The organism is Qipengyuania vulgaris (assembly GCF_009827325.1).
GTDB classification, from domain to species: domain Bacteria; phylum Pseudomonadota; class Alphaproteobacteria; order Sphingomonadales; family Sphingomonadaceae; genus Qipengyuania; species Qipengyuania vulgaris.
In genome coordinates, this window is the sequence record NZ_WTYC01000001.1 from 791780 (window position 1) to 849450 (window position 57671).

The 57671-nt window shown below is 62.1% G+C and carries 50 protein-coding genes, 1 tRNA gene and 1 pseudogene (2 of these 52 running past the window's edge); 25 read left to right on the forward strand and 27 right to left on the reverse strand.

Annotation, left to right across the window (positions count from 1 at the left end):
- Together GRI69_RS16005 and GRI69_RS03855 are read left to right on the forward strand one after the other, a co-directional pair.
- Positions 1-1417, forward strand: partial view of a methyl-accepting chemotaxis protein gene (locus tag GRI69_RS16005; RefSeq protein WP_237452911.1) — the 3' portion only. The gene continues 362 nt to the left of window position 1, outside the view; 1417 of the gene's 1779 nt are visible here — the last part of the coding sequence; its start codon lies beyond the left edge, outside the window; it ends in the stop codon at positions 1415-1417.
- A gap of 55 nt (positions 1418-1472) precedes the next feature.
- Complete coding sequence (locus GRI69_RS03855; RefSeq protein WP_160726894.1) at positions 1473-2816, forward strand: methyl-accepting chemotaxis protein; 1344 nt, start codon at positions 1473-1475, stop codon at positions 2814-2816.
- Between the two features lie 60 nt (positions 2817-2876).
- On the opposite strand, the gene GRI69_RS03860 is transcribed toward GRI69_RS03855, so the two are convergent.
- Both GRI69_RS03860 and GRI69_RS03865 read right to left on the reverse strand, forming a co-directional pair.
- Positions 2877-6212, reverse strand: a complete 3336-nt coding sequence (locus GRI69_RS03860; RefSeq protein ID WP_160726895.1) for an amidohydrolase family protein — start codon at positions 6210-6212, stop codon at positions 2877-2879.
- Between the two features lie 84 nt (positions 6213-6296).
- Positions 6297-7325, reverse strand: coding sequence for a LacI family DNA-binding transcriptional regulator (locus GRI69_RS03865; protein WP_160726896.1), 1029 nt, complete (start codon positions 7323-7325; stop codon positions 6297-6299).
- 141 nt (positions 7326-7466) lie between these two features.
- Between GRI69_RS03865 and GRI69_RS03870 the strand changes: the two genes are divergently transcribed.
- From GRI69_RS03870 to GRI69_RS03880, 3 genes are all read left to right on the forward strand, one after another.
- Entirely contained in the window at positions 7467-8984 is a 1518-nt protein-coding gene (locus GRI69_RS03870; protein WP_160726897.1) for a flavin-containing monooxygenase, read from the forward strand.
- A gap of 33 nt (positions 8985-9017) precedes the next feature.
- Positions 9018-9773: a competence/damage-inducible protein A gene (locus GRI69_RS03875; protein ID WP_160726898.1), complete on the forward strand. Its 756-nt coding sequence runs from the start codon at positions 9018-9020 to the stop codon at positions 9771-9773.
- Positions 9774-9928: 155 nt separating this feature from the next.
- The gene (locus GRI69_RS03880; protein WP_160726899.1) at positions 9929-12739 is read left to right on the forward strand and encodes a DUF2339 domain-containing protein; all 2811 of its coding nucleotides are present in this window, start codon (positions 9929-9931) and stop codon (positions 12737-12739) included.
- 103 nt (positions 12740-12842) lie between these two features.
- Here GRI69_RS03880 and rplA read toward each other — a convergent pair whose 3' ends face one another.
- On the reverse strand, positions 12843-13535 hold the full coding sequence (gene rplA, locus GRI69_RS03885) for a 50S ribosomal protein L1 (protein WP_160726900.1): 693 nt from the start codon (positions 13533-13535) through the stop codon (positions 12843-12845).
- A 4-nt stretch (positions 13536-13539) separates the two neighbouring features.
- The gene (gene rplK, locus GRI69_RS03890; RefSeq protein ID WP_160726901.1) at positions 13540-13971 is read right to left on the reverse strand and encodes a 50S ribosomal protein L11; all 432 of its coding nucleotides are present in this window, start codon (positions 13969-13971) and stop codon (positions 13540-13542) included.
- 286 nt (positions 13972-14257) lie between these two features.
- Here rplK and GRI69_RS03895 point away from each other — a divergent pair, with 286 nt between their 5' ends.
- Positions 14258-14956, forward strand: coding sequence for a PspA/IM30 family protein (locus GRI69_RS03895; protein ID WP_160726902.1), 699 nt, complete (start codon positions 14258-14260; stop codon positions 14954-14956).
- An 80-nt stretch (positions 14957-15036) separates the two neighbouring features.
- The gene (locus GRI69_RS03900; RefSeq protein WP_202391798.1) at positions 15037-15792 is read left to right on the forward strand and encodes a CPBP family intramembrane glutamic endopeptidase; all 756 of its coding nucleotides are present in this window, start codon (positions 15037-15039) and stop codon (positions 15790-15792) included.
- A gap of 61 nt (positions 15793-15853) precedes the next feature.
- Here GRI69_RS03900 and nusG read toward each other — a convergent pair whose 3' ends face one another.
- Positions 15854-16390 carry a transcription termination/antitermination protein NusG gene (gene nusG, locus GRI69_RS03905; RefSeq protein ID WP_160726903.1) on the reverse strand — a complete coding sequence of 179 codons (537 nt, stop codon included), beginning with the start codon at positions 16388-16390 and terminating at the stop codon, positions 15854-15856.
- A gap of 25 nt (positions 16391-16415) precedes the next feature.
- Positions 16416-16649: a preprotein translocase subunit SecE gene (gene secE, locus GRI69_RS03910; protein ID WP_160726904.1), complete on the reverse strand. Its 234-nt coding sequence runs from the start codon at positions 16647-16649 to the stop codon at positions 16416-16418.
- 243 nt (positions 16650-16892) lie between these two features.
- On the opposite strand from secE, the gene GRI69_RS03915 reads away from it, so the two are divergent.
- Positions 16893-18431, forward strand: a complete 1539-nt coding sequence (locus GRI69_RS03915; RefSeq protein ID WP_160726905.1) for an alanine/glycine:cation symporter family protein — start codon at positions 16893-16895, stop codon at positions 18429-18431.
- 80 nt (positions 18432-18511) lie between these two features.
- On the opposite strand, the gene GRI69_RS15720 is transcribed toward GRI69_RS03915, so the two are convergent.
- Together GRI69_RS15720 and GRI69_RS03920 are read right to left on the reverse strand one after the other, a co-directional pair.
- The gene (locus GRI69_RS15720; RefSeq protein ID WP_202391799.1) at positions 18512-18661 is read right to left on the reverse strand and encodes a hypothetical protein; all 150 of its coding nucleotides are present in this window, start codon (positions 18659-18661) and stop codon (positions 18512-18514) included.
- A 152-nt stretch (positions 18662-18813) separates the two neighbouring features.
- The gene (locus GRI69_RS03920) at positions 18814-20670 is read right to left on the reverse strand and encodes a DUF885 domain-containing protein (protein ID WP_160726906.1); all 1857 of its coding nucleotides are present in this window, start codon (positions 20668-20670) and stop codon (positions 18814-18816) included.
- Between the two features lie 232 nt (positions 20671-20902).
- Between GRI69_RS03920 and GRI69_RS16010 the strand changes: the two genes are divergently transcribed.
- Positions 20903-21703, forward strand: coding sequence for a hypothetical protein (locus tag GRI69_RS16010; RefSeq protein WP_237452912.1), 801 nt, complete (start codon positions 20903-20905; stop codon positions 21701-21703).
- Positions 21704-21732: 29 nt separating this feature from the next.
- Here the strand turns inward: GRI69_RS16010 and GRI69_RS03930 are convergent, their stop codons facing one another.
- On the reverse strand, positions 21733-23004 hold the full coding sequence (locus GRI69_RS03930; RefSeq protein WP_160726908.1) for a metal-dependent hydrolase family protein: 1272 nt from the start codon (positions 23002-23004) through the stop codon (positions 21733-21735).
- 126 nt (positions 23005-23130) lie between these two features.
- On the opposite strand from GRI69_RS03930, the gene GRI69_RS03935 reads away from it, so the two are divergent.
- On the forward strand, positions 23131-25188 hold the full coding sequence (locus GRI69_RS03935; RefSeq protein WP_160726909.1) for a S9 family peptidase: 2058 nt from the start codon (positions 23131-23133) through the stop codon (positions 25186-25188).
- Positions 25189-25239: 51 nt separating this feature from the next.
- Here the strand turns inward: GRI69_RS03935 and GRI69_RS03940 are convergent, their stop codons facing one another.
- Together GRI69_RS03940 and GRI69_RS03945 are read right to left on the reverse strand one after the other, a co-directional pair.
- Entirely contained in the window at positions 25240-25833 is a 594-nt protein-coding gene (locus tag GRI69_RS03940; RefSeq protein ID WP_160726910.1) for a DUF2585 domain-containing protein, read from the reverse strand.
- 57 nt (positions 25834-25890) lie between these two features.
- Complete coding sequence (locus tag GRI69_RS03945) at positions 25891-26772, reverse strand: MipA/OmpV family protein (protein ID WP_160726911.1); 882 nt, start codon at positions 26770-26772, stop codon at positions 25891-25893.
- A gap of 114 nt (positions 26773-26886) precedes the next feature.
- On the opposite strand from GRI69_RS03945, the gene crtY reads away from it, so the two are divergent.
- The 5 genes from crtY to GRI69_RS03970 are packed head-to-tail and all read left to right on the forward strand — an operon-like array spanning position 26887 to position 33135.
- Positions 26887-28074 carry a lycopene beta-cyclase CrtY gene (gene crtY / locus GRI69_RS03950; RefSeq protein WP_160726912.1) on the forward strand — a complete coding sequence of 396 codons (1188 nt, stop codon included), beginning with the start codon at positions 26887-26889 and terminating at the stop codon, positions 28072-28074.
- A gap of 50 nt (positions 28075-28124) precedes the next feature.
- Entirely contained in the window at positions 28125-29624 is a 1500-nt protein-coding gene (locus tag GRI69_RS03955; RefSeq protein ID WP_160727041.1) for a phytoene desaturase, read from the forward strand.
- Positions 29625-29626: 2 nt separating this feature from the next.
- Positions 29627-30208, forward strand: coding sequence for an LOG family protein (locus GRI69_RS03960; protein ID WP_160726913.1), 582 nt, complete (start codon positions 29627-29629; stop codon positions 30206-30208).
- Between the two features lie 29 nt (positions 30209-30237).
- The gene (locus GRI69_RS03965; protein WP_202391800.1) at positions 30238-31224 is read left to right on the forward strand and encodes a phytoene/squalene synthase family protein; all 987 of its coding nucleotides are present in this window, start codon (positions 30238-30240) and stop codon (positions 31222-31224) included.
- A gap of 36 nt (positions 31225-31260) precedes the next feature.
- Positions 31261-33135 carry an acetyl/propionyl/methylcrotonyl-CoA carboxylase subunit alpha gene (locus GRI69_RS03970; protein ID WP_160726914.1) on the forward strand — a complete coding sequence of 625 codons (1875 nt, stop codon included), beginning with the start codon at positions 31261-31263 and terminating at the stop codon, positions 33133-33135.
- Here GRI69_RS03970 and GRI69_RS03975 read toward each other — a convergent pair.
- The gene (locus GRI69_RS03975; RefSeq protein ID WP_160726915.1) at positions 33132-34391 is read right to left on the reverse strand and encodes a multidrug effflux MFS transporter; all 1260 of its coding nucleotides are present in this window, start codon (positions 34389-34391) and stop codon (positions 33132-33134) included. The genes GRI69_RS03970 and GRI69_RS03975 overlap by 4 nt on opposite strands.
- 310 nt (positions 34392-34701) lie before the next feature.
- Here GRI69_RS03975 and dinB point away from each other — a divergent pair, with 310 nt between their 5' ends.
- Positions 34702-35835, forward strand: coding sequence for a DNA polymerase IV (gene dinB / locus GRI69_RS03980; protein ID WP_160726916.1), 1134 nt, complete (start codon positions 34702-34704; stop codon positions 35833-35835).
- On the opposite strand, the gene GRI69_RS03985 is transcribed toward dinB, so the two are convergent.
- The 5 genes and pseudogenes from GRI69_RS03985 to GRI69_RS16330 form a co-directional block, all read right to left on the reverse strand.
- Entirely contained in the window at positions 35832-36302 is a 471-nt protein-coding gene (locus GRI69_RS03985; protein WP_160726917.1) for an NUDIX domain-containing protein, read from the reverse strand. The genes dinB and GRI69_RS03985 overlap by 4 nt on opposite strands.
- The gene (locus GRI69_RS03990; RefSeq protein ID WP_160726918.1) at positions 36290-36910 is read right to left on the reverse strand and encodes a 6-phosphogluconolactonase; all 621 of its coding nucleotides are present in this window, start codon (positions 36908-36910) and stop codon (positions 36290-36292) included. Before GRI69_RS03990 ends, GRI69_RS03985 begins: the two co-directional genes overlap by 13 nt.
- Before the next feature lie 71 nt (positions 36911-36981).
- Complete coding sequence (locus GRI69_RS03995) at positions 36982-37443, reverse strand: Dps family protein (protein ID WP_160726919.1); 462 nt, start codon at positions 37441-37443, stop codon at positions 36982-36984.
- Positions 37444-37587: 144 nt separating this feature from the next.
- Positions 37588-38643, reverse strand: coding sequence for an alkaline phosphatase PhoX (locus tag GRI69_RS04000; RefSeq protein WP_337191016.1), 1056 nt, complete (start codon positions 38641-38643; stop codon positions 37588-37590).
- A gap of 10 nt (positions 38644-38653) precedes the next feature.
- Positions 38654-39058 (reverse strand): annotated as a pseudogene (locus GRI69_RS16330) (alkaline phosphatase PhoX); the annotation flags it as partial.
- A gap of 150 nt (positions 39059-39208) precedes the next feature.
- On the opposite strand from GRI69_RS16330, the gene GRI69_RS16335 reads away from it, so the two are divergent.
- Entirely contained in the window at positions 39209-39796 is a 588-nt protein-coding gene (locus GRI69_RS16335) for a PilZ domain-containing protein (RefSeq protein WP_160726920.1), read from the forward strand.
- Positions 39797-39883: 87 nt separating this feature from the next.
- Here GRI69_RS16335 and GRI69_RS04010 read toward each other — a convergent pair whose 3' ends face one another.
- From GRI69_RS04010 to GRI69_RS04050, 10 genes are all read right to left on the reverse strand, one after another.
- Positions 39884-41845 (reverse strand): tetratricopeptide repeat-containing sulfotransferase family protein, encoded by a 1962-nt coding sequence (locus tag GRI69_RS04010; protein ID WP_160726921.1) that lies wholly within the window; start codon positions 41843-41845, stop codon positions 39884-39886.
- Positions 41846-41921: 76 nt separating this feature from the next.
- Entirely contained in the window at positions 41922-44567 is a 2646-nt protein-coding gene (locus GRI69_RS04015; protein WP_160726922.1) for a TonB-dependent receptor, read from the reverse strand.
- A gap of 354 nt (positions 44568-44921) precedes the next feature.
- A complete protein-coding gene (locus tag GRI69_RS16340; RefSeq protein WP_337191017.1) occupies positions 44922-45140 on the reverse strand; it encodes a hypothetical protein in 219 nt (72 codons plus the stop codon).
- A 30-nt stretch (positions 45141-45170) separates the two neighbouring features.
- Complete coding sequence (locus GRI69_RS16345; protein ID WP_337191018.1) at positions 45171-45527, reverse strand: BCCT family transporter; 357 nt, start codon at positions 45525-45527, stop codon at positions 45171-45173.
- Between the two features lie 65 nt (positions 45528-45592).
- Entirely contained in the window at positions 45593-46159 is a 567-nt protein-coding gene (locus GRI69_RS04025) for an NTP transferase domain-containing protein (protein ID WP_160726923.1), read from the reverse strand.
- Positions 46146-46997 carry an XdhC family protein gene (locus tag GRI69_RS04030; protein WP_160726924.1) on the reverse strand — a complete coding sequence of 284 codons (852 nt, stop codon included), beginning with the start codon at positions 46995-46997 and terminating at the stop codon, positions 46146-46148. The genes GRI69_RS04025 and GRI69_RS04030 overlap by 14 nt, the downstream gene beginning before the upstream one ends.
- The gene (locus tag GRI69_RS04035) at positions 46997-49186 is read right to left on the reverse strand and encodes a xanthine dehydrogenase family protein molybdopterin-binding subunit (protein ID WP_160726925.1); all 2190 of its coding nucleotides are present in this window, start codon (positions 49184-49186) and stop codon (positions 46997-46999) included. The genes GRI69_RS04030 and GRI69_RS04035 overlap by 1 nt, the downstream gene beginning before the upstream one ends.
- The gene (locus tag GRI69_RS04040; RefSeq protein ID WP_160726926.1) at positions 49183-50166 is read right to left on the reverse strand and encodes an FAD binding domain-containing protein; all 984 of its coding nucleotides are present in this window, start codon (positions 50164-50166) and stop codon (positions 49183-49185) included. The genes GRI69_RS04035 and GRI69_RS04040 overlap by 4 nt, the downstream gene beginning before the upstream one ends.
- A complete protein-coding gene (locus tag GRI69_RS04045) occupies positions 50163-50663 on the reverse strand; it encodes a 2Fe-2S iron-sulfur cluster-binding protein (RefSeq protein ID WP_160727043.1) in 501 nt (166 codons plus the stop codon). The genes GRI69_RS04040 and GRI69_RS04045 overlap by 4 nt, the downstream gene beginning before the upstream one ends.
- Before the next feature lie 312 nt (positions 50664-50975).
- A tRNA-Gly gene (locus GRI69_RS04050) sits at positions 50976-51049 on the reverse strand.
- 115 nt (positions 51050-51164) lie between these two features.
- Between GRI69_RS04050 and GRI69_RS04055 the strand changes: the two genes are divergently transcribed.
- From GRI69_RS04055 to GRI69_RS04090, 8 genes are all read left to right on the forward strand, one after another.
- Positions 51165-52238: a PLP-dependent cysteine synthase family protein gene (locus GRI69_RS04055; protein WP_160726927.1), complete on the forward strand. Its 1074-nt coding sequence runs from the start codon at positions 51165-51167 to the stop codon at positions 52236-52238.
- 33 nt (positions 52239-52271) lie between these two features.
- Positions 52272-53486, forward strand: a complete 1215-nt coding sequence (locus tag GRI69_RS04060; RefSeq protein ID WP_160726928.1) for a DUF819 family protein — start codon at positions 52272-52274, stop codon at positions 53484-53486.
- Between the two features lie 90 nt (positions 53487-53576).
- Positions 53577-55073 (forward strand): CoA-acylating methylmalonate-semialdehyde dehydrogenase, encoded by a 1497-nt coding sequence (locus GRI69_RS04065; protein WP_160726929.1) that lies wholly within the window; start codon positions 53577-53579, stop codon positions 55071-55073.
- 28 nt (positions 55074-55101) lie between these two features.
- The gene (locus GRI69_RS04070; protein ID WP_160726930.1) at positions 55102-55632 is read left to right on the forward strand and encodes a hypothetical protein; all 531 of its coding nucleotides are present in this window, start codon (positions 55102-55104) and stop codon (positions 55630-55632) included.
- 6 nt (positions 55633-55638) lie between these two features.
- Positions 55639-56118, forward strand: coding sequence for a hypothetical protein (locus GRI69_RS04075; RefSeq protein ID WP_202391801.1), 480 nt, complete (start codon positions 55639-55641; stop codon positions 56116-56118).
- Between the two features lie 11 nt (positions 56119-56129).
- Positions 56130-56426 carry an I78 family peptidase inhibitor gene (locus GRI69_RS04080; protein WP_160726932.1) on the forward strand — a complete coding sequence of 99 codons (297 nt, stop codon included), beginning with the start codon at positions 56130-56132 and terminating at the stop codon, positions 56424-56426.
- Positions 56423-56812, forward strand: coding sequence for a Rid family hydrolase (locus GRI69_RS04085; protein WP_160726933.1), 390 nt, complete (start codon positions 56423-56425; stop codon positions 56810-56812). Before GRI69_RS04080 ends, GRI69_RS04085 begins: the two co-directional genes overlap by 4 nt.
- A 48-nt stretch (positions 56813-56860) precedes the next feature.
- Positions 56861-57671 carry the 5' portion of an acyl-CoA dehydrogenase family protein gene (locus tag GRI69_RS04090; RefSeq protein ID WP_160726934.1) on the forward strand. Its footprint extends 335 nt past the window's final position, so 811 of the gene's 1146 nt are visible here — the first part of the coding sequence; the start codon lies at positions 56861-56863; the stop codon falls past the right edge of the window.

Sequence of the window (57671 nt, forward strand, 5' to 3'; positions counted from 1 at the left end):
TTCGTCTGCCGGAGAAAGTCTTGAAGAGGCTCGCCGCGACCTCAACTCCCTCGAGCGCGGAGCGCGTATTGTGGCACCCGCTCAGATTGGCAAAATCGAAGAATTACGAGCGGCTTTGGACAATCTCGTCAGCACCCTCGCGCGCCAGCAAACCGCAATCGACGTGACGAGTCGATCCGTCTTGGCAGAAACATCACTCGCCGAGGGCGAAGCTTTCGGTGAACTTGCCCGGCAATTGAAGACAGACCTCTTCCGAAGCGGACAGGCAAGCGATGCCGCGGGCGAGAACACGATCATGTGGCTGTTCATGGCCTTTTTCTCGGTTGCGCTGATCGGCATCACCGCGATCCTTCTGTCGACACGCATTATTGCACGGGACATCGCCGGTACCGTCAGCGAACTGACCGATACTTCCGAACGTCTGGCAACCGGCGACAAGTCGATCCAGATACCCGGGCTCGAACGGCGCGACGAACTCGGCGGCCTCGCTCGCTCGCTGCACGTGTTCCTTCGCGCAGCCTTCAGGCTTGAAAGAATGTCGGCGGAAAAGGATGCGTTGCGTACCGAGCGCGGACAGGACCTTCGGCGATTTGCGATGCAGTTCGAAAGCACTGTGGGCGAGGTAGTAAACGGGGTCGCGGCGGCATCGACTCAGCTCAAATCTACTGCATCCTCAATGGCTGCAGCTGCCGAGCAGGCAACGGTCGAGTCCGGATCGGTATCGAACGCCATGGAACAGGCTTCGGGCGGCGTCACCGCCGCTGCCGCGGCATCGGACGAATTTGCCATGTCGATCGGCGAGATCAGCCGACAGGCTTCGCACTCGGCCGAACTGGCCCGCAAGGCATCGGACGATGCCGAAAGTGCTGACGAAACCATATCCACACTCGCAACCTCGGCCGACCAGGTCGGGCAAATCGTCGAACTCATCCAGTCGATCGCGAAGCGCACAAACCTGCTTGCACTCAATGCATCGATCGAGGCTGCACGCGGAGGCGAGGCCGGACGCGGTTTCGCGGTAGTCGCCAGCGAGGTGAAGGAACTCGCGGCGCAGACCAGCCGGGCGACCGAAGAAATCGCCGATCAAATCCGTGCCATGCAGGATTCGACCGGGGCAAGCGTCAGTGCGCTTCGTTCGATCGGTGAACAGATCAAGCAGCTGGAAACGACCGCGATCTCCATTGCCAGCGCCGTCGATCAACAATCGGTGGCCGGTCAAGACCTCGCGCGCAGCATCGACCTAGCCGCCCGCTCGACCGACGAAGTTTCCAGCAGCATCGTCCAGGTGCGTGAAGCCAGTGTCGCGACTGGGGCGGCAGCCAGCCAAGTTCTTGGCTCCGCCACTTCGCTGGAATCGCAGGCAAGCGTGCTGCGCCGGCAGGTAGATGAGTTTTTGCAGCATGTGAGGGCTGCCTGAACCGGGGGCCGGTTTCAGACGGTGAATTGAGAACGAATTGGGGGAGAGGCTTGGGATGAACGCGCATAGCACGATGATTGGCGAGGAACTGCGCCGTGAGATTGCTGAAGTCGAAGGCGTCATAGCCGCCTCGACCACGCGTTATTCGGGCCTGACGGCCTGGCTCATGGACAAACCGCTGAAGGATAAGGCGGAGATCGCTTCACTGTTCTCACTTGGCGGCCTGGTAGTCGTCGCGGCTGCCGCACTGTTCGGGCTTTCAGACCCCGAACAGGCGGGTGCAGCGCGCTGGGTGGTGATCGGTGTAACAGGCGTGTCGCTACTCGGCGGCGTCTTGAGCCTGCGTTTCATCCTTAGCCACGTGATCGAACCCTTCCAGCATGTTTCTGGAGAAATGGGCCGCCTAGCCAGCGGATCGCGCGATATCGATGTCGGCGATACCGGGCGCTCGGACGAAATCGGCGAGCTGTCCCGTTCGCTCGAGGTGTTTGCCAAGTCCGGCCACAAGCTCGACGAACTGTTCGCCGGTCGGAAGGCGGCTTCCGAGCAGCGCAAACAGGAGCTTATTCGTCTCGCAGACAGTTTCGAGAAAAGTGTCGGCGATGTCGTGGGAGGCGTGGCTGCGGCTTCGAGCCAGCTCAACGCGGCGGCGGGATCGATGGCAAATACTGCCGAGCATGCTGCCGGGCAGGCGAGCCAGGTGAGTGGCGCGATGGAGCAGGCCTCCGGCGGTGTGACCGCAGCCGCGGCGGCTTCGGATGAATTCGCCATGTCGATCGGCGAGATCAGTCGTCAGGCAGCAAATTCCGCCGAACTGGCGCGCAAGGCATCGCTGAACGCGGAAGGAGCCGACGAAACGATCGGTGCACTTGCTACCTCGGCCGACCAGGTCGGCCAGATCGTAGAACTCATCCAGTCGATCGCCCAGCGCACCAACCTACTGGCTCTCAACGCCAGCATTGAGGCTGCGCGCGGCGGCGAGGCTGGCCGCGGATTCGCCGTGGTGGCGAGCGAAGTGAAGGAACTCGCCGCACAGACCAGCCGGGCAACCGAGGAAGTTTCCGAACAGATCCAGGCCATGCAAGCCTCGACGGGTGCCAGTGTCAGCGCGCTGCGCTCTATCGGCGACCAGATCAAGCAACTCGAGACGACCGCAATCTCGATCGCCAGCGCAGTCGACCAGCAATCGGTTGCCGGTCAGGATCTCGCGCGCAGCATCGACCGCGCAGCGCAAGGAACGGACGAAGTCGCCAATCATCTCGAAAGCATGCGGGACACCAGCATGGCGGCCGGAGCGACTGCAAGCCAGGTTCTGGCTTCGTCGAGCGATCTCGAGACGCAAGCCTCGACCTTGCGCGACAAGGTCGACGAATTCCTGTTCCATATCCGCGCAGCCTGACCGGTCGCCGCTATGCCTGAAGAAGGGCGGCCCGGCGCAAGCCGGTGCCGCCCTTTCTCGTCATTCCCACCAATACGGAAGACGGCGCTCGTCGCCGGTCTCGACCTCGTTCATCGTGCGCGAATCATAGAGCCGCCCGCCAAGCATGACCTGGGCGATATCGTCGGAATTGCGAATGTCCTGTCCGGGATCGGCGGTAAGGATCAGGAGGTCGGCCAATTTTCCGACTTCGAGGCTGCCAATATCGCGCTCCATCCCGAGCGATTTGGCTGACTCGATCGTACCTGCACGAAGGGCCTCGACGGGCGACATGCCCCCGCGCACGAAGCTCCACAGTTCCCAATGCGCCGCGATACCCGCCTGCTGGCCGTGTGCACCGATGCTGACCTTGACGCCACGCTCTGCAAGTTTCTTGGCCTCGCGAGCAGCATTGTCGTCGACGAACGCCCAATCCGGTGCGGTTATCCGCCGCCCCGTTTCCGCTAGGAGCATCTTGGGCGGCGTATGGACCATTAGCGGGTTGTCGAAAACATCCGTCGCCTGACGCCAGTAGGGATCGCCTGCCAGGCCGCCATATGTCACCGCCAATGTGGGCGTGTAATTGGTGTCAGATCCGGCAAACATCTGCAGCAGGTCTTCATACATGACATCGACCGGGATGTTATGTTCGAGGGTCGAATTGCCGTCTGCAATCAGGTTGACATCCATCCCGAAGAGCGAGCCACCCTCCGCCACCACCAACATGTTTTCGGCGCGTGCGGCAGCCACCACCTGCTGGCGCTGTTCGCGGCGCGGCTGGTTGTAGTTCTTCACGCTAATGCCACCCTGCGCCTTGATCCGGCGAACATGCGCCAGCGCATCCTCATAACTGTCGATCCGGGCATAGACGCTTGGGGCCTTGGCACCGTAGATGATCTCGCCCGTCGAGAAGATGCGCGGAGCCAGAAGGCTGCCCGCCTGCTGCCGTTCGGCCGCAGCAAAGATCATGCTGGCCGATGAGGATGGATCGTGCAGCGTCGTGGTGCCAAGGGCGAGGTTCTGGACCAGCGACCAGTTCTGCTGCGGGATGAGATCGCCTACGCCCTGCGGGCCATGAGCGTGCGCATCGACGAGGCCCGGAACGATCGTCCGCCCGGCCGCATCGACCACGGTCGCACCAGATGGGACGGTAACGCTAGATGCCGGACCGATTGCGGCGATCCGATCGCCCTCGATCAAGATCGTGCCGTTCTCGATCGTGCCTGCCGCGTCGCCAGCCATGGTGTGGATACGGGCGCCGGTGATTGCGACCGTCCCGCTGGCCTTGTCGGCGCGGATGGTCCGGGCCAGCGAGGTTCCGTTGTCTGGCGGAGTGAACCCGGGCGCCTCCGCCGCTTGCGGTGCGCTCGGCGTGAGCGCCGTGGTGCTGGCACGGTAAAGTACCGGCCCCATCGACCAGTGCAGGGTCGAGCCGTTTTCGGTCCAGCCGATATAATCCGCCCCGCCCTTGCTAACCTTGGTCACTGGAAGCGAACTTGCCTTTTCTCCTACAGTGACGGTCTGTCCGCCCGGGAGCAGGGGCATGGCGAAGACTTCGTAATTCTGGCGGAAAGCGACATAATCGCCGCGTGGACTGACCTTGAAGTCATTGGCCAGATCGCCCTGTGCGTGAACGCGGCGGGCTTCACCATTGGTGTCGCTGGAGATGAGTTGCAGATTGCCGCCTTCTCGCGCGAGCATGAAGATGCGCTCGGCATCGGCACCATATTGCGGCGTGGACGTATCGCGTGCGATCAGGCGCGGCGTGCCGCCATTGGCAGAAACGGCATAGACGCCTTCGTTTTCCGAATAGTTGGGTGAGGTCAGATAGCCACCGCCGCGCTTTTCGAACACGATGGTCTCACCATCGGGCGAGAATTGGGGCACCGCGTAATGTCCCTGCTGGCGGGTTACCACCCGCTCTCCCCGGCCGCGAGGATCCACCGTGACGATGTTGCCGAGACCGTCATCGGTCCAGCGCACGAAGGCGATCCGTTGCCCGTCGCGCGACCACGTGGGCCATAGCTCCAGGCCATCGCGCTCGCCCGCAATAAGCTGGCGAGGCGCGGCATCGCTGCCCACCGGCTTAACATAGAGCTTGCCGAGGCTTTCGAAAACCACGGTGCGCCCGTCGGGCGAAACGGTGGCAAACCGCGGGATTTTGGCGGTGAAGCTTTCCGGCGCGACATCGATGACCGGATGCGGTGCTTCCGCGACCAAGCGGGTGTCGGAGATGGAGAACGGAATGACGCTGTCACCCGAACCATCGGCGGCAACACGGCGCAGCTTGCCGCCCGCCCAGACCACCATGCTCTCGCTATCGGGCATCCAGTCCATGATCGGATAGACACCGTAAACGGCCCAGGTCTCCTGCAGGTCGAGATCGAGCGCACCGTAGATCATGCGCTCCTCCCCGGTCGAGAGGTCCTTCACCCAAAGCTGCGACTGGTCCTTGTCGCGCCGCACGAAGGCGAGGCTCTGGCCATCGGGCGAAGGCGTGGGGCGGACGGCGCCGCCATAGCCGCCGACGGCAGTCGTCACTTCGCCGGTGTCTATATCGTAGCGTTCGATGTTGAAGATGCCCTGGGTCGAATCCTGCGCATATTCGAAGATCGGCCCCGTGGTAACGTTGCGGGTGTAGTAGATCGCGTTGCCATCGGGCGCGTAGATCGGTTCGCCGAGTTCTTTTTGCAGAGCCTCGCTGGCGCGCTTGACCAGCTGAACCCCTCCGCCGCCGGAAACGTGGTAGAGCCAGATTTCGCCGGTCCCTGCGCTGCGCTGCGTGGTGAAATGCTTCTTGGCGACGATATAGCGCCCGTCCGGCGACCAGCTGGGCTGGTTGAGCAGGCGGAAGTCTTCTTTGGTCACCTGCAGCTTGTTCGAACCGTCACGATCCATCAGCCAGATGTTGTCGCCGCCGGCACGGTCGGAAATGAAGGCGATGCGACTGCCGTCGGGCGAAAACCGCGGCTGGATTTCCCAGGCTAGCCCCTCTGCAATGCGGGTCGGCGTACCGCCCGAAACCGGCATGGTATAGATGTCGCCAAGCATGGAGAAGACGAGCGTGCTGCCATCGGGCGACACGTCGACATCCATCCACGTGCCTTCGTCGGTATTGATGGCAACTTCGCGCAAGGTCGCGCCGCGCGGCGCAGTGATGTCCCAGCCCTCTTCCTTCTCGCCTTCACCGGGGATCGGAACGGTAGCAGGTGCCGCATCCACGGCCTCCCCGCTTCCTTCGGGGGGCAATTCGTCCTGCGAGGCATCGACTTCCTGCTCTTCGACCGGGTTGGGGCTCGGCTGGGGTTCTTCGCTTTGTGCATGGGCGGAACCTGCACAGAGCACGAGTGCGAGGGCGGAAGCGATACTGGTCTTCATGATTTGGGTCTCTCCCCTTGAGATAGGCGGGGAGGCTTAGACGGTGCGAAGCGATCTTGGCAAACCGCCAATCGACAAGCTGCGTTATTTGACGCTCGAACGCTCCACAAGGCGAACGGGAACCCGCCGCTCGGCGCGCTCTCCATCGCCCGCCAGTGCAGTTTCGACAAGCATCCGGCCCGCTTCTGCGAAGTCCGGCTCGACAGTCGTGAGCGGCGGATTGCTGAATTCGCCCGAACCCAGACCGTCGAAGCCGACTACACCCACCTGCCCAGGCACCGCAAGACCGCGAGAGGCCAGCTCTTCGAGCGCTCCCAACGCCATGGCGTCGCATGCGAAGAATAGACCATCGAAAGCTTGGCCGTCATCGCATAGCTGACTGACTGCGATCCGCCCTTGGGAAACACGGTCTTCGCCCGACGAAACGACCGGCTCCCGCGCAGGCAGACCGGCCTTTTCCATAGCATGACGATAGCCCTCGTAACGCTCACGGAACTGCTTCTGCGAGGAATGGGGATCGCCCACGAAAACGATATTCTTCGCCCCTCCCGCAGACAGTCGCTCGACCGCCAGCCGTCCGCCATCGGCATTGTCGGAGCGGACCCATACGGCATCGTCGAACGGAGAACCCCAGAAAGCGATGGAGTCGCTGGCGGCTGCAACCTCGCGAAAGTAGTTCCAGGCCGCCTCGTTCGTTGCCGTACCGATCACCACCACGCCGTCCGCCTGCCTGCGTCCGACATAATGACCGAAGAGTTCGTCTTCCCTCGCTTGGAACGATACCAAGGCTTCATAGCCGCGTTCGGCGGCGGCTGCGCAGGTGCTGCCGAGCAGGCTGTAGTAGAAAGGATTGATGGCAGCCGGCCCCTGGCCATCGCGTCCGATCACGACGATGGCGATGGTGCCCGTTTCGCCCTTCCGCAGGCCCGCAGCCCTCGTGTTCACATGATAGCCGAGTTCCGCTGCGGCCTGCTCGACGCGGCGGCGGGTGGATTCGGTGATGGTTTCCGAACCCGACAACGCGCGGCTGACAGTCGACTGGCTGACCCCGGCGCGCTCCGCAACGTCGATCGACGTGACCCGATGCGGACGGCCGTTTCCAACTTTCGTCATGCTATCTCCTCAAGCCCGACCGAGCCCTAGACCAGAGAATTGGCGAAAGCGAGTGCCCGGATGACGTCGCCGAATGCGTGGATAGGTTGCACGGCGCAACTTACGCTTTCCCTCCGCGCCCGCATTTAGTAACGTTCCTGCATGGGAGAGAGACCAGCAAGCAACCGCGCGACCGATTTCGACGTGCTTATCGTCGGCGCCGGCATTTCCGGCATCGGCATGGCCGCACATATGCGGGAGAAAATCCCGGATCACAGTTTCGCCATCGTGGAGCAGCGCGAGAACCTCGGGGGGACATGGGATCTTTTCCGCTACCCCGGCGTGCGGTCGGACAGCGACATGCACACGCTCGGTTTCGAATTCGAACCGTGGAAACATGAAAAGTCGATAGCCGATGCGCCTGCGATCCTCGAATATCTCGACCAGATCGTGGACGAACGCGACATTCGCCGCCACATCCGTTTCGGACATAAGGTCATCTCTGCGGACTGGCGCGGTGCAGATGCCCGCTGGCAGGTCACGCTCGAAACTTCGGACGGCGAGCGCAAGTTGCTCACCGCGAATTGGCTCTATCTCGGATCGGGCTATTACGATTACGACGAACCCTATGATCCCGGTTTCGATTTCGGCGATTTCACCGGTCAGGTGATCCACCCGCAATTCTGGCCCGAGGATCTCGATTACGCGGGCAAGAAAGTCATCGTGATCGGTTCGGGCGCGACAGCGGTGACCATCGTTCCTTCGGTGGCCCGGCGGGCGGCCAAGGTCACCATGCTCCAGCGCACGCCGACATGGATGTTCTCGCGCCCGGCGAAGGACGGATTTGCGAACTTCCTGCGCAAGATCTTGCCCGAAAAGACGGCTTACCGCATCACGCGCTGGAAAAATATCAAGCTGCAGGACATCGGTTTCAAGCGCGCGCGAACAAGCCCGCAAAAGGTCGGCGAGTTCCTGCACAAGAAGATTAGGAAGATCATGGGGGAGGATTTCGATCTCGAGCCCTTCACGCCCCCTTACAATCCTTGGGACCAGCGCCTTTGCCTGGTGCCCGACGACGATCTTTTCGAAGCGATAAAAGGCGGCAAGGCCGATGTGGTCACTGGCCGGATAAAGGCCTTCGAGAAGGGCGGCGTCCGACTCGAGGACGGAAGTTTCCTCCCCGCCGATATCGTGGTGACCGCCACCGGTCTCAAGTTGGCCGTAGCCGGCAAGATCACGCTGACAGTCGAGGGTGAACCGGTCGATCTGGCCCAGCGTTTCTACTACAAGGGCTGCATGTTCTCGAACCTGCCCAACCTCGCGGTGGTTTTCGGCTATCTCAATGCCAGCTGGACATTGCGGGCAGATATAAACTCGGATTACGTCTGCCGCGTCCTCGCTGAAATGAAGGCGAGCGGCAGCGACGTCGCCGTTCCCGTCCTTCCTGACTCCCTTGATCTTGAAGAAGACGACATCTTCGATTTCTCATCCGGCTATATCCAACGTGCCAAGCACATCATGCCGAAGAACGCTGTGAATTACCCATGGCGGCTGAACCAGGAATACGTGATCGACCGCAAGCGCATGCGCGCCGATCCGGTCGACGATGGCATCCTCTCTCTACGGCGCCGGGGTGCGAATGCGCGCGAAACCCACGAAAGGCTCGAAGCTGCGGAGTAGCTTTCGCGAACCAGCCGCACTACGTGGTCGGGCATGACTGATCGTATCTACACCGCCGGCCTCGTAGTGATCGGCGACGAAATCCTTTCCGGGCGGACGCACGACAAGAACATCGCGCAAGTCGCCAGCTGGCTGCAGGTGCAGGGCATTCGCCTCTCCGAAGTGCGCGTGGTGCCCGATGTGATCGAACGGATCGTCGAAGCGGTCAACGCGCTGCGCGAAGCCAACGACTACCTGTTCACAACGGGCGGGATCGGGCCCACGCATGACGACATTACCGTCGACGCGGTTTCTCAAGCGCTTGGCGTGCCGGTGATAATTCATCCCGAAGCGCGCGCCATTCTGGAAAAATACTATACCGACAAGGGCGGGCTCAACGAAGGCCGACTGCGCATGGCGCGGACGCCCGAGGGTGCCGAACTGATACCCAACCGCATGTCCGGCGCGCCGGGCATACGGATCGGTAGTATCCACCTTATGGCAGGTGTTCCGCACATTACCGCAGGCATGCTCGATGCCCTCACAGGCACGCTCAAGGGCGGCGCCCCGCTCATTGCCGAGACCGTTGGCGGGTTCATCCCCGAGAGCGAAGTGTCCGGTCTGCTCCGTGAGGTCGAGAAGGCCCACGAGAATTGCCAGATCGGCAGCTATCCCTTCTTCCGCGAAGGCCGCGTCGGCTCGAACTTCGTCATCCGCTCCACCGACCCGGCCGAACTCGATGCCTGCATGGCAGAGCTCTGCAAGGGGCTGGAAGAGGCAGGCTTTGCATTTACCCCCGGCGGAATCTGACCGGCACTTGCGCAGCGCCGCACTGGGGTTAGCCTGAATTTCGATGCTCTGGCTCTTCGTCTTCGCTCTCATCGCTGCCTGCGTTCTCCTTTTCCAGCGCACAGGCGGCCGAGCGCAGGATCGGCGAACTGGAAGATCGGCATACGGAGCAGGCATTGCGTTTGCTCGCGCTGGCATCGTCCGATGCTTCCGCCCCATCCGCGCAGGAGTCCGACGATGTTCAGGGGATCGAACCGGAGACCTCGCCGGAGAAGTTGGCTGAATCCGCCCAAGCACCTGCCGTAACCCTTCGCAGGTCGGCGGAGGCGGTGGCTACGACAGAGATACCTCCATCGGAAGCATCCGAACGCGAGACTCAGCCAAGCGAACCGGCACTTGCAGCCGATGGCCAGCCATCCCGCTTCAGCCTCGATTTCGAAGACATCTTCGGGCGCCGCTTGCCGATCTGGGCAGGCGGAATAACGCTCGCCGTCGCAGGCGTGTTTCTTGTGCGGTATTCGATCGAGGCTGGTCTGCTCACACCTGTCGTGCGCGTCGCACTCTCGTTTCTCTTTGGGCTTCTACTCCTGGCGGGAGCCGAAATCGCCTACCGCTACGAGGACCGCATCCGCGACGAGCGCGTGAGGCAGGCATTGGCCGGCGCCGGTCTCGCGACATTATATGCGGGGTTTTACCTTGCGGGCACACAATACGGGCTGATCGGCCAGAGCGTCGCCTTCCTCGGTCTCGCCGCCGTGACCGCCCTGGCCATCTTCCTGTCCTACCGTTTCGGACTGCCGAGCGCGGTGCTTGGCCTGGTTGGAGGTTTTGCCGCCCCCGCTCTTGTCGGGGGAGAAGACGCCAACCTGCCCATGCTGGCGCTTTATCTCGCGCTGGTCACAGGTGGCCTCACACAAACCGCCAATCGCCAGAGCCGCTCCTGGCTGGGCCTCGGTGCGCTGGCAGGCGGGCTCGGCTGGGGCGCGCTACTGTTGATAGGCGGAGACTTTGCCTTTGCCGACATTCTCGCGCTCGGCCTCTATTTCATTGTGCTCGGCACAATCGTTCCGGCCTTCCTCGAGATCGAGCGGTTCGAACAACCCATCCGCATCGCGGCAGCCGCTCTCGCTGGCCTGCAATTGGCAGTGCTGGTCGACGAAGGCGGGTACAAGTTGCTGGCTTGGGGCCTCTACCTGCTCCTCGGCGCAGCACTGGCATGGTTCGGATGGCGCAGGCCGGAGATGCGTGCCGGCAGTGCGATGGCTGCGGCCATTGGTATTGTCCTGCTTGCCCTGTGGCCCGCTCCCGATCCAATGAGTTTCGCCCTGGTCGCGGCGGGACTCGCGGCGCTGTTCGCGCTGGTCGCGCTCGGCCTGCTCCGCTGGAAAGACGGTGATTCGCTGGAAGCGTTGAGCGTGGCCACTGTGCCGCTCGCCACCGGACTGGTGACGCTCTGGACGTTTGGCAGTCTCGACGGCGATACGGTGCGCGCATGGGAGGGAATGGGGCTCCTCGTACTCTCCGCCCTGCCCGCCGCTGCCGTGACGATATTGTGGGCGCGCAAGGCACAGGGCGAGCTTGCGGCCAACCTCGCCAGCGCAGGGCTGCTGGTCTTCCTCGCCACTGCTTGCCTGTTGCCCAACGTGACCATGCCTTTCACCGCCAGTGCCATAGCAGTGGGGCTCGCATGGCTCCTGCGGGGGCGGATGGGCGAGAGCCGCTCCCTCTCCGCATTGCTCTGGTTAGCGGCCGTTGGTACTTTACTGACACTGCCCATCAGCGACACGCGATTTGCCGAGATTGAAACCCTGTTTGCGGGTGCGAGCGAGTGGTCGCCGCTGTCGTTCCTTCGCTGGCTCGCGGCCGGGTTACCTTGGGCAGCGATTGCCCTGATCCGTCCGGAAGGCCGGGACCGCGCGGTTGCGGAATTCGTTACCGCCCTCCTGCTCTTCGCCGCACTCGCCCAAATGCTGGCCCCCATTTGGCTAGTCTGGGTTGCAGCGACACTGGTCGCGGGGGTAAGTGTGAAATGGCCGGAAAGGTCGATCGCTACGCTGGCGCTTATCCTGTGTATTGCCCTCTGGGCCCTCGCACCTTTGGGAGACTGGCTGGCCGAAGGGATTGGAGCGCTTTCCGGCGAGCCAATGCTGCTGAGCTACCTGCCCAGCCTGCGGCAGGTTCTCGGCTTTGTCCTTCCGCTGACAATTGCCTTAGCCATGACGCGTGTGCGCATCCTGAGCTATTTGGAGCGAGCCGTGCCGTTGTTCTGGGCCGCGGTGCCTTTAGCCCTGATCGTGGCGCATGTGCTCTTCAAGCAGGTTCTTGCGCTCGATTCCTCGCCCGATTTCGCCTCGCGCGGGCTGGCGGAGCGCACCCTCTGGGAGGCTCTTCTTCTTGCTGTCGGGTGGGGCGCCTGGTTCCGCCTCAAGCAGCGCCAGCTGGCTACCGCCTTTGCTGCGACTGCGTCCGCCCACTTCTTCTGGTTTACCAGCCTGTTGCACAATCCCTTGTGGGACCATCAGGCAGTCGGGCCGGTTCCGCTCGCCAACCTTGCACTTGCCGCCTACGCGGTGGGAATTGGGTCGCTCCTGTCTATCCGGCACTGGCTTCCCGCAATGAGACGCTGGATCGACATTGCGGTGATGGTGCTGGCGACTCTAGGCGCCATGACGCTGCTCCGGCAGGTCTTCGCAGGGTCTTTTCTGGACACACTGCCCCTATCGCAGAGCGAGGACCTACTGCGCTCGCTCGTCGGAATCCTGCTCGCTATCGCTTTCCTGCTGATCGGTAGCGCCCGAGGCGAGCGGCTGTGGCGGGTCGGATCGCTGGTGTTGATGACGGGCACCGTACTGAAAGTCTTCATCTTCGACACCGCTGGTCTCGAAGGACTGTTGCGTATTGCCAGCTTTGTCGCTCTGGGCGCCAGCCTGATCGGCATCGGCTGGTTCTATTCACGCCAATTGAAGGTCGCGCCGCCTGGACAATAAGAAAGGGCCGGAGGTTTCCCCCCGGCCCTTTTCCTGTTCGCTGCCACTTATCGACCGCTTGAGCGCTGACAGCCCTCGAGCAGCGAAGCGGCAGGGCTGAAACTTATGCGCCTTCGACTTCGCCGAGGTCGACCTTGAGGCCGGGACCCATCGAGCTGGTCAGCGTGACCTTGCGGACATACTTGCCCTTTGCACCGGTCGGCTTGGCCTTCACGATGGCTTCGGTCAGCGCCTTGAAGTTCTTCTTCAGGTCTTCATCCTTGAACGACAGCTTGCCAATGCCGCTGTGGATGATGCCCTGCTTCTCGACGCGGAATTCGACTTGGCCGCCCTTGGCGTCCTTCACGGCCTGTTCCACGTTCGGCGTCACGGTGCCGAGCTTCGGGTTCGGCATCAGGCCCTTGGGGCCGAGCACCTTGCCGAGACGGCCGACGACACCCATCATGTCCGGGGTCGCGATCACGCGATCGTAGTTGAGGTTGCCGTTCTGCATGTCTTCCATGAGATCTTCGGCACCGACCTTGTCGGCTCCAGCGGCGAGCGCCTTTTCGGCATTGTCGCCCTTCGCGAACACTGCGACCTTGACGTCTTTGCCGGTGCCGCTCGGGAGCGAAACCATGCCGCGGACCATCTGGTCGGCGTGGCGCGGATCGACGCCGAGGTTCATGGCGACTTCGACGGTCTCGTCGAACTTGGACTTGTGTTCGCGCAGCGTGGCGATTGCTTCATCCACGGTGTAAAGCTTCTCGTTGTCGAGCTTTGCGCGGACCTGCTGGTTCTTCGTCTGCTTTGCCATGTGCTTAGCCCTCCACCACTTCGAGGCCCATCGAACGCGCGGAGCCTTCGATGATCTTCATGGCCTGATCGATATCGTTCGCATTGAGGTCGGCCATCTTGGCTTCGGCGATTTCCTTGATCGCGCTCTGCTTGATAGTCCCGGCCGAAACCTTGCCCGGCTCCTTCGAGCCCGACTTCAGCTTGGCAGCCTTCTTCAGGTAATACGATGCCGGCGGCGTCTTGGTGACGAAGGTGAACGAACGGTCCGCATAAACGGTGATGACCGTCGGGATCGGTGCACTCTTCTCGAGTTCCTGCGTAGCGGCATTAAACGCCTTGCAGAATTCCATGATGTTCACACCGCGCTGACCCAGCGCAGGGCCGATGGGCGGCGAGGGATTTGCAGTGCCCGCGGGCACCTGCAGCTTGATATAGCCTTCGATCTTCTTGGCCATTACTGGCCTCCTTTCACACTGTCGGCTGCATCTTTCGATCCAGCCTCATGTTGAGCGGTCGAGCGGTCTGCTTGGCAGGCCTCCCGCGTGGATTTCCCGTCACTGTCGCTTGGGAAGGCGCGCACATAGCGATTCTGCCCGTAATTGCAAGCACAAGGCGCGTGACAGAGCGCTCGCGGAAATGCCAGTTGGCAACCGCTGGTCAAATTCACCCTATCGCTATCGTCGCGATACCTTAAGAGTTAGGCTGATAGAGATCATTGGGACTGACTCAGGGGGCAACTTTATGTTTCGTATCGCTATCCAGGTGAAGGAACTCATTGCTAGCAATGTAACGAGTGCGCTCGAAGGCGCATCGGATCCGGCCAAAATGCTGGCGCATCTCCAGCGCGAGATTGAAGAGGCACTGGTTGGCCTTCACGGAGAACTATCAAAAGCACGCCGGCAGAAGGACAGACTCGACGCCGAGATGACCCGTTCGGAGCAGCGTGAGGCGGACTGGTCCGAAAAGGCGAAGATCGCGATGGATCACGACCGCGAAGATCTTGCTCGGCAAGCGCTTATCGCGCGCGAAGATTGCCGGTCCGGAAACGAACTGATCAAGCGGGACATCCAACGCCTCCGGGCCGATATCGACGAAATTGAAGCGGCGGAACGCGAGCTTGAAACCAAGCGTGCGGACGTGCGTCAGCGCTATGCCGACCAATTCGCCGCTGACGGCAACGCCAGCGGCAAGGTCTCGAACCAAGGCTTCGTCAACCGGACCGAGCGCCGCTTGGACCATATAGAAGCCCTCGAAAAGCGTACCGACTTCGCCACCGAAGATAGAGCGGCAAGCCGCAGCAACGCCTCTGTCGAGCGAGAGATCGAGGACATGCGCCGCGACAAGGAAATCGAGGAAGAGCTTGCCGCGCTTCGCGGTACTGCCGGTAACTCGGCGAGCGCCCCGGCGAAGAAAAGCGGCAAACGCACTAAGGCAGCATGATAGCCCACCTCCGATGACAGCATTATGCTAGACGACTTCCGGTTCTTCGTGGACGTGGAGCGTACAGAGAAAGTTACAGTTTGACCGAGCAGACGATCGTTTCGGCCCAGGAAGCCGGCCAACCCCAAAGGCAAGAGCTGGGATGGGGCGGTTTTGCCCTCCAGTTCCTCAGCGTCATCGTCGTCTACTTCGCATGCGGTATTCCCGGTGTGGCGATATGGGGCGAGACATCGACTGGGGCGGCGGTATCGGTCGCATCCAGCATGGCCGGCGCGCTGCTCGTAGCCTGGTTGTGGCTGCAGCGCGAAGGGATGGTTGCAGAGGCCTGGAATTTGCGCGCGCCCACGAAATGGGCGCACACGCTCGGCTGGGCGGTATTGGCGACGATCGCCATCATCGGCTGGTTCACGCTGGGCAGTATGCTGGTCGAAGCAGTCGGGCTGAGCACCCCCGATGTCGAACAGGTGTTGGGCTGGGTCACCCAGAGCCAGTTCCATTTCATCCTGTGGATCGTCCTGGTTGCGCTTTTCGCCGCGGGACTTGGCGAAGAGTTGCTCTGGCGCGGCTTCCTGATGGATCGCCTGGCCCGGCTAGGAGGCCTGCGCAGCCGCATGTGGCTGGTGATCTTCCTGCAGGCGGCGCTGTTCGGCCTGCCACATTTCTACCAGGGGTTTGGCGGAGTGATCATCACCGGCGTTGTCGGGATCGGTTTCGGCTGGCTGCGCTATCGCTGCGGCGGAAACCTGTGGGCCTGCGTACTGGCGCACATGGCGGTCGATACGATCATGATGAGCCTTTCCTATGCGACCAGGCTCGGGCTGATGCCCACCACCTGATACGGAAAAGGGCGCCCCTCCGCATGGAGGAACGCCCTTTCCCGATGTTTTGCGAACGGTCTTACTTGACCAGTTCGACCTGTTCGAATTCCAGCTCGACCGGCGTCGCGCGGCCGAATATCGAGACCGAGACCTTGACCTTCTGCTTGTCGAAATCGAGTTCCTCGACCAGCCCGTTGAAGCTGGCGAAGGGACCGTCGAGAACCTTCACCTGGTCGCCGATCTCGTAATCGACACTGACCTGCGTTTTCGGTGCCGACTTGGCTTCTTCCACACCGCCGAAATAGCGTGCGGCTTCGCGCTCGGAGATGGCCTGCGGCTTGTTATTGTTACCGAGGAAGCCAGTGACCTTCGGCGTGTTCTTCACAAGGTGATAGACATCGTCGGTCATGTTGAGCTTGGCAAGGACGTAGCCCGGCATGAACTTGCGTTCGACCTGGACCTTCTTGCCGCGCTTCACTTCGGTAATCGTTTCGGTCGGGACTTCGACTTCTTCAACGCCTTCGGAAAGGCCCAGACGTTCGGCCTCGGCGATGATCGAATCGCGGACCTTGTTTTCGAAGCCCGAATAGGCGTGGATGATGTACCAGCGTGCCATGTGTTCTCGTTACCCTTGCGGAAGATCAGGCCAGCGTCAGCAGCCAGCGCACCACGGCGCCGAACAGCGAATCGACGCCGAGGAAGAAGAGCGAGAGGATGATCATCATGATGAAGACGAAGATCGAGATGCGGACGGTTTCGGGCCAGGTCGGCCACACTACCTTGCGACCTTCGGTCTGGACCTGCCGGATGAATTCGGCGGGCGAGGTCTTGCTGCCCTTGGCGACCTTCGGTGTCTTGTCGGCTTTGTCGGCCATGATCTCTAGCGCTCTCTCGCGTTGAATTTCTGTGTCGCTTCCGGGATGGGGGTTTTGCCGCCCCGATACAAGGTCGGGAGGGGCTTTTCCTTCATCGATGTCGGAAGACGCGGACGCACTTAGGCCGCGCAAAACAAAAACGCAAGCCGTGGAGGGCCGCGCAGTTCCGGCTTTTCAAGCGGCTCCGGCATGGCTAGCCTGCATGCTTTACCGAACATCGGGACGCATGAGGGGAATACCAGAATGGCAAATGCCACACCGCCGAGTTTCGGCGATAGGATGATCGAACCGGTCACCAATATTTCAGACTTTATCTGGGGTGGTACGTGGGACGGTGTTGCCGTGATCCCCTTCCCCCCGCTGGCACTGATCCTGCTGGGCGTGGGCCTATGGATCATGATCGGCCTGCGCTTCTATCCCATCGTCAAGCTGGGCAGCGCCTTCGCCGGACTGTTCCGCGGCCGCAAGAGTGCGGGTGCGGGCGAGATCTCGCCTTTCGCCGCGTTGTCGACCGCGCTTTCCGGTCAGGTGGGAACGGGCAATCTGGCCGGTGTCGCCACCGCTATCGCCCTGGGCGGACCGGGCGCGGTGTTTTGGATGTGGGTGACCGCCCTGTTCGGCATGGCGCTGGGCTTTGCCGAAGGGTCACTGGCCATTCGCTATCGCGAAAAGACCAGCGACGGCGTCTATCGCGGCGGTCCGATGAGCTACATCATGATGGGGCTGGGTCCAAAATATACCTGGCTTGCCATCCTGTTCTGTCTCGGCACGCTGTTCAGCGCGCTGGTAACAGGCAATTCGATCCAGGCGAATGAAGTCGCCAGCGGGCTCAACGAACTGTTCGGCTTCGAACGCTGGCTCGGCGGATTGATCGTCGCAGTCGCGGTGTTCGTGGTCATCATCGGCGGAATCAAGTCGATCGGCCGTGTCGCCGAAAGCGTCGTGCCGTTCATGGCCGCAGCCTACATCGTGATGGCCATCATCGCGCTGGCCCTGAACTTCGGCGACCTGCCCGAAACGTTCGGCCGCATTTTCGACGGGGCGTTCAACGTCCAGAGCGCGAGCGGCGGTTTTGCCGGGGCTGCCATTATCCTCGCGATCCGTGCAGGCGTCGCCCGCGGCCTGTTCTCCAACGAAAGCGGTCAGGGTTCGACCCCGATCGCCCACGCCGTTGCGCAGACCGACGATCCGGAACAGCAGGGCCGCATGGCGATGCTCGGAACGTTCATCGATACGATCGTCATCTGCACCATGACTGCTCTCGTCATCCTGACCGTGCAGGGTGACTTCACCTATCAGGGGCAGGCGGTGGAGCATGTCTGGCAATCCGATCTTGGTACCACTGCCGCATCGGGCTTCGTGACCACGAGCGGTGCATTTGCCGCGGCTTTCCCGTTCGAGATCGCCAGCATCCCGCTGGGCACGCTGATTGCCAGTGTCGCGCTGATCCTCTTCGTCTTCACCACCCTCCTGACTTGGAGCTATTACGGCGAGCGCGCGATCACCTTCCTCTACGACCGCGTTCCTGGATCAAACCGTGGTGGCGAGAAGAAGCTGCATATCGCGTGGCGTGTTATCTGGTGCATCGCGATCTTTGTAGGCGCAACTCAGCCAAGCCAATTGGTCTGGCGTCTTGGCGATATCTCGAATGCCGCCATGGCCCTGCCCAACCTGCTGGCGCTGGCACTGTTGAGCGGCGTGGTCTTCAAGCTGGCGCGCGGCGACCGGACTGCCGGCCCGACACACACGGCCGAAACGCCGGAGGAACCGGAAGAATATTGATCCTTCCGCTCTTGCTGGAGACACAAAAAGGGGCCGGGAGAGCGATCTCCCGGCCCCTTTCGTTTAGTTCTGAGCCTTTATCAGCGAGCGCCGAACAGACGGGCGAAAAAGCCCGGCTCTTCCATCGGCAGGATCTTCCCATGTTGCTGATAGCGAAGACTGGCATCGCTATAGGCCTTGGGCTTCACCCACCGATCGGGGCTGCTGCTGCGATAGGACAAGCTCGACATGGTTTACTCCTCCATGAAATCTTTTCCCTGCGTCCGGGCGATGAAACTGCCGTGGCGGGCTTCAGGTTCCCGAGCGCCCCTCCAAATTGATCCGGCAAGCGTGGCCAATCTGCCACGTTAACCGTCCTGACGTGCGCTAGAAGCGGAAGCCCTTACCCGCCGCCGTTAGCGATCCAGCGGTCGATTTTGTCCTCGAGTACCGGCAGAGGCAGCGCGCCGGTGTTCAGCACCTGTGCGTGGAATTCGCGGATATCGAAATCGGCGCCCAGCCGATCTTCCGCACGCTGGCGCAATTCCTGGATCTTCAGCGCGCCGACCTTGTAGGCAAGAGCCTGCGAGGGGATGGCGATGTAACGCTCGACCTCGGCCACCACCTCGGTCTCCGTCATGCCGCTATTTTCGAGCATGAAGTCGATCGCCTGCTGACGGCTCCAGCCCTTGGAATGCAGTCCGGTATCAACTACCAGGCGCATGGCACGCAATTGCTCGTCCTGCAGCGTCCCGTACCGGTTCCACGGGTCTTCGAAGAAGCCCATCTCGTAGCCCAGCGTCTCCGCATAGAGCGCCCAGCCTTCGATATAGGAGGTCTTGCCGCCGAAGCGCATGAAACTGGGCAGGTCCTCGTTTTCCTGTGCGAGGCTGATCTGGAAGTGATGTCCCGGCGCCCCTTCGTGGAGGTAGAGCGTGACATTGCCGGTAGTGAGGCGGCTCGGCAGGTCATAGGCGTTGAAATAAAACGTGCCCGGTCGCTCGCCATCGGGCGAACCGGACTGATACGATCCCCCGGCCTCGAACCTCTCGCGATATTCCTCGTAAGGCTTGATCAGCAGCGGGGTCTCGGGGACGAGCGAGAAATACTCGCCGATCTTGGCATCGACCTCCTTGCCAATGCCGTAATAGGTCTGCGTCAGCGCTTCGCGGCTCTCCGGCTTGAATTGCGGATCGGTGCGGACATGATCGAAGAACTCGTTGAGCGTGCCGTCGAAGCCGACTTCGGCCTTGATCTGCTCCATACTCTCCTTGATGCGGGTCACTTCGCCGAGGCCGAGATTGTGGAGGTAATCGGCGGTCAGCGGCAGCGTCGTCGTGCTCTCGATAAGCTGGCGGTACAGCATCGGACCGCCCTTCATCTGACCCAGCCCCACGCTGTCGCGCGCGGCGGCATAATATTCGTCGCGCAGGAAATCGCGCATCCGGGCGTGGACGGCATAGATGTCGTCGATAGAGGCGCGGTATTCCTCGATCAGGCGCGCCTTGTCCGCGGGGCTGAAATCGTCCGGAAAGTTGGTGACCGGCATCCAGAAGGGCGATTCCTCGACATCCATGGCCAGCTGCGTGTCGAGCTGGCTGATGACATTGCCGATGGTCAGCTTGGTCTCCAACACACCGGTGTCCATGCCTTCGCGAAACTTAGCGATCGCACGGTCGGTCAGCGCCACATATTCTTCGTGCCGACTGAGGTTGTTTTCGTAATCCTCGATCGTTTCGAACGGCGCCGCGCTCTGCCCACTGGCGAAACTGGGATAGAAGGTGTGAAAGCCGGAGAAATGGTTCACCGGTCGCACTTCGGTTACTGCGAGAATTTCGGGAGTCAGGCCCTTCAGCGTTTCTTCCTGATCATATTCGAAGACATCGTAGGCCAGCTGGTCGGTAGGAGAGAGCGCAGCGCGGTCAATCTCTGCCAGCTGGGCGAGATTGAGCTGCGCATCGGCGCGGCTGGCCTCGTTATATTCGTCGGTCAGGAAATCGCCCAGCCTGTCCGCATAGCGCATGTCGCCGCGGAACAACGCACTTATGGGGTTCAGCTCGAGGCTGCGTTCGTCCGAATCGGCGAACAGGGCGAAGAGCTTTTCGTGCTCCGCCGCTTCGCCCGCGTCGGCGAGTTCCATCGTGCCAGACAGTTCGTTCTCGCCGGTCTGGGAGACCGAAACAGTTTCTCCCGGCGTGGTCGCGCAGGCGGCCAGTGAAAAAGCGGATGCGCTAGCTAGCGCGACGTTCACAAATTTCATTCAAGTACCCCACTTGGACATTGATTTGAGCAAGCTGACCAATATCCGGTGTAATTGAAATTGTCGCCCGACAGTAACGCCATGCCGTCCGACAAACAGCGAGGCTCGATTGTTGGAAATCAAGATTCTGGCAGTAGTTTCACGTTCGCTGCCGACCGCGGGTCAAATACTGGACCCGGCTCTCAAGTCGCTATAGCATGCCGGGGTCCAGGCATTATTGCGAGGGATTCCAATGCGACAACCTCTACTTCCGGCTCTTTTGGGAATTTGGCTCTCGGCTTCATTTCCGGTTGCAGCGCAGGAGACGTCGGACGGGCAGAATGCGGAACGCCTGCCGGACCCGCCTATCGTCGTAATCGCCAATCCCGACGCCGCCGAACGGGTAGTGACTGCGGGTTCTCGCCTACCGCAGAAAAACATATTCGCCAACAGCGCGATCGCCTCGAGTGTTGGCACGAGAGGTTTGGGCCCCCAATCCGGCATGTCGCCCCACAGCAGTGTGCGAGGCATCAAGAAAAAGGACTGCGTTTCCGAAGACCCCGCCTTGGGGAAAGTCGTCATATGCACGCTCGCTACCGGAGATGATCTATTGGCGGCGGGTGATATGGATGGCGCCCTGACAATGTACCGTAGCATTGCGTATTCATCCGAGAATTCCGCGCGTGAAAGGCACGTGGCGAGCGAGAAGCTTTATGCCGCTGCCGATCAATCCGGATCCGCTGAGTTACGAGAAGAGGGATTGATCGCCCTCTTAGCCAATGGGGGCCTTAATCCCGGTGAGGCCCGCTCTGCCAGACGCACTCTCGTCGCGCTTGCTCTCTCCGAGAATGATAGGATCAGAGCGATCCGACGACTGGAAAACGTGGTAAAGCATCATCCAGAAGACGCTGACAGCCTCGCAAACCTTGCCATTCTCCAAGGGGCGGAGGGTATCGCAGGATCAAGGGCGATGATGCAGCGCGCGATTGCCATTCGCAAGTCTGCAGGTCGATCGGTTCCGGCCGGCTGGAGCCGCTTTGCCGAAGCCGATTGAACGAACTCCCCGAAGCTCTCCATCGTACATCATTCCGCCACGCGCCCGCGCGCCATTACCCATTCGACATCTTCCAGCACGGTTACATCTTCCAGCGGATTGCCCTGGACAGCGATAATATCGGCCGAATAGCCCGGCGCAATGCGGCCGATTTCGGATTCCATATGCAGCACCTTGGCCGCCACAATAGTAGCGCTTGCCAGCGCTGCGCGGGGACTCATGCCCTGCCCGACCATCAGCGCGAACTCTTCCGCATTGCGGCCATGCTCGAACACGCCCGCATCGGTGCCGAAGGCAATCGGCACGTTCCAGCGATGGGCCTTGCCCATGAAGACCTGCGCGGTTTCGGCGACGGCGCGTATCTTTTCCTCGACCACGGGCGTGTAGATTCCCTTGCCCAAACCCTCGGTCACGCCCTTGAACGCCATCAGCGTGGGGATCAGCACCGTACCGTTCTCGCGCATGGCCTGCGCTGCCGCCTCGTCGAGATAGGTGCCGTGTTCGATGGTATCGATACCTGCGCGGGCGGCGGCTTCGATCCCGCGCGCGCCATGGGCATGGGCCATGACGTCGAGCCCCAGCGAGTTCGCGGTCTCTACGATGCTCTCCATCTCGGGATCGCTGAAATGCGCTTCCAGCCCGCGGCCCTGCTGGCTGAGGACACCGCCCGTGGCGGTGATCTTGATCGTGTCCGCCCCGTTCTGGCTGGCGCGGCGAACCTTCTCCGCGCATTCGACCGCGCCGGTGCAGGTATAACCGCTCGAAAGCACCTCGTTCACCTCTGGCAGGAAGCCCGAGACGTCTCCATGCCCACCGACGATCGCCAGTGGCGGGCCGGCGGCGATGATACGCGGCCCTTGGATCAGCCCCTCCTCGGTTCCGCGTCGCAGCGAGAACGCCGTGTGCTGCGAACTGCCCGCCTCGCGCACCGTTGTGAAACCGGCCTTGAGGGTCTTTTCCGCATTCTTGGCACCGACGACCACGCCCCACTCATCCGGCTCGACCGCGCCGCGCCAGAAATCGCCGCCCGGATCGCCGGTGAGATGGACATGGAGATCGACGAGACCCGGGACCAGCGTCTTGCCTTCAAGATGCACCACCTGCGCGCCTTCGGGCACATCGGCCCAGCCCTCCTCCACGCTCACGATGCGGCCGTTGGTCACGGTCACGGTGGCCCGGCCCATCGGCGGCGAGTCGGCGTCCACGATCACGCCATCGGCATGGATGATGGTCGTCTCCGCAAGCAGCGGGCTGGCGGCGGCACACATAATCGCGGCAAGGGCGGCGGTCAGTTTGCGCATCAAGTCTCTCCTCCTGAATTGCGCGCGGTGATGCCCGCTCGGCCTGCCGCCCACAAGCCCCGGTTTGCCCTTTGCGACATGAACGCTATGAAAGCGCGCAATAATCGAACCAACAGAGGATCGCCCATGACCATTCGCCCAATTGCCATCGCCGCCACGCTGCTTGCCGGTGTCTCGCTATCCGCCACCGCCCAGGCCCGCCCGATGACGCCTGAAGATGTCGCCAAGCTCGAGAATGTCGGCACCATCGCCGTCTCGCCCGATGGCAGCCGCATCGCCTACACCACAGCCAGCCTGCCCGACATTACCGAAGGCGAAGAGAACGGAAGTACGCAGCAGCAGCTGAAGATGGCCTATGCGCCGATGAACGCGCGCGACTTCTTGCCCGAAGACATGAGCGTTTCGGGCGTGTCCTTTTCGCCCGATGGCCGCATGGTCAGCTTCGTCTGGGCCGATGAGGACGAAGATCGCGCCGTCTGGGGCATTCCGGTAGATGGCGGCGCGCAGCAGAAGCTCGCCTCGGTGAGGGATGCGAGCGTTCGCTCCTATGCCTGGGCGCCCGACGGATCGCGCATCTGGATGCTCGCTTCCGCCGAAGATGACGCAGAGCGCGACAAGGAAAGTGAAGCCGGCTTCAACGCTATCGTCTATGAGGAAGAAGCACAGCTCAACCGCCTGTTTTCGGCCAATGTAGGCACCGAAGTGGACGCCGATCCGCAAGCTGTTTCCATTCCGGGCTATGTCAGCGCGTTCAAGATCGCGCCGGGTGGCCGGACCGCCGTGGTCGACAGCGCGCCCACTCCGCAGATCGACGATGCCTATACCTCGAAGCGCGCCCATGTAATCGATCTTGCCAGCGGACAGGTGCTCCGCGTGGTTGAAACGCCCGGCAAGCTGGGCGATATCGAGGTCTCCCCCGATGGAAGCCAGCTTTCCATGATCGCGGGCGTTGATATCAACGATCCAGCGGAAACGACCCTGCATCTCGTCGATGTCGCCAGTGGCAGTTACCGTGCGCTCAATGCCGGAGCACCGGAAGCGGCAGTGGACGCAGAGTGGCTTGCCGATCGCCGCCTGGCGGCAGTGATCCACAAGGGCGCACAGAGCGCACTGCGGATCTACAACGCCGATGGCACCGTAGCCGAAGAACATGATGGCGGCGCCCTGATCCTCACCCGTGTCGAGGCGGGCGGTAACACGCTGGCAGTCGAAGCGAACAGTCCGCGCCACCCGACCGAACTCTTCGTGTGGAACAATGGCAGCTTCAATCGCTGGACGCAGCACAACCCTTGGCTGTCCGAAATCGATTTCGGCGAACAGCGCACCTTCCGCTACACGGCGCGCGACGGTCAGGAAGTCGAAGGCGTGTTGATAGAACCGGTCGGCGGAGTGCCGCGCGGCGGCGCGCCGCTGATCCTCAACGTTCATGGCGGCCCCGAAGCGCATGATAGCAACGGCTGGCAGACCGCCTATTCCAAGCCCGGCCACGTCGCCGCAGGACAGGGCTATGCCGTCTTCCTGCCGAACTATCGCGGGTCGACCGGTTACGGCACGGCGTTCTCCAAGCAGCACACCGGCAATTACACCGATCCGGAGTTCACCGATCTGGTCGATGCCAAGCGCGCACTGGTGTCGGAGGGCATCGCCGACCCCGATCGCACGGGCATCACCGGCGGCTCCTATGGCGGCTATGCCACCGGCTGGGGTGCGACCGCGCTCAGCGACGAGTTCGCCGCCGGGGTGATGTTCGTCGGCATTTCGAACCAGGTCTCCAAGTTCGGCACCACGGACATCCCCTACGAGATGTATAACGTCCACTCGGGCAAGTGGCCTTGGGACGACTGGCAGGCGATGCTCGAAGTGAGCCCGATCTACCACGTCGACAAGGCCAATACGCCGCTGCTGATCATGCACGGCGCGGAAGACACCCGCGTCGCGCCGAGCCAGAGCTACGAGCTCTACCGCTCGATGAAGGTGCGCAAGCCCGATGTGCCTGTGCGTCTCGTGCTTTATCCGGGCGAGGGCCACGGTAACAGCCGGGCGGCCGCACGCTATGATTACAACCTGCGTATGATGCGCTGGTTCGATACTTACCTGAAAACGGGTGACCGCGATGCGCAATTGCCCGACAGCCGGCCGGACCTTCCCGAAGGCACGACCGGGGCAGGGACTTCGGAAGACTGACCAAAGCGAAGAGGGCGGCCCGTTTCGACTAAACCGGTCGCCCTTTCCAGTTCAGCCCAGCGCCTGCCACTCGCGGATCGCCTCGAGCGGCCAGATCAGCATGATCACGTTGAGCGTGAGATTGTCCCGGACCACCAGGGCCACGACGATCTCCATGATCACTGCCAGCGCGACCGTGACCTTGACCGGCAGTTTGAGCGCGAGCCAGAAACCCAGGCTCATCCAGCCGAGATCGGCCATCGAATTGATGATGCTGTCACCCGAATAGCCCCAGTTGACCGTCACCGAACGATAGCGGTCGATTATCATAGGCGTATTCTCGATGATCTCCCAGGCCGCCTCGAGCGCGACGGCGAGCGTGAAACTCCATTTCCCGGCCGCCTTGCCGCCAAGACCAAATTTGGAAAACAACAGCCAGCCGAGCCCGTAGAACAGCATGCCATGGATGATATGGCTCGGCGTGTACCAGTCCGATAGGTGTTGGCTGTTACCCGAGGAATTGATGTCTCCATACCACAGGCTGACGTAACCGCATTCGCAGATCGGCGGGCGGTCCATCGCAAAGAGGATCGCCAGCGTGACGAGCGACAGAACCAGGGCGGCGACAATGGCCGCGCGGTGCGGGTTGAGCGATTTGGCGGTCATGCGGCGAAGCTTGCGTTGCCGCGTGCGACCTCACAAGCTTGTGGCCGAAACTATCCGCTAGAAAGTGTAGCCAACGCCGAGCGCGACGAAATACTGATCGTCGTCGCCGCGAATGCTGGTGAACGGTGTGTCGGCCGCATCGCCGACCAGTTTCGACCAGCCGCCGATCCCGATCACCGAAAGGCCTCCGTCGGCAACGTCGCCGCTGAGGTCATGCGCCAGCAGCAGGTTGATCCCATAGCTTTGCACCCCCCCCTCGGCCTGGAAGCCGGGCAGCTCTTCGCCATCGGGAAGCAGCGCATTGGTGGGCGGGACGGAGTAATAGTAATCGGCGAAATTATCGTCGATGAGGCTGGTGCTGAGCGACAGCGAGGCTGCAGTGGCGCGGCTGAGCGGCGTGAAATAGGTGACCGAAGGGCTGAGGACCCGACCATCATGCGCGCCCGCAACGTCCCATGTGGCGTCGAGGCTGAGGCTCAGGCTGTCGAAGGGGTTTAGCAGCTGCGGGAACTTGATGCCCACCGATCCGCCAAGTTCGACCGCGCGGTCCAGCTCGCCGTAGGCCGCAACCACGTCATCGTTGATATCGTCGGCATCATTACGGTCGCTGCGCAAGCGGATCATCGGGCCGGCGGAAAAGGAAATGCCCTCGTCGGCGTCGGGGACGAGATCTATCGCCAGACCCGCGGGACGGGGATTGATGTCGATTCCCCCGATGGAACCCTGTACGATCGGCAGGATGTTGACGTTGTAATCGTCGCTGCCGGAATAGCTGGCGTTATAACCCACGCCCACGCCCACGCTCACGAAATCGCCGTCGAAAACCGTGTCGGGCGGGCCGGAGGGGAGCGGGTCTTCTACGTCGGTTTGCTGCGCCATGGCAGGCACGGAAAGCGCACAGGCAAGAGTTGCTGCGGCGGCAGACGCGAAACGGATCATGCGGATTTTTCCCTCGATTTGTCTTCGATAAGCAACGGATCGGCGCCACCAACGTTCCTGACCAAAGCCGAAAAGGACATTGCCGCCCTTGCCCTCCCACCCTAAGCCCTCGCGATGCAGCCAGACAAAATCGACATAGCCATCATCGGGGGCGGCCTTGCGGGTGGGCTGATCGCATTTGCTATACACCGCGCCGCGCCGCAGCTGTCTCTCGGCCTGTTCGAGGCGGGGGAAAGTTATGGCGGCAACCACCGCTGGAGCTGGTTTGAGCAGGATCTTGGACCCGCCGGCACCGCGTTTCTGGAACCGTTCGAAAAGAAGGAATGGGCGGGCGGCAACGAAGTACGATTTCCTGCCCATTCCCGCCGCCTCTCCAGCAACTATCGCTCCCTGGACAGCCGTGACTTCGACGCGGGGCTGCGCAGGCAATTGCCGCAGAGCGCCATACTTACCGGTTGCCGCGCACAGGGCATCGATGCGCAGGGCGTCACGCTTTCCAGCGGCGAAAGGATCGCCGCCAGGGCGATCATCGATTGCCGCGATGCATGCCCGAGCGAACATCTCGTGGGGGGCTGGCAGGTCTTTCTCGGCCAGCACCTGCGCACCGCTGCGCCGCACGGCGTAGACCGCCCGGTCATCATGGACGCGACTGTCGAACAGCCGGGTGCCTACCGGTTCGTCTACCTCCTCCCGCTGAGCGCCACCGAGATTTTCGTCGAGGACACCTACTACGCGGACAGCCCCAACCTCGATGCCGAGCTCCTGCGCAGCCGCATCGCCGCCTATGCGCAGGCGCGGGGCTGGCAGAGCGAGACCCTCCACGAGGAAACGGGCGTCCTGCCCGTAATCACCGGCGGGGATTTCGATGCCTATCGCTTCTCGCTCTCCCGAACCGGCGTGACGCTTGCCGGGGCCAAGGGCGGGTTCGTGCACCCGCTCACCAGCTACACCATGCCGATCGCAGTCGAGAACGCCCTCGCCATTGCTGAAGCGGCTCGCGGAGATCTTTCCAATCTCCCTGCTTTTGTCGAGGCCCGCGCGCAGGAGCACTGGCGCCGCACCGCATTCTACCGCCTGCTGGGCAAGATGCTGTTCGAAGCGGCGGAACCAGCAGAGCGTTACCGCGTGTTCCAGCGCTTCTACCGCCTGCCCGAACCGCTCATCGACCGGTTCTACGCGGTCCGGTCCACCACGCTCGACAAAATACGCATCCTCAGCGGCAAACCTCCCGTACCTTTAGGGCGAGCCATCAAGGTCCTGCTTGGCAAGGGTTCGCCGCTCGTCCAAGGACCAAGACCATGAACGCCCAAACGATGCATCATTCGCTTGCGACCGATCTGCCCGAAAGCCCCATGATCCCCGAACCCAGCGGCAAGAGCGCCTGCGTGATCGGCGCGGGTTTCGGGGGGCTGGCGCTGGCCATTCGCCTGCAATCTGCAGGGATCGCCACCACGGTCATCGAGGGGCGCGACAAGCCCGGTGGCCGCGCCTATCACTGGGAGCGCGACGGCTTCACCTTCGATGCCGGCCCTACCGTCATCACCGATCCTGATTGCCTGCGCGAGCTCTGGGCGCTGACCGGTCACGACATGGCCGAGGATATCGAGATCATGCCGGTCATGCCCTTTTACCGGCTCAACTGGCCAGACGGCACGAATTTCGACTACTCGAACGACGAAGAGCAGCTCTTTCGCGGCATTGCCGAACTCAATCCCGGCGATGTCGCGGGCTACCAGCGCTTCCTCGAATATGCCGAAGGCGTCTACGAGGAAGGCTACGTCAAGCTGGGCCATGTGCCCTTCCTCGACTTCAAGTCGATGATCAAGGCCGCCCCCGCCCTTGCAAAGAAACAGGCTTGGCGCAGCGTCTATTCGATGGTGGCGAGCTATGTCGAAAACGAAAAACTGCGCGAGGCGCTGAGCTTCCACACGCTGCTCGTCGGCGGCAACCCGATGAAGACCAGCAGCATCTACGCGCTGATCCACAAGCTGGAAAAGGATGGCGGCGTGTGGTGGGCGAAGGGCGGCACGAACCGCCTGATCGCCGCCATGGTGACTCATCTGGAACGGATCGGCGGCACGGTGCGCATCGGCGATCCGGTGGTGCAGATCCACACGCTCGGCAACCACGCCAGCGAGGTCGAAACGCAGTCGGGCTACAAGCAGCGCTTCGACGCGGTCGCCAGCAACGCCGACATCATGCACAGCTACCGCGACCTGCTGGCCGGGACCAAGCGCGGGGCGAGCTATGCGAAAAGCCTAGCGCGCAAGAAGTTCTCTCCGAGCCTCTTCGTGGTGCACTTCGGGATCGAGGGGACCTGGCCCGGTATCCCGCACCACATGATCCTGTTCGGTCCGCGTTACAAAGGCCTGCTGGAGGACATTTACGACCACGGCGTTCTGCCGCAGGATTTCTCGGTCTATCTTCACCATCCCAGCGTGACTGATCCCAGCGTCGCGCCCGAAGGCATGAGCACCTTCTATGCGCTCGTCCCAGTCGCCCACATGGGCAAACTGTCGGTAGACTGGGAAAAGATGGGCCCGGTGCTCGAAAAGCGCATTCTCGACGAGGTGGAGCGGCGCCTGATCCCCGACCTTCATGGCCGGATCAAGACCAAGTTCCACTACGCCCCGCGCGATTTCGCGCAGGACCTCAACGCGCACCAGGGGAGCGCCTTCAGCCTCGAACCGCTCCTTACCCAGAGCGCCTATTTCCGCGGGCACAACCGCGACGACGTGCTGGACAATTTCTACCTCGTCGGGGCAGGGACGCATCCGGGCGCCGGCATCCCCGGCGTGGTCGGCAGCGCCAAGGCGACTGCAGGCCTGATGGTTGAAGATTTGGTGAAGTAACAATGAAAAGACTGGCGGTTTACTGCGGCTCGGCATCGCCCGAGGATCCGCGTTATCTCGAACTGGCGCGCGATGTGGGCGCAGGGCTGGCGGAGCGTGGCATCGGCGTCGTCTATGGCGGCGGCAGGCTGGGGCTGATGGGCGCGGTCGCTTCGGGCGCGCTCGATGCTGGCGGCGAGGTCATCGGCGTCATTCCCGATGCGCTGGCCAATTCCGAAGTTGCCAATCACGATTGCACCGAGCTTCACACGGTGGGCGGGATGCACGAGCGCAAGCAGAAGTTCACCGACCTGTCCGACGGCTTCGTCACCATACCCGGCGGCGTGGGCACGATGGACGAGCTCTGGGAAGCGGTCAGTTGGGCGCAACTCGGCTATCACACCAAGCCGGTCGGCCTGCTCAACGCCTTCGGCTTTTACGACCACTTGATCGCCTTCAATCGCCAAATGGCGGAGGTCGGTTTCGTCCGCCCCGCACACCAGGGGATAATTCTTTCCGAAGAGACGTTAAGCGCGTTGCTGGACAAAATGGAAAGCTATCGGCCACATACACCAATCTTCCAGATGAAGGCGTCCGACCTCTGAACAAGCCCCGCCCCCTGACCACGCAGCACATGCGCCCCACCATCGCCAAGGCCGGCGGCGGGCGGGAACGTGCGTCGCTTGTGGAAAAGGCGCTGGAATCGATCGAGGTCGGCTCGCACAGCTTCTCCGCCGCATCCAAGCTGTTCGACCGGACGACGCGCGAACGCAGCTGGCTGCTCTACGCCTGGTGCCGCCGGTGCGATGATATCGCCGACAACCAAGACAAGGGCGGCCCGTTGGGCAACCAAGGCACGCCCAAGGATGCCGAAGACCGGATCCAGGCCATCCGCGTGCTCACCCGCCGCGCGCTCGACGAACAGCCCACTGCGGATTTCGCCTTCGACGCTCTCGGCCTCGTCGCCGACGAATGCGGTTTGACCTACGATATGGCCAATGACGTGATCCGCGGTTTCGCCATGGATGCGACTGGCTTTTCTCCCAATAACGAGCGCGAGCTGCTGCGCTATTGCTATCACGTGGCGGGCGCGGTCGGGATCATGATGGCGCACATCATGGGCGTCGATCCCGAAGACGGCGAAACGCTGGACCGGGCTAACGATCTCGGCATTGCCTTCCAGATCGCCAATATCTCGCGCGACGTAGTGGAAGATGCAGCTGCGGGCCGCGTGTACATCCCCGCCGAATGGCTGGCCGAAGCGGGCCTCGCCGCCGGCGATCACGCGGTACCCGAAAATCGCTTCGATCTTGCTGGCGTCATGCCCCGTATGATCGCGCTGATGGAAAAGCACGAGGCCGCAGCAAGGCTGGGCGCGAAGCGTTTGCGCTTCCGGTCGCGCTGGGCGGTGCTGGCGGCGGCGAACATCTATGGTGCGATCGGGCGCAAGGTGCTGAACCGCGGCCAGAAGGCGTGGGACAGGCGCGTGGTGGTGCGCGGCCCGGAAAAGCTGTGGCACGTAGGCACGGCTTTTTTCCAGGCGGTGTGGAACCGCCCCCCCGGCCCGCAGGAACCGATCATCTGGTCCCGCCACGATTTCCGCCCGGTTGCCGGCTGGTAGCTTGAAGCGGCGCCGCGCTCGGGCTAGCGCAGCTTCATGATTTCAAAGCTCCTCATCGCCAATCGCGGCGAAATTGCCTGCCGCATCATCCGCACTGCACGTGAAATGGGGATCGCCACTGTGGCGGTCTATTCCGATGCCGATGCGAAGGCTCTCCATGTGCGCAGCGCGGACGAGGCGGTGCATATCGGCGCCTCGCCAGCCGCCGAAAGCTATCTGGTGGGCGAGAAGATCATCGCCGCTGCCAAAAGGACCGGCGCGGAGGCGATCCATCCCGGCTACGGCTTCCTGTCCGAAAACGCAGGTTTCGCGCAGGCGGTGAAGGATGCGGGGCTGATCTGGGTCGGCGCGCCGCCATCCTCGATCCGCGCAATGGGGCTGAAAGACGCGGCCAAGAAGCTGATGCGCGAAGCGGGCGTTCCGGTCACTCCCGGCTATGACGGCGACGACCAGTCGGCCGAGCGTTTGAAACAGCAAGCCGATTCCATCGGCTATCCCGTCCTCATCAAGGCGGTCGCAGGCGGCGGCGGCAAGGGAATGCGCAAGGTCGATGCAGCGGAGGATTTCCCGTCCTCGCTCGAAAGCTGCCGGCGCGAGGCCAGTGCGAGCTTCGGCAATGACGACGTGATCCTTGAAAAATGGATCACATCGCCCCGCCATATCGAGGTACAGATCTTCGGCGACAGCCACGGCGATGTCGTCCACCTGTTCGAACGCGATTGCAGCCTCCAGCGCCGCCACCAGAAGGTGATCGAGGAAGCCCCCGCCCCCGGCATGGACGAAGCCACGCGCGAGGAAATCTGCGCTGCCGCCGTGCGCGCCGCCAAGGCAGTTGACTACGAAGGCGCGGGTACGATCGAATTCATCGCCGATGCCAGCGAAGGCCTGCGGGCCGACCGCATCTTCTTCATGGAGATGAACACCCGTCTCCAGGTCGAACACCCGGTGACCGAGGAAATCACCGGGGTCGATCTGGTCGAATGGCAGCTCAGGGTCGCGAGCGGAGAGCCGATCCCGCTCACACAGGACGAACTGTTCATCGACGGCCACGCCATCGAAGCGCGGCTTTATGCCGAAGACCCGGCGGGCGGCTTCCTGCCCTCGACGGGGCAACTCGAGCATTTCGATCTCGGTGTGCAGGGCCGCATCGAAACCGGCGTCGAGGAAGGCGACATGATATCGCCTTTCTACGATCCGATGGTCGCCAAGCTCGTGGTCTGGGGCGAAACACGGGGCGAGGCCATCGACCAGCTTGCCGAGATCGCGGAAGGCGTGGAAATCTGGCCGGTGAAGACCAATGCCGCTTTCATCGCCAACTGCCTGCTCGACGAGGATTTCGAGGACGCCAAGCTCGACACCGGCTTCATCGCGGACAAGATCGACACGCTCGTCTCCTCCGACGAGGCGGACGATGCGATCTGGCAGACCGCCGCGGATTTCATCGCCCTCGCCGAGAGCGAAGATCACGAGGACCTGCCCATCGGCCTGCGCCTCAACGCCCCCGGGATGCTTGCGGCCACGCTCACGCACAAGGGCGAAACGCGGACGGTTTCCGCGGCCCAATCGACTGCCGAGACTGCTGCGACGGGCTTCGTCGATCCTGCGCGGGCAGTCGTCTTCGCCGACGGGCAGAGCTTCGTATTCGAACGCCAGTCCCGGGGTTCGGGTGCCGCTGCCGCGGGTGACGGTGCCATCCTTGCCCCCATGCCGGGCAAGGTCATCGCGGTCGATGTGGCCGAAGGCGACAGCGTCACCGCAGGCCAGCGCCTGATGGTGCTCGAAGCGATGAAGATGGAACACGCCCTCACCGCCCCCTTCGACGGCACCGTGACCGAGCTTTCCGCCAGCGAAGGCGGGCAGGTCCAGGTGGAAACGGTGCTCTGCGTGGTGGAGCCTGCAGAAGAGGCCTAGTCTTCGTCCATCTTCTCGCCGAACAGCTCGCCCCGTTCGGAAAACAGCACGAAGACCAGGCTGAGCACGGCAGTGGTCAATAGGGCTGCGGCCAGCGGGCGCGCGGTGCCGTCATACATATAGCCGATCCAGGCACCCAGCGCCGCCCCGCTCGTCATGCGCAGGAAGCCCTGCGCGCTCGATGCCGCGCCCGCGATATGGCGGAAGGGCTGGAGCGCGATCGAACCGAAATTTGCACCGATAAAGCCCAGCAGGCTCATATTGGCGGCCATCAGCGGCACGAAGGTCCACAGGCTTTCGTCCGGCTGGCTGGCGAACCACAGCTGCGCGGCGGCCACGGCAATGAAGGCGAACAGCGCGACATGGCTGACCCGGCGCGCACCGAACCGTTCCACGATGCGGCTGTTCGACCAGTTGGCCACAGCCATGCAGCCCGCGCAAATGGCGAATATCAGCGGGAAGTCGTCGCCCGCGCCGAAGGCCTCGCCGATCAGCTGCTGGCTCGAGTTGATGAAACCGAACAGGCCGCCGAAAACCAGTGCGCTGCCCAGCGTGTAACCGATGGTCTCGCGCAGTGTCACAGCGCTCTTCATGTTGCGCGATATGGTGGGCAGGTGGATGTCCTGCTTGTCTTCTTCGTGCAGCGTTTCGGGAAGGCGGAAATAAACCCACGCCGTCATGGCCAGTCCCGCAATGGCCATGGCCCCGAATATCCAGCGCCAGTCGCCGAAGGCCACCAGCACGGCCTGCCCGATGCTGGGCGCCACTGCAGGGACGAGCAGGAAGATCACGAAAATCAGGCTCATCATCCGCGCCATCTTGTCCCCGCCCACCCGGTCGCGGATGATGGCAGGGGGAAGCGCAATGATCCCGGCGGCGAAGAAACCCTGCGCGGCGCGCAGGATCACCAGCATGTCGAACGTCGTCGCCAAGGCGCAGGCGATGGAAAGAACGATATAGAACGCCAGCGCCACGAACAGCACCGGCCGCCTGCCATAACGGTCGGCAAAGGCCCCGGGCACCAGCGTGCCGAATCCGGCGGCAAGGAGATAGGCGCCGACCACGAACTGGCGGTCGTTCCCCTGCGCCCCCAGATCGCCCGCCAGCGCGTCTAGCGCGGGCAGGATGGCATCGATGCCGAAAGCGTTGCAGGCCATCAGCAGCGCCATCATCCAGATCAGCTCACGTTCGCCGATCATCGGGCGTTTTGCCTTCTCGGGAAGCGGGCGGGTGGTCGAGGCAGTTCCGTTCTTCATGCCGTGCCCCGCGCTGCAAGCGGTTGACGCACGAGCAAGAATTCAGACCCGAGACTTTTCAGGATATCCACGCAAAACCAAGCATTTACGGCCCAAAACGAAAGAGCGCCCGTGACTTTTCGCAGAGGCTGCCCAGATGCTTCGAAAGGGCTGCCAAAGCCAATGCGGAGGGTCGGGAAGGAAGGTGTGGTCGCGATCATCGCGTGCTCGGTAGCGGGAAGCGTTGCATTAGGAAACGCTTTTGTCGGGAGCCCGTCCTGACCCCGTTTTTGCGCCGCGAAACCTTCCGGCGACACGCGAAAGCGCCTACATGGTGACGATGCCAGAAAGACCGGAGGATGAAGGCGGCGACGATGCGGAGGCCGATGGCCTGCGCAAGATCATCCATGTCGACATGGACGCCTTCTTCGCCAGCGTCGAACAGCGCGACAATCCGGACTTGCGCGGCAAACCGGTCGCCGTGGGCGGGTCGAGCGGGCGCGGCGTCGTAGCCGCTGCCAGCTACGAGGCACGCAAGTTCGGCGTGAAGAGCGCCATGCCGAGCGTCACGGCCAAGCGGCTCTGCCCCGATCTCATTTTCTGCAAGGGCCGGTTCGAGGCCTACCGCGAAGTCAGCCAGCAGATCCGCGCAATCTTCCGCCATCATACCGACCTCGTCGAGCCATTGAGCCTCGACGAGGCCTATCTCGACGTGACCGAGGACAAGCTGGGCTTCGGCAGCGCGACGCGCATCGCCGAGCTGATCCGGCAGGAAATTCGCGCCAAGACCAGGCTGACCGCGAGCGCAGGAGTGAGCTACAACAAGTTTCTCGCCAAGCTCGCCAGCGACCAGAACAAGCCCGACGGGCTATGCGTGATCCGTCCGGGCCAGGGCGCGGATTTCGTGCAATCGCTACCGGTGCGGCGTTTCCACGGCGTCGGCCCCAAGGCGGAAGAGAAGATGACGCGGCTCGGCATCGCGACCGGCGCGGACCTCGCGGCGAAGGATATTGCCTGGCTGCGCGCGAACTTCGGCAGCTTTGCCGATTATCTCTACCGCGCCGCTCGCGGCATCGACCTGAGGCCAGTGCGATCTAGCCGCATCCGCAAATCCGTCGGCGGCGAACGGACCTTCAGCCGAGACCTTTCCTCCGGCAGCGAACTGCGCGAGACGCTGGAGGACATCATCGACATCGTCTGGGGCCATATCGAACGCGCACAGGCCAGCGGCCGCACCGTGACGCTGAAAATGAAATACACCGATTTCCAGATCTTCAGCCGTGCGAAGACGGTCGACAGCCCGATCGCAAGCAGGGCTGAATTCGAAGCGATCGCCCGAAGTCTTCTCGAGGAAGTATTGCCGTTACCCATGCCGATCCGGCTGATGGGTCTGACGCTGTCGAAGCTGGACCGCAAAGGCGCAGAGGAGCCGAAACGCCCCGATGCGCAGCTCTCGCTGCTCTAGCTCTTTCGGCCCTGCCACAGCTTCAGCCGCTCGCGCGTGCGCGGGCTCAGCGGTTCGGGCAGCGAATGCGTGGGAAAGAAGCGCGCTTCGATGACTTCGCGCCCATCCGCTTCGGGCATGTCGCTGATGACGCCATCGAACAGATGCGCGGTATGCGGTGCGCCCGATAGCGTTTCCTCGAACGTGCCGACCAGCTTCAGACCGTCGATCTCGCAGCCGGTCTCTTCCAGCAGTTCGCGGCGGGCGGCTGCGTCGGGCGTTTCGCCATCAGCAATGCCGCCGCCGGGAAAGAACCATTGCTGCGGCCCGTAGCTGTGCCGGACCAGCAGGATCTGTCCCTCGAAATCGCGCCCCACCACGGTCACCCCGTCGCGCGCCTTGCCGCTGGCCCGGCGCGTGCGTTCCCGAATGCGGTAGGCGATCTTGAGGGCTAGGCGGTGCAGCGGCGCTGGGATCAGGTGAAGCATACCACCGGCTGTTTAGCGCCCGAAAGCAGCCTCGCAACCGGCAAATCGTTTTTCCCACCAACTGCTTCGTCGAGCACCGCGCGCTTGTCTTCTCCGCGGATGACGAAGGCGATTGCATCGCTGTCGAGCAAGGCGGGAAGCGTCAGGCTGATCCGGTCGAAAGGCGCTTCGGGTGGCAGGGGATCGGGCGTCAGGCGGATGATGCGGCGCGCCTCTTCCAGCTGCGGATAGGTATTGGGAAAGAGCGAGGCGATATGCCCGTCCGCCCCCATTCCGAGCCATGCGAGATCGAAATGGGGCACCTGCTCCATGATCGTCAACGTGACCACCTCGGCGCCCGCCGGCTCGAACAGGGCGCGTAGCTTGCCCGTGTTCGACGCCTCGTGATCTTCGGGCACGATGCGGTCGTCACCCGGCCACACCACCAGCCGCGACCAGTCGAGATCGGCCTCGAGCAGCCTGGCGATGATGGGGAACGGGGTCGATCCGCCGGGCACGGTTATCGTCACCGGCCCATCGCGCGATGAAAGAGTCCGTGTCAGCCGGTTCTCAAGCCACTTCGCAATGTCCGCATCGCTGGCGTTCTCGATGATCTCTACGTTTTCCATACCGGCCTCGATACAGCAAACCCGCCCGCGGCCAAGCCGCAGGCGGGTTGAATTGCTATGCGCATGGGCGCTTACTTGCTGGTCTGGTTGAGGAACCAGATGCGTTCCTCGCACTGGTCGATCCAGTCGTCCACGATGCCGCTGGTGGCATTGTCCCCGACGTTTTCGGCCTCTTCTTTCACCGTTTCCAGCCGGTCGTGCAGCTTGCGGTTATCGTCCCGCAGCTCCTTGACCATCGCATCGGCGGTCAGCGTGACATCGTCCTGATCCGCAATCTTGGACTGCTTGGCCACGCTGCCGATAGAGGTGAGCGTGAATTCATCGTTCTTGCGGACGCGCTCGCCGATATCGTCGACCGTGCCGATCAACTGCGCCGCCTGCTCGTCGAACAGGACATGCAGATCGCGAAAGCGCGGCCCTGCCACGTGCCAGTGGAAGTTCTTGGTCTTGAAATAGAGCGCGACGGTATCTGCCAGAGCGCCGTTGAGCGCAGTGACAAGACCCGATTTTGCGTTGTTGCCGAGTTCGGCCATGACGTTTTCCCTTCTGTCTTGAAATCTCAATCAACCAACGAGCGAGATGAGCGCCGGTTTCGTGAAGGGTTTCGAGCGCTCTGATCGCCTCGCTCGATTAGAGCTTTTTCTCTATTCGATTATTGCGATTTATTCGCATCTGCCTCAGGCTGCCCATGGTCCGGTGATGGCAACCGTTCGGGTCGGAGCGTAGGCGTTGACGAAGAACCATTTGCCATCGGGCGAGAAACACCCGCCAGCCAGTTCCGTCTCGAGCCGCAGGCGGCCAAAGACATAGGGGTCGCCGGAAGGTGTGATCCCGATCAGCCTGTTGTCGACCACGTCGGTATACTGGTCCTCGCACACGATCAGGTGGCCATTGGGTCCCACAGTCAGGTTGTCGCCGTAATTGAATTGCTCCTCGTTCTCGCTTTCGAAGAACAGTTCGATCTCGTCGGCCCGGCCGCCCCGCCCGGGGATTAGCTTGAATACCTGCCCGAGCTTCTTCGCCCCGCCGCTGGTCGAGCAGATGAACAGCTCGTCCGTCCCCATGTGAATACCTTCGCCCCGTGCGATCAGGGCGGCGCCTTGCGCCGCGGCCCGCTGGCGCAAATCATCCTTCGGTGCTTCCACGTTGTCGAGCGGGAACCACTCAACCGCGTAGCGCCGACCGACCTGCATCCGCGCGCCGTCATGATTTCGGGTGTCCGGCACTCCGACGATGCGCATCGCCTGCAATTGGCCGCCCCTGGCCAGATCGCCCGGCACCTTGGGAGCGAAGCGATAGAGCACCGAATCGTCGCGATCCTCGGTCTGGTAGACGAGGCCGGTCGCCGGATCGACGCATGCCGCCTCGTGATTGAAGCGTCCCATCGCCTTGAGCGGAACCGGATCGACAAGGCCGGGAGCGCCTGCCGGCACCTCGAAGGTCCAGCCGTGGTTCTGTTCCAGCCCGTCGCCATAACGCTGGCCCGGACCGGTCGGCGCTTCCTCGCAGGTCAGCCAACTGCCCCACGGCGTGACGCCGCCCGAACAGTTGCGGATGGTGCCGCCAAGACTGCGGAATTCGCGTTTCTTCCGGAGCGTTGCCGCATCGAGTACGAGCGTGGTGGTGCCACCCGGGGCGAATTCGCCATCCCGCTTGCCGAAGCCTTTCGCAAGGGCACCGCCCGCATGCGTCGGTAGGGACCAGTTCGTGGTTGCGCACCAGGGCGATCTCACCCCCTGGCAACGGCAGGCAGCCCATCCCGTCGGCCTTGTCGGGAACTGTCCCGCCGTCGTTCATGGCGTCGCCGAGGCTGGACAGCAGGCGATAGGAAAAGCCCTCTGGCAGATCGAGCAGACCCTGCGGATCGGCAACCAGCGGCCCGTAACCGGCGAAACCGGAAGGCATCGCGCCCCGCGTCATGCACCCGCTCAATGACAGTGCGGCAAAAGCACTGGCAGTAGCGGACAGGAATTGGCGGCGGTGCAGTTCGGCGGTCATGTCACTCTCCATTGGCGCGTTGCCATGCCCATGCGATAGCAAGGTGTAAGACAAATGACAGCAGCCGCTTGATAGCATGACCCCACTTCTATGCTTTGTGACTGACTGTGCCTTTTCCCGCCATGATGGTGTGATCGCCGTCACAGCCATCAACGACAATTCCGCAAGTGGCAAATGCCTTGGCGATTAGTTCAACAGTGCGGCCAGCTACGTGAAACTACACAGTCCGAACTAACCAGAACGGCAGGAATATATGCTTGATCTTGCTAATCCTTCGGGAAAGGAATCTGGAGTAGAATCGTGCAAGAACGCCGTCAAAGTGAGCGGGTCCGTCAGGTTTTCCTACCTGCATGTCTGACCATCAACGAAACGAAGCATGTCGCCGTCATTCGTGATCTCTCTGAATCGGGCATTGGTGTCCGCTGCACTATCGCTGCCAAACCGGGACAGCAGGTGAGCGTCCAATGGGGAAGCAATGCACCGCTCGACGGTGTGGTGGGATGGCTCAACGGAGATCGTCTGGGAATAATCACCGAGTGTTCTCCTATCGCACACAGCGACGGATCGCATCCGCGGGCGAGCCGCTTCGACATTGGTCTACCGGCCGAAGTCCATCATCGCGGCGGCTCATCTGCAGTCGAACTCGTCAACCTTTCGACCAAGGGTATGTCCATTGCACACCCCGGCGAACTGCGATTTGGCGATCTGGTCACCGTTTGCCTCGGCACCCAGACTTTTGCGGAATGCACCGTGCGCTGGTCCCGGGATGGATCGTCGGGCCTGCTTCTGAAAAACCCGCTGCGGCTGGACGAAATAAGGCACATCCTCGAATTGGCGCAGGGAAGCTGGCGCTGGGATGAGATCAAAACCTATAAGGTCGCATCATAGGATTTCACGCTCTCATCGCAAAAAACACGGCCAACAAACCTCTGGATCGCTGAGCGGTTGATTTAGCTCCGAAGGGCCCCCTGGGGGTTAGCCAACCAACGGTCCGAGCGCTTCGCGTAGAGGCCCAAGCCAGTTTGCGTAGGGTTTCCAGGCGTCCTGCCCGCTGCGGCTGATAGGGCGGCGGACCTGTTCGCTGCTCGCGGTGCGGACCGCGCGCTTCGACTTGTGGAAATCGAGGCAGGCCTGTTCGAACGGCAAGCCGAGATAATCGAGCATGCGGCGCGTCTGGCCTTCCAGATCGTCGAGCACGTCTTCGTGATCCACGCGCAGGATGACGCCGGGTAAGACGGCGTTCCAGTGATCCATCAGCTGCACGTAGTCGCGGTAATAGCTGCCGATCTCTTTCAAGCCGTAGGTGAACTCCTGCCCCTCCGCGAACAGCTGCTTGAAGCCGGAGAAGCAGCAGTCCATCGGCGCGCGGCGCGCATCGATGATCTTCGCATTGGGCAAGATGAGGCGGATCAGGCCGATATGGCGGAAGTTGTTAGGCATCTTGTCGATGAAGAACGGTGCGCCCTGGCGGTGGATGCGGGTGTTCTCGATGAACTGGTGGCCAAAGCCTGCTAGCTGTTGCGCGCTCAGATCGTGCAGGATTTCGGGGTAGCGCGAGCTGCCCGCCTTGCGCCCTCTCAACCGATGCGCAAGCGCGAGGATGTCGGGGAGCTCGAGCGTACCGTCGATCCGCGAATGGCTGGCAAGAATCTGTTCGAGCAATGTCGACCCCGCCCGCGGAAGACCGAGAATGAAGATCGGGTCGGGCGCCGGATGCCCCGCCCTGGCATGCTTCGCGAACAGTTCCGGACCGCAAGTCTCTCGTTGTTTCGCAAGTTCGGCGCTCATTCGCTCGGCATCGTAGCGTGTCTGTGCGCGCTTCAAGGCATTGCCCTGATCGTATAAGCGGAAGCTCTCCTCGTATTCTCCGCGATCTTCCAGCGCCTTGCCCAATGCAAAGGACAAATGGACCCGGTCCATGAAAGCCAGTTCGGTGCGCCCGACCTGTTCGCGCATTTGCGCCAGCTCCGCATCCGTGAACCGGTAGGTCTTCAGGTTGGCGAGCGCATACCAGGCATCGCCGTGATCCGCCTTGGCCGCACAGGCCGCGCGGTAGCTGTCGACCGCACGGGCCTGATCTCCGGTGGTCTTGAGCGCATGGCCGCGGCTCGTCAAAGTCGCCGGATCGCGAGGCAGTTTTTCGAGGATCGCATCGAAGAGTTCGAACGCCCGGTCATAGTCTCCCGTCTGCATGCTCTCGATTGCCAGGTGCGATTGAAACAGCGGGTTGCCCGGGTCTCGGTCATGGAGCGCCTTCGCTTCCTCGAGTGCCCGGGCAAATTTCTGCCTCCTCCGAAGGGCGTCGATATAGTCGAGGCGGACCTGAATGTTGTCCGGTTCGAACGCGGCGGCGCTTTCAAGCAGGAACTCGGCGTCGTCGAGAATGCCCAGCTTCAGGCCGATCTGAGCAAGCAGGCGCATGCCCTCCACGTTCTTGGGATGCTTGCGCAGGAAATGGCGGCAGAGCTCCTCCGCTCGCAGCAGCCTGCCCTCGTGCAGGTGATGGGTGACCGCGACCAGCTCCTTGGGCAGCTCCGCAATGCGCTTCTCCTGCGCACGCGCCGCATCCGCCTCCAGGTTCCGGCCAGCTCTCGCCAGCAGTTCGGCCTGAATGCGCCAGCTGGCGTCGAGAGCAGGATTGAACCGCGTGGCTCGGGCAAAAGCCGCCAGTGCTTTATCGTTTTCGCCCCTGGCACAGGCTAGGTGGCCCGCCTCCTGCCAGGCGCGGCCATATTCGGGCATCGCTTCGTGGAGGCGGCCAAGGTAATCGGCCGCAGGTTCGTAAAGCTCCAGATAGCGCGCAGCGACTGCTGCAATGTAGAGCGCCTCGGCGTCGTCCGCATCATCTTCCAGAATTGATCGGGCAAGGTGCAGTGCATCATCGAATTTGCCCGCCGATAGCTGGTCCCGCGCTGCCTTTACGTCTTCTTCTGTCATGCCGGACCCTTAGCCGACGACGAGGGCGGAAACACCTCTCATGGTAATCTTCCGCCCGTCGCCGCCCGGCCAGCAATCAAAGGTCGTACGACACGCGCAGTCCGACCGTCAGTGGACGATTGGTCACGATGCGGGCGCGGTCGTAATAGAAGTCGCCCGAAATCTGCGCTCTTTCGTCGAACAGGTTTGTGCCGAACACCTCGAAATTCCACTGGTCGGTGGTCACGCCCACTGCAAGATTGGCTACGGTGTAGCTGTCGAGCGTGATCGTATTGATCTGGATGATGTCGGTTTTCTTCGACGAAGAATGGTTCACCTGCGGCTGGATGTAGGCGCCGACCCTGTCGCTGAGATCCCATTCATAGCGCATCCGCAGATTGCCCTGGAACGATGGCGCATAGGCGAGATCGGACCCGACGACGACATCGTCGGTCGGAGTGAGAACTTCCGTGATCTCGGTATCGAGAATCGAGAAGGCACCCGTGACGGTCAATCCAGGCAGAGCATAAGGCGCAACGGTGAAGTCCGCCTCTACCCCCCTGATCTCCGCATTGGCCGCATTGTCCGAGAAGAACAGGTTGGTGATGCTTGGGTCGAAGATCGTCGTCTGCAGATTGCTGATGTCGACATAGAACGCGCTGCCGTTGAAGCGAAGCTGCCCGTCGATCAGGTCCATCTTCCAGCCGATCTCGTAATTCTTGACCTCGTCGGTCTCAAGCTCGAACGGAACCACGAAGCCTCCCGGGCCCTGTGCGCCGCCGGGACGATTGAGCAGACCGGGCCGGAAGCCCTCCGAGTAGGTGGCGTAGAACAGCAGGTCCTGCGTCGGGGTGAGCGTTGCGGTACCCTTGAAGATGACGCCTTCGGTGCGTGCTGCATCGGGCGCGTCGAGAGCGTTTATCACCTGCTGTGCCTGTGCCTCGCTCAAGCCTGCGGCCTGAATGTCTTCCAGCGTGTCGCCGCGGCTAAATGTCTGCCGCAAATCCGCATCGCAACTGCCGATGAAGGTATATTCGCCATCCCCGTCGTAAAGATCGGAAATGTTGGTGCCGAACGCGTTCGCATCCTCGGCCGCTCCGGCATTGCAGAAGGACGAGTTGGCGGTGCCTTCGAAATCGACTTCAATGTCGTAATAGCGGGTGCCGGCGGTAAGTGTCAGCAGGTCCGGGATCACATCGAAGCTTGCTTCGCCGAATATTCCGAACTGCTCGTCGGTGCGCTTCACGTCATTGCGGAAAATCACCCCGGCCGGGAATGGCCCGGGGTCGCTGTTATACACCCCCGGGAAGGGGAAGTTGGGCGCGAAACCGCCGAAGGGTTCGGCGCGCTCGCTACCGAAATAATTGAAGTCGTTGCGCTCCTTGAGCTCGAGATCGGAATAGAAAGCGCCCGCAGTGACGCGGAAACGGTCTTCCTGAGGCGTGCTTGCGCGCACCTCTTGCGTAAACACCGTGGTATCGGTGTTCGAGTTCACGAACAGGTTGGGCGCCTGGCAGGTGCCGCTGGGGTCCGCGGAACCGGGATAGCTGACCGAGCCATCGCAGATGTAATATGGCAGATACTGCCCCACGAAGAGATAGTCGGAATAGTCGACCTTCTGTTCGGTTTCGCGGTCGGTGTAGGCACCCGTATAGACGATATCGAGCATCGCCAGCCGCCCTTCGACCGTCCAGCTGGTGTTCGAGAAGTCGTCCTCCAGCCGGTCGTCCTCGTAGCGCTGGATTTCGAAATCATCGAGGTCCAGCTCAGGATCGGAGAAGAACACGCCGTCCGATTCAAGGCTCTGGCGCGTGTGCGCCACGGTCAGCCGCCAGTCGGGCGAGAATTCGTAAAGCGCCGTCGCGCGGAAGCCCGAATACTGAGTGTCGTTGAAGTCTTCCTCGACCAGGCCGGCATTGTCGGCGGCGACGAAGTCCACATCGGAAAGATCGGCGGTCGACTGGAAGCCGGCACGCTGATCGCTTACTGGAACACCGTTGTCACGCACCGTTCCCGCCGGGCGGAAGCGCGCGCTTTCTTGTGCCGTCCGAGTGCCGGGGACATTGTCGACATAGCCGCCCTGATCGTCCAGGTAGACCACCCCGCGCAGCGCCAGCCGCTCGGTTACGGGGACGTTGACCATGGCTTCGGCCTTGTAGCTCGTCTCGCCGTCCTTGGTGAAGGATGTGCCCATCGAGACGCTCGCGTCGAAACCTGAAAGATCGGGCTTGTTGGTGATCAGGCGGACAACGCCCGCCTGCGAGCTGGCGCCGAAAAGCGTACCCTGCGGCCCCGACAGCACCTCGATCCGCTCGAGATCGGCCGCGTAGACATCCAGATTGCGGCCCGGCTGACCAAGCGGCTGTTCGTCGAGATAGAGCGCCACGTTGGGAGCAAGCCCAGCCACGCCAGCGGTGGTCAGGTTAGGCGTGGTGGACGCGAGGCCGCGAATGTAGATCGTGCTTTGCCCCGGTCCCCCGCCACCGGCAGAAACCGTCGGCAATTGCTCGAGATAATCGTCGAAGGTGGCGATGTTGAGCTGCTTGAGCCCTTCGGAATCGAGGGCCTGCACGGAAACCGGTACGTCCTGCAGATCTTCGCTGCGCTTCTGAGCGGTCACCACGATGACACCGACACCGCCTTGGCGCTGTTGCGGCGTGGATGAAGTTTCCTGAGCCGCGGCCGGAGTCGCAATAGCGACTGCCAGTGCGCCAGCAGAAGCGCCGATGAAGTAATTTTTCATTTTCCGAGTTGCCCCTCGTTTTCTTCAGAATTCATTCCCGATCGCGCGGTCGATTGTGCTGGCCGGATATCAAGATGGAAAGCGACTTAAACAAAGCCAGATCCCGAAGGGCATATACCGATTGAAATGGCGCGCCGCCACCGAAGCGAATGCTTTATCCGTATGACGTAAAGGTGTGTTGCGCGGAATCCACAATTCAAACTTCTATCATTTATAGAACAAGAACATCTCTCCTTTCTATAACATAGAAGATTTTTGTTCCTGTTTATTCATTCCGATGCGCATCTAGCGTCTGCCTAATTCTGACCTCGCGTCTTAAGTTCGCCCAGTAGAGCCAAATTTGCTCATCCGGTTTCAAAATGAAACTCGGCGGCGCACCGCGGCCCTTTTCTTGGCACTTTGCGAGGCTTCGCAAGCTGCGGCGGTGGTTGGAACTCCACGGTGCTTGCGCAGCAGGTCGAACACCACGGCTTTAAGAATCGCGACAGCCATCAACAAGACCACCAGCGAGAAGGGCAAAGCCCCGATGATCATGGTGATCCGGATGGCATCGATACCGCCCAGAATGAGCATGCTGCCCACCACGAATGCCAGCGCGACACCCTAGAAGACGATATGATGCCGCCGCTCGCCCTCTGTGTCGCCCGCACCGTTGATCGTGTTGACGATCAGGATGGCGCTGTCGGCCGAGGTGACGAGATAGGTCATGAGCAAGATTACGACGAGGCCCGAGACGAAGGTCGTCAAACCTGGGTCCAGCATTGCAGCAATCGTTGAATAGAGCTGGTCCGAAATCTCGGTATCGAGGATTGCCTCGCCGGCGGTGCCGCTCAACTCCAGGTCGATCGCGGTTCCTCCAGCCAGTGCCATCCACACGAAACACATCAGCGACGGTACGAGGATCACGCCCAGCACATACTCGCGTATCGTCCGGCCGCGCGAAATGCGCGCGATGAACATGCCCACGAAATTCGGCGAAAAGCCGCCAATCTTTCACATTGACTGTTGAATTGCCTCAAGTGCAATCAATTGGCGGAATTTAACCGTTCGATGTCGTAAGCCCAATCAACATCGGCAAGCTCACGTTCGTCAATGGGAGCGATAAGTTCAACGTCCGCCAAGTCGAGGCTCCGCGCGCCCCGCTCGCGTCTCAAGGATGCGAGCTGCGGGAACACCAAACGCGGGAAAACCGCCGGACATCCCGCTTTCCCATCGTGATATTGGGTGAAGGCCACGCCCTGCGATGAGACAAGCCGACCGATATGAGTGGGAGAAACGAGCGGCATGTCGGCAAGCATGACGACCACGCGATCGCAATCTGTCAGCGCGCGCACGCCCGCGGCGATAGAGGTACCCATTCCTCGCTCTGCCGCCAGATTTTCGATCAACCTCCATCCCCGCCGGTTCCCAATCAGGCTATCACTACCAACCACCAGAAGGCGCTCGCTGAAATTGGCATTTTCTGCGGTTTCTGCCGCCCACTCCCATAAGGGCCGCCCACGGAAGTCGGCGGTGAGCTTGCCGCCGCCGAAGCGTTTTCCCTGGCCAGCGGCAAGCAGCACCACGCCTGTCTTCGATTCAGATGACGGCACGCATCTGCTCGAAACGGCCGACAATTTCTGACAAAGCCGACAGCGCGAGCGTTCGCGGCGACTTGCAGGCAGGCGTTAGCCCGACCGGGCTGGTCAGGCGCGCGATCTGTACCTCCGGAACGCCGCGCGCGGCAAGCGCCAGTGTCCGATCGGACCGCGCCCTCTCCCCGCCTTGCGCTCCTACGTAAAAGGCCTCGCTCGCTACCGCCTGTTCGAGCAGGGCCAGTTCCCATTCGTGATCGTGAAAGAGCAGCAGGCAGGCCGTCCAGGGATCGTAACGGACATTCTGCGCCGCTTGACCGAGAGCAAGGTCATTTCTCGAAAATACTTCGACACCGATCCTCATGGCCGAACACAGGGATGCCACGGCCTCGAGTTCCGGCCCCTCCCCCAGGACGACGAGTTTCAGCGCTGGCAGGTAGGTACGGTTCGGCAGATGGCTTTCGCCTCCGAGCGCTATCCGGGCCGGGCGACGCGCTTGCAGCGCTGCGAAAGCCGATCGACAGGCTCCGCGATCCGGTTCCGGGTCGAGGAGGATATCCAGCCCTCCTCCGCACGGAAGGCGAAAATCAATCCTTGAGGACCCGCGTCCATATCGCACAACGCGCCGCTCCACGCATTGCTTCATATTGCTTGCCAACTGGCTCTCCAGACAACCATCGGCAAGATCGCCAACGGTGGATCCGTCCGGCAGGACCGCCAATTGCGCTCCGAGGCGCCGCGAAAAGCTGCCTTCAATCTGGACGATGGTGCAAAGCCCCACACCCGGCTGGCACGCCGCGGCGAGCGCGAGGTGATCCTCGTCTCGCACTATCTCAATTGTAAGATCAGCCAGCATCAGTCGGGCATTGCAGCCAAAACGCGATCGGGTGTCATCGGGTAATCGTACAGCCGAGCCCCACAGGCGTTATAGATTGCGTTGGCGATGGCTGCCGCTCCGCCGCACATGCCGAGCTCGCCGATGCCCTTGGCCTGGATCGGGCTGGCAGCGCCATCTCGTTCTTCCACCAGCACGATTTCCAGATCGGGCACGTCGCGGTGAACGGGCACGTGATATTCGGCGAGGTCGCAATTGACGAGGTGTCCGTCGCGCGGATCGAATTCCAGCGCCTCGGTCAGCGCCACACCTATGCTCCAGGTTATGCCGCCGATGCATTGCGAGCGGGCGGTCTTTGCGTTGAGCACGCGCCCGAAGCCGAATGCGCCGAGCATCCGATCCACGCGGGTTTCACCGGTGTAGTGATTGACGCGCACTTCAGCAAAGAAGGCGCCGAACCCGGAGGCGGTGTAATCGTCTTCGATATCGCCCGGCTCGTAATGGCCTTCACGCGCAAGGTCTTTTCCCTCGAGAAGGTCCGTCAAGGCCTCGCCGGATGCGGTTTTGCCTTCGCGCAGGTCGAGTTCTTCCTCACTCGCGCCGATCTTCGCGGCCAGTTCCTCGCGGATCGCCTTGCACGCGATATAGACCGCCGAACCGATCGAAGCCGCGCCCCAGCTGCCGCCTGAGCCGGGGCCGCGCGGGTGGCGCGTATCGCCCAGTTCGACCAGAACCTGTTCCGTATCCAGTCCCAGCATCTCCCCGGCGATCTGCGCGAGGATGGTGTAAGTCCCGGTGCCGATATCCGTCATGTCGGTTTCGACGAGCGCCGTGCCGTCAGCTTTAAGGGTTACGCGGGCCTTCGCTTCAGAGATGTTGTGTACTCTCGCGGCGCCGGCCATGCCGGTCCCGATCCACCACTCGCCCTCGCGCCGCTGGCGCGGCTTGCGGGAGGCCCTGTCCCAACCAAAAGCCTCCGCCCCTTGCTTCAGGCATTCGGCCAGCTTGTGAGAGGAGAACGGCAAACCTTCCTCAGGATTCTTCTCGGGTATGTTGCGCAGGCGCAGTTCGACCGGATCGATACCGGCCTTTTCCGCCAGCACATCCATCGCCCCTTCGAGCGCCGGCATACCCACCGCTTCCCCCGGAGCGCGCACCGATCCGGCCGTCATACGGTGGATGCGAGCGACATTAAGCATCAGTTCGCGGTTTTCGCCGCCATACATGAAGTGCGACGATTGCAGCACGGGCTCTGCAAAAGTCTCGCCGGGGAGGTTTGACACCAGCGCCTCGTGACCGAAGCCGGTAAGCGTACCATCGCTATCGGCCGCAAGACGCAGGCGCTGCGTGGTTTCGCTGCGGCGCATGACCGTCTGGAAAACCTGCTGGCGCGACTGCACGACGCGGACGGGGCGACCGACCTGTTTCGCCGCCAGCGCGGCTGCGACAACCTCTTCGCTGATCCCAAGCTTAGAACCGAAGCCGCCCCCGACGAAGCGGGATATGAGGCGGATGTTCTCTTCCTCTATATCGAGCGCATCGGCCAGCTCGCTAATGTTGTAATTGAGCATCTGGAGCGAGGCGTGGACGGTCAGCTTGTCGCCGTCCCATTCCGCAATCGCGGCATGCGGCTCCATGGCGGCGGACGCATGGCCCTTGGTGGTGTAGGTCACGTCGACGCTGTGCGCGGCCTCGGCCATCGCATGCGCCAGATCGCCTTGATGAACCGTCTCGTCCTCCTGCTCCTCCGGTTCGACCGCGTCCGGATCGACCGGCGCGCCTTCGTCCTCGCGATATTCAACGCTGAGATGCTTTGCAGCGTCGCGCGCCTGTTCGAAGCTTTCGGCGACCACCAGCGCGATTGGCTGTCCCCAGTAACAGACCTGCCCCGGCCCCTGCATGGGCGCTTCGTTGGCCGTTCCCTGCGCCGCGCGGGTGCAGAGTTTTTCATCGTCGACCACCGCAATCACGCCCGGCATGGACAGCACGCTTGTCCGATCGATGGAGGTGACCTCGCCGCGCGTGATGGTCGCTGTGACCAGCACACCCTCGGCGCAATCGTCGATCGGATATTCGGCGGCATAGGGCGCGGTTCCGGTAACTTTGGCCAGCCCCTCGATGCGCGGCAACGGCTTGCCCAGCACGCCCTGTTTCATGCCGTCGAGGCGATTGGAATTGTCGGGCTCGTTCTGCTTGAAATGGACCGTCATGCTGCGTCCTCCGTCGTCTGGGCAAGGACGGCGTGAAGTGTCCGCCGCGTGAGTGGTATCTTGAAATCGTTCTCGCCAAACCCGCGAGCATCCTCCAGCAGGATATCGGCAGCCTTGTCGAACAGCGTATCCGAAGGAGGCTGGCCCAAAAGGGCTTCTCCGACGCGCGGATCATGCCACGGCTTGTGCGCCAGACCGCCGAAGGAGAGGTCGGCGCGCGAAAACTTGCCGTCGGTCAGTTTGAGTACGGCGGCGACAGATACCAGCGCGAATGCATAGGACGAACGCTCGCGCACCTTGCGATAGATTTGCCTGCCGCACACTGGCGCAGGGAGAACGATGCCGGTGATAATCTCGCCCGGTTCGAGGACATTCTCGATCCATGGCGTATCGCCCGGCAAGCAATGGAAGTCGCGCACCGGCACGCTGCGCTCACCCTTGCTGCCCGAAATTTGGACTGTCGCGCCGAGCGCGCTCAGCGCCACGGCCATGTCGCCCGGATAGGTCGCGATGCACTGATCGCTTGTGCCGAGTATCGCGTGCAGTTTCGCGATTCCGTTAATCGCCCCGCAGCCGCTGCCGGGTTCGCGCTTGTTGCAAGGTTGGTCGATATTTGTGAAATAGAGGCATCGCGTACGCTGGCACAAATTGCCGCCGTTGGTAGCCTTGTTGCGAAGCTGCTGCGTTGCTCCGGCCAAGATAGCTCGCGAGAGTACCGGGTAGTCCGCGCGTACGCGCGGGTGGACGGCTGTTTCGGTGTTAGTGGCAAGCGAGCCGAGGCGGAGGCCGCCATCGCCCGTGTCCTCGATTTCAGCAAAGCCCAGCCGGTTGATATCGGCTAGCTGGCCTGGCGTTTCCACTTGCAGCTTCATCAAGTCGAGGAGGTTGGTTCCTCCCGCAATCGCGAGGGTGTCCTTACTCGCCGTCAGAAGCGATGCTTCGGACAGGGATGGCGAACGGCTATACTCGAAGGGCCTCATGACTTACCTCCCGTTGCGACTTCCTCGATCGCGGCGACGATGTTCGCGTATGCTCCGCAACGACACAGGTTGCCGCTCATCCGTTCGCGGATTTCTTCACGGGTAATAGCGATACGCCCTTCGAGACATTCGCTGGCATCGCTCGGCCAATTGACGGCGAGTTCCTCCAGCAAGGCGGTCGCAGAACAGATCTGGCCTGGGGTGCAATAGCCGCACTGAAAGCCGTCATACTCCAGAAAGGCGCGCTGGAGAGCGGATGGTTCGTCGGGAGTGCCGAGGCCTTCGATCGTCGTGACGCTGTCGCCGTCGTGCATGGCCGCAAGCGTCAGGCAGCTGTTAATGCGGATGCCGTTGACGATGATCGTGCAGGCACCACACTGGCCATGGTCGCACCCCTTCTTGGTGCCGGTCAGGCCGAGATCGTGGCGGAGGAAATCAAGAAGACTGACGCGCGGGTCTTCAGGCAAGGGATGAGCGGTTCCGTTTACGCTGATCATCTCGGTCAAAAAGGCCTCCTTTAATCGGTAGAACTGCCTGGGGAAGAAAGGTATCCGAAAACCAACTTTAAGAAATCCGGGAGACCTCGGCCAACGATTGGCCGAACTTGGATTGCGCGAGCGAGGAAGTCCGCTTTAATGGATTGTTAGCTTTCAGACGAGGTCTGAGCATGGCGCTACGTCTGAAATGGGGCGCGAAGCTGATATTCCCTCAGGCCCGCGATTAATTTTGATGTAGGAAGGTAGTGCCCAGGCCACGCGGTGCACCAATCTGCATATGAAGCCCATATCTAATGCAACTGGACACCTGCATGGAGCGGGTGAAGGGAATCGAACCCTCGTCGTCAGCTTGGGAAGCTGCTGCTCTACCATTGAGCTACACCCGCGAGGCGGGCCGCGCTTGCCACGATTTTCGCGAAACGGTCAATACACTCCGGCCTTGCCCGCGGAAAATGGCGGCGCCGGGGTTCCCCTTCGGTTCGGAGACGATAGAAGGCCCCGATGACTGACAAGCGCGAATGGCAGAACTGGGCGATCGGCCGGATCGAAGCGGATTTCAATCGCTCGGCCGATACGCATCTGATCCCCTTGCCCGTCCCGTCGCTGCCCGATATCGCGATCTACCTGAAGGACGAATCGAGCCACCCCACCGGCAGTCTCAAGCACCGGCTCGCGCGTTCGCTGTTCCTTTATGGGCTGTGCAACGGGTGGATACATCGGAACACTGCAATTGTAGAGGCGTCGAGCGGGTCGACCGCCGTCTCCGAAGCCTATTTCGCCCGCATGCTGGGCCTGAGGTTCATCGCCGTGGTTCCCCACACGACCGCGAAGGCCAAGATCGATGCGATCTCCTTCCACGGAGGAGAGTGCCATTTCGTCGACCAGCCTTGCGAGATCTACGATGCCGCGCAGGCGCTGGCGGACGAACTTGGCGGTCATTACATCGACCAGTTCACCTTCGCCGAGCGGGCGACCGACTGGCGCAGCAACAACAATATCGCCGAATCGATTTTTGCGCAGATGGCGCGTGAACCGCACCCCGTTCCCAACTGGATCGTGTGCGGGGCGGGCACGGGTGGGACATCCGCGACGATCGGACGCTATGCCCGGTACAACCGCTTTGCCACGCGCGTCTGCGTGGCCGATCCGCAAGGTTCCGTCTTCCATCGTCACTGGGCTGACAGGTCGGTCGAGCGAGTGGATCATCCCTCCGGCTGCATCGAGGGGATCGGCCGCCAACGGGTCGAGCCCAGCTTCCTGCCCGATGTCGTCGACCGGATGGAAGTGGTTCCGGATGCCTGCTCCATCGCTGCCGCGCACGAGGTGAGCGAGCGGCTCGGGCGGCGCTGCGGCGGATCGACCGGCACCAATGTCTGGGCCTGCGCGAAAATTGCCGCGGACATGGCGGACCGGGGAATGTCGGGCTCCATCGTTTCGATCCTTTGCGACGACGGTGCGCGCTATTCGGATACCATTTTCGACAATGACTGGCTTGCGGAATGCGGGCTCGACATCCTACCGCAGAAAAAGAAGATCGCGCATTTCTTCGATACCGGCACTTTTGCAGCCGGCTAGGCGCGGCGAATACGAGAGAGGGACGCAAACCGCATGATCACCGACGATCGTATCATCCTCGGCCTGCTGGCCGCATTGCTGGCCTTCGTATTCGCCACGCGCGACCGGCCCGGCTGGCAGCGTTTCTACGTCTTCGTGCCGATCATCCTCGTCTGCTATCTCGTGCCGTCGCTCTTCGTGACCACTGGTCTTATCGACACGTCGGAAAGCCAGCTCTGGCCGATCGCCAAGGACTATTTCCTGCCTGCAGCGCTGTTCCTGATGACGCTCAGCATCGACATCAAGGGTATCCTCGGCCTCGGCAACAAGGCGATCATCATGTTTCTGACCGCGACGGTCGGGATCATCCTAGGCGGACCGCTGGCGCTGTGGGTCGTGGCGCAATTCGATCCCACGATAATCGGGTCGGGCGATACCGCCGCATGGCGCGGTCTCGCGACGCTGGCCGGGAGCTGGATCGGCGGGGGCGCGAACCAGACCGCCATGCTCGAAGTCTATGGCTATCCGCTGGAAGGCTTCGCCGCCCTGCTCGCCGTCGATATTATCGTGGCGGAAATCTGGATGATCTTCCTGCTCTACGGGGCAGGCGCCACCCAGCGGGTCGATCGCTGGCTGGGCGCGGACGCATCCTCGATCGAGCGGCTGCGCGACTCGATGGCGGAATATTCCGCACGAACCGAGCGGGTCGCCACGGCCAATGACTATGTCCTGCTGTTCGGCGTTGCCTTCGCGGTGGTCGGCCTCTCGCACCTGCTCGGCGGCTGGCTGGGCAATTCCTTCGCCGAATTGCAGGGCGAAGACGCGACGCTGGCGAGCAGCTTCTTCTGGGTCGTGGTGATTTCCACCACGGCGGGCCTGCTGGCAAGCTTTACCCGCACCCGCGAACTGGAAGGTATCGGTGCCAGCAAGTTCGGCGTGCTTTTCATCTTCCTGCTGGTGGCAGTCATCGGCACGCGGATGGATGTGACCAAGATCATGGATGCGCCCGCCTTCATGGCGATCGGCGCGATCTGGATGCTGTTCCACATCGTCCTGCTGCTGGTCGTCGCCAAGATCATCAAGGCGCCGTTCTTCTTCGTCGCAGTGGGCAGCAAGGCGAATGTCGGCGGCGCGGCATCAGCGCCGGTGGTAGCGGCGGCCTTCCACCCCGCACTGGCTCCCGTCGGCGTACTGCTGGCGGTGCTCGGCTATGCGCTGGGCACTTATGGCGCGATCCTGTGCGCGCAGATGATGGCAGCGGTCGGCTAGACGCAATCCTTGCCGGTTTCATTTGATACCGGTTGATTTCGGACCTCTCGCTTGCCAAGGCCGTTGGCAAGAAAAGAGAGGAATTTTTCCATGCGCCAGGTTGACCATTTCATCGCTGGCGGGGCCGGCGGCTCCGCCAATCGCACCCATCAGATCTGGAACCCTTCAACGGGCGAGGTCCAGGCCGAAGTTCCGCTGGGTGATGCTGCACTGCTGCAGAAGGCGGTCGATGCGGCCGAGAAGGTCCAGCCCGAATGGGCGGTGACCAACCCGCAGCGCCGCGCGCGCGTCATGTTCAAGTTCAAGGAACTGGTCGAAGCGAACAAGCAGGAACTCGCCGAGCTGCTTTCGAGCGAGCACGGCAAGGTCGTGGACGACGCCCATGGCGACGTGCAGCGCGGCCTCGAGGTGATCGAGTATGCCTGCGGCATCCCGCAGGCGCTGAAGGGCGAATACACGCAGGGCGCGGGCCCCGGCATCGACGTCTATTCGATGCGCCAGCCGCTTGGCATCGGGGCGGGCATCACCCCGTTCAACTTCCCGGCCATGATCCCGATGTGGATGTTCGGCATGGCGATCGCGGCGGGCAATGCCTTCATCCTCAAGCCCTCCGAGCGCGATCCCAGCGTGCCGGTGCGGCTTGCCGAACTGTTCCTCGAGGCGGGCGCTCCCGAAGGGCTGCTCCAGGTGGTCCACGGCGACAAGGAAATGGTCGATGCCATCCTCGACCATCCCGACATCCCGGCGATCAGTTTCGTCGGCTCATCCGACATTGCGCAATACATCTACTCGCGCGGCACGGCTAACGCCAAGCGCGTCCAAGCTTTCGGCGGGGCGAAGAATCATGGCATCGTCATGCCCGATGCCGATCTCGACCAGGTGGTGAACGATCTGGCCGGAGCCGCCTTCGGCTCTGCGGGCGAACGCTGCATGGCGCTGCCTGTCGTCGTCCCCGTGGGCGAGGACACGGCCGACAAGCTGCGCGAGAAGCTGATTCCGGCGATCAACGGCCTGCGCATCGGCGTCTCGAACGACCCGGATGCGCATTACGGCCCCGTCGTGACGCCTGAACACAAGGCGCGCGTCGAAGGCTGGATCGACACCGCCGAAAAGGAAGGCGCCGAGGTCGTGATCGACGGGCGAGGCTTCAGCCTGCAAGGCCATGAGAAGGGCTTTTTCGTCGGTCCGACCCTGCTCGACCGGGTCACCACCGACATGGAAAGCTACAAGGAAGAAATTTTCGGCCCGGTCCTCCAGATCGTCCGCGCGAAGGATTTCGAAGAGGCCGTCCGCCTGCCGAGCGAGCACCAGTATGGCAACGGCGTGGCCATCTTCACTCGCAACGGCCACGCCGCCCGCGAATTTGCCAGTCGCGTCAATGTCGGCATGGTCGGCATCAACGTGCCGATCCCGGTTCCGGTGAGTTACCACAGCTTCGGTGGCTGGAAGCGCAGCGGCTTCGGCGACATCGACCAGTACGGCATGGAAGGCCTGAAGTTCTGGACCAAGGCCAAGAAGGTGACCCAGCGCTGGCCCGACGGCGGCGGCGATGGCTCGAACGCCTTCGTCATCCCGACCATGGGATAAGATTTCGGTGCGGCGCGTTGGATGGGGAATGAAACAGGTGACCCTCCTTCGCTCCGCTCTTCCCACCGCACTTCTGGCGCTTGCTGCCTGTTCGCAGGACCCGCAGGCCCCGGTCGATAGCGAAGTGGCTGCGGAAGGCACCGCCGACGACGCGGACGTCCAGGCTCAGGAAACCTCGCTGGCGGACGCCGCGGAAGAAGGCCCCACTGCGCAGGTCAATACAATGCCCGCCGCCATGCTTGGCCGCTGGCATGAGGACGCTCTCGGCCGCGCCCCGACCGCTGCAGATTGCGATCCCGAAAGCGATGCGACGCGCGACTACGACCGGCTCATTACTGTGCGCGAAACCGGCTACGGCTACTTCGAGACCGGTGGGCGGATCATGGAAGTGCATGATCGCAACGACCGTATGATCGATGCCACCTTCGACACCACCTATGCCGATACGCCGACACAGGCGCGCAAGGATTTCTCGTTTCAGGCAAACGGGTCGCTCGTCGTACAAGACGATAGCGGCGAAGAATCCGAAACCATCCGATATCAACGATGCCCGGAGTAACAGAAGATGCGAACCTTGCTGACCCTTTCCCTTTCCGCCCTTGCGCTGGCCGCCTGCGCCGAGAACGTCGAGGAGCAGCCGGAACCGGACGCCAGCGAAACCATAATGCCCGTCGAACCCGATGGCGGCATCGGTGACGGAGCGACTCCGCCCGCCGATATGGTCGATGGCGATATTCCCGCCGGATTCCACGGGCGCTGGGGCCTTGTGCCCGCCGACTGCACCTCCGACCGCGGCGATGCCAAGGGTCTTATCAATATCGACGCCGAGGGTATCCAGTTCTACGAATCGCGCGGCGTGGTGGGCACGGTCGAAACCAGCGAGCCCGGCCAGTTCAGGGCTACTTACGACTTCACTGGCGAGGGTATGGAATGGACCCGCGATATGGAGCTCAGCGTATCGGAAGACGGCACGCAACTGGTCCGCAGCGAATACGGCGAAGATGCGCTGGCCGAGCCGCTGACCTACACCAAATGTCCCGCCTGAGGAGAATAAGCATGAAGACTATCCTGATGGCCGCCGCCACCATCCCGCTGGCCGCCTGCACCACCTCCTATGGCGATGAAGCTCCCGCTCCTTCTTCTGCGGGCGGAACCTGCAATGCCGACGCCGCGCAATCCTACGTCGGGAATGAAGCGACGCCGCAGGCAGGTGCAGCGATCCTCGATGAAAGTGGTGCGCGCACGCTTCGCTGGGGCCCGCCCAATTCGGCCTGGACCATGGATTACCGCGAGGACCGCGTGAATGTCCGCTATGACGAAGGCATGACGATTACCGAGATCACCTGCGGGTGAGTGCATCGCGACGAGCTTTCACCGGCTCTCCCTACGAAACGAAGTTCGGCTTCGCCCGGGCGGTTCGCGAGGGGGATCGGATTATCGTCGCCGGCAGCGGACCGGTCGAAGACGACGGCTCTTCCACGCCGGGCGGTGCCTCCGCACAGGCCGAACGCTGCTTTACGCTGATCGTGAAGGCGGTCGAGGAACTGGGCGGGACGCAAAGCGACATCGTGCGCACCCGCATGTTCCTGACCGATTTCGACGATCAGGAAGCGGTGGGCAAAATCCACGCACGCTTCTTTGGCGATGTAAAACCTGCCGCAACTATGGTCGGCTGCGCATGGCTTTGCCGCAAGGAATGGAAAGTGGAAATCGAGGCCGAGGCAATCGTTGGCGACTGACCCGCCGCCCCCTTCCCTTGGCCCTTCCAGAGGGCTAGAGCGCAGCCCATGACAGGACAATTCCAGCTTACCGAAGAGCAGCTGCAGATCCAGGAAATGGCGCAGCGCTTCACCGCCGACAACATCACCCCGCATGCCGCGGAGTGGGACGAGAAATCGCACTTCCCACGCGATGTGATCAAGCAGAGTGCCGAGCTCGGCTTCGGGGCGATTTACGTCTCCGAAGAAAGCGGCGGCATCGGGCTGGGACGGCTCGAGGCGGCGCTGATCATGGAAGCCATGGCCTATGGCTGTCCCGCGACATCGGCCTATATCTCGATCCACAACATGGCCGCATGGATGATCGACCAGTTCGGCGGCGCGGAAGTGAAGGAGAAATACCTTCCCGATCTCGTCACCATGGAAAAGATCGCCAGCTATGCACTGACCGAACCCGGCAGCGGCTCCGACGCTGCGGGCCTCAAAGCCAGCGCGAAGCTAGACGGCGATCATTACGTGCTCAACGGCACCAAGCAGTTCATTTCCGGCGGCGGCTTCAATGACGTCTATGTCACCATGGTCCGCACTTCCGACCACAAGACCAAGGGCATCACCTGCCTGGTGATCGACAAGGACACGCCCGGCGTTTCCTTCGGCAAGCCTGAAAAGAAGCTGGGCTGGAACGCCAGCCCGACCGCGCAGGTGATCTTCGAAGATGCCCGCGTTCCGGTTGCCAACCGCGTGGGCGATGAAGGCGAAGGTTTCCGCTTCGCCATGATGGGCCTCGACGGCGGGCGTCTCAATATCGGAGCGTGCTCGCTAGGCGGTGCGCAGCGCTGCCTCGACGAGGCGGTGGCCTATACCAAGGACCGCAAGCAGT

Coding starts and splice junctions, on each gene's coding strand:
- GRI69_RS03855 (WP_160726894.1), top strand. CDS start 1,473: ATGAACGCGCATAGCACGATGATTGGCGAGGAACTGCGCCGTGAGATT.
- GRI69_RS03860 (WP_160726895.1), bottom strand. CDS start 6,212: ATGAAGACCAGTATCGCTTCCGCCCTCGCACTCGTGCTCTGTGCAGGT.
- GRI69_RS03865 (WP_160726896.1), bottom strand. CDS start 7,325: ATGACGAAAGTTGGAAACGGCCGTCCGCATCGGGTCACGTCGATCGAC.
- GRI69_RS03870 (WP_160726897.1), top strand. CDS start 7,467: ATGGGAGAGAGACCAGCAAGCAACCGCGCGACCGATTTCGACGTGCTT.
- GRI69_RS03875 (WP_160726898.1), top strand. CDS start 9,018: ATGACTGATCGTATCTACACCGCCGGCCTCGTAGTGATCGGCGACGAA.
- rplA (WP_160726900.1), bottom strand. CDS start 13,535: ATGGCAAAGCAGACGAAGAACCAGCAGGTCCGCGCAAAGCTCGACAAC.
- rplK (WP_160726901.1), bottom strand. CDS start 13,971: ATGGCCAAGAAGATCGAAGGCTATATCAAGCTGCAGGTGCCCGCGGGC.
- GRI69_RS03895 (WP_160726902.1), top strand. CDS start 14,258: ATGTTTCGTATCGCTATCCAGGTGAAGGAACTCATTGCTAGCAATGTA.
- nusG (WP_160726903.1), bottom strand. CDS start 16,390: ATGGCACGCTGGTACATCATCCACGCCTATTCGGGCTTCGAAAACAAG.
- secE (WP_160726904.1), bottom strand. CDS start 16,649: ATGGCCGACAAAGCCGACAAGACACCGAAGGTCGCCAAGGGCAGCAAG.
- GRI69_RS03915 (WP_160726905.1), top strand. CDS start 16,893: ATGGCAAATGCCACACCGCCGAGTTTCGGCGATAGGATGATCGAACCG.
- GRI69_RS15720 (WP_202391799.1), bottom strand. CDS start 18,661: ATGTCGAGCTTGTCCTATCGCAGCAGCAGCCCCGATCGGTGGGTGAAG.
- GRI69_RS03920 (WP_160726906.1), bottom strand. CDS start 20,670: ATGAAATTTGTGAACGTCGCGCTAGCTAGCGCATCCGCTTTTTCACTG.
- GRI69_RS16010 (WP_237452912.1), top strand. CDS start 20,903: ATGCGACAACCTCTACTTCCGGCTCTTTTGGGAATTTGGCTCTCGGCT.
- GRI69_RS03930 (WP_160726908.1), bottom strand. CDS start 23,004: ATGCGCAAACTGACCGCCGCCCTTGCCGCGATTATGTGTGCCGCCGCC.
- GRI69_RS03935 (WP_160726909.1), top strand. CDS start 23,131: ATGACCATTCGCCCAATTGCCATCGCCGCCACGCTGCTTGCCGGTGTC.
- GRI69_RS03940 (WP_160726910.1), bottom strand. CDS start 25,833: ATGACCGCCAAATCGCTCAACCCGCACCGCGCGGCCATTGTCGCCGCC.
- GRI69_RS03945 (WP_160726911.1), bottom strand. CDS start 26,772: ATGATCCGTTTCGCGTCTGCCGCCGCAGCAACTCTTGCCTGTGCGCTT.
- crtY (WP_160726912.1), top strand. CDS start 26,887: ATGCAGCCAGACAAAATCGACATAGCCATCATCGGGGGCGGCCTTGCG.
- GRI69_RS03955 (WP_160727041.1), top strand. CDS start 28,125: ATGATCCCCGAACCCAGCGGCAAGAGCGCCTGCGTGATCGGCGCGGGT.
- GRI69_RS03960 (WP_160726913.1), top strand. CDS start 29,627: ATGAAAAGACTGGCGGTTTACTGCGGCTCGGCATCGCCCGAGGATCCG.
- GRI69_RS03965 (WP_202391800.1), top strand. CDS start 30,238: ATGCGCCCCACCATCGCCAAGGCCGGCGGCGGGCGGGAACGTGCGTCG.
- GRI69_RS03970 (WP_160726914.1), top strand. CDS start 31,261: ATGATTTCAAAGCTCCTCATCGCCAATCGCGGCGAAATTGCCTGCCGC.
- GRI69_RS03975 (WP_160726915.1), bottom strand. CDS start 34,391: ATGAAGAACGGAACTGCCTCGACCACCCGCCCGCTTCCCGAGAAGGCA.
- dinB (WP_160726916.1), top strand. CDS start 34,702: ATGGTGACGATGCCAGAAAGACCGGAGGATGAAGGCGGCGACGATGCG.
- GRI69_RS03985 (WP_160726917.1), bottom strand. CDS start 36,302: ATGCTTCACCTGATCCCAGCGCCGCTGCACCGCCTAGCCCTCAAGATC.
- GRI69_RS03990 (WP_160726918.1), bottom strand. CDS start 36,910: ATGGAAAACGTAGAGATCATCGAGAACGCCAGCGATGCGGACATTGCG.
- GRI69_RS03995 (WP_160726919.1), bottom strand. CDS start 37,443: ATGGCCGAACTCGGCAACAACGCAAAATCGGGTCTTGTCACTGCGCTC.
- GRI69_RS04010 (WP_160726921.1), bottom strand. CDS start 41,845: ATGACAGAAGAAGACGTAAAGGCAGCGCGGGACCAGCTATCGGCGGGC.
- GRI69_RS04015 (WP_160726922.1), bottom strand. CDS start 44,567: ATGAAAAATTACTTCATCGGCGCTTCTGCTGGCGCACTGGCAGTCGCT.
- GRI69_RS16340 (WP_337191017.1), bottom strand. CDS start 45,140: ATGCTCATTCTGGGCGGTATCGATGCCATCCGGATCACCATGATCATC.
- GRI69_RS16345 (WP_337191018.1), bottom strand. CDS start 45,527: ATGTTCATCGCGCGCATTTCGCGCGGCCGGACGATACGCGAGTATGTG.
- GRI69_RS04030 (WP_160726924.1), bottom strand. CDS start 46,997: ATGCTGGCTGATCTTACAATTGAGATAGTGCGAGACGAGGATCACCTC.
- GRI69_RS04035 (WP_160726925.1), bottom strand. CDS start 49,186: ATGACGGTCCATTTCAAGCAGAACGAGCCCGACAATTCCAATCGCCTC.
- GRI69_RS04040 (WP_160726926.1), bottom strand. CDS start 50,166: ATGAGGCCCTTCGAGTATAGCCGTTCGCCATCCCTGTCCGAAGCATCG.
- GRI69_RS04045 (WP_160727043.1), bottom strand. CDS start 50,663: ATGATCAGCGTAAACGGAACCGCTCATCCCTTGCCTGAAGACCCGCGC.
- GRI69_RS04055 (WP_160726927.1), top strand. CDS start 51,165: ATGACTGACAAGCGCGAATGGCAGAACTGGGCGATCGGCCGGATCGAA.
- GRI69_RS04060 (WP_160726928.1), top strand. CDS start 52,272: ATGATCACCGACGATCGTATCATCCTCGGCCTGCTGGCCGCATTGCTG.
- GRI69_RS04065 (WP_160726929.1), top strand. CDS start 53,577: ATGCGCCAGGTTGACCATTTCATCGCTGGCGGGGCCGGCGGCTCCGCC.
- GRI69_RS04070 (WP_160726930.1), top strand. CDS start 55,102: ATGAAACAGGTGACCCTCCTTCGCTCCGCTCTTCCCACCGCACTTCTG.
- GRI69_RS04075 (WP_202391801.1), top strand. CDS start 55,639: ATGCGAACCTTGCTGACCCTTTCCCTTTCCGCCCTTGCGCTGGCCGCC.
- GRI69_RS04080 (WP_160726932.1), top strand. CDS start 56,130: ATGAAGACTATCCTGATGGCCGCCGCCACCATCCCGCTGGCCGCCTGC.